Origin of the sequence: Mesorhizobium sp. M7D.F.Ca.US.005.01.1.1 (assembly GCF_003952545.1) — a bacterium.
Classification (GTDB): domain Bacteria; phylum Pseudomonadota; class Alphaproteobacteria; order Rhizobiales; family Rhizobiaceae; genus Mesorhizobium; species Mesorhizobium loti.
Window position 1 is genome coordinate 1817828 of record NZ_CP034453.1, and the last position, 56885, is coordinate 1874712.

Here is a 56885-nt window from a genome sequence, read left to right on the forward strand (position 1 = left end):
ACCCGGCCGCGATCAGGCCGAGCGCCAGGCCCATGCCGATGAGGCCCAGCCAGAAGTCAGGCTGGATGATCTGGAAGCCTCCGAACACACCCAGCAGTGCCAGCAGCCCATAGCCGGCGCCGGTAGCGGTGGTGAAGAAGACGACGGAGAAGGCTGGGTGCATGGGCTAGTTCGAAAGCATGCGGTCGACCCAGCCGAGAAAGCCACCTTCGGCCCGCACCGGTTCGAGTGCGGGTGCTGCCACCGATGCCGCGCGCGTGGTGTGGGCGCGCGGCGGCAGGTATTTGTTGGTCGGGCGATAGCCGAGCTCCGGCATCAGGTCGACGCCGCCACGCTCCGCCACCAGTTGCGAGACAGCCGACTGAGGATCGCCGAGATCGCCGAAATGACGGGCACTGGTCGGGCAAGCGGCGACGCAGGCCGGCACGCGGTCTTCTTCGGCCAGATTGTCATTGTAGATGCGGTCGACGCACAGCGTGCACTTCTTCATCACCCCGACATCGGTATCGAATTCGCGTGCGCCATAGGGGCAGGCCCAGCTGCACAATTTGCAGCCGATGCACTTGTCCTCGTCGATCAGCACGATGCCGTCCGAGGCCCGCTTGTAGGAGGCGCCGGTCGGGCAGACGGTAACGCAAGCCGGCGTCTCGCAATGCAGGCAGGAGCGCGGGAAGTTCACCGTGCGCCCACCCATCTCGGTGGTGTGCTCGTAGCTGTGCACGCGGTTGAACCAGACGCCGTCGACATGGCCGCCATAGGGGTCGATGTCGGTCAGCGGCGCCATGTGGCCGCCAGTGTTCCATTCCTTGCAGGCGGTGACGCAGGCCTGGCAGCCGACGCAGGTGTCGAGATCGATGACGAGGCCGAGTTTCTTGCCGCTTTGACTTGGCAGACAGGTCATTCGGCCGCCTCTCTTGCCTGCCGGAACTCGGCGCCGAAAGTCAGCTTGTCGGGCGAGGCTTCGAAATGCGGCGGCTGCTGGAAACGTTCGAACTGCGGCTCTGTGAAGCCGGCTTCTTCCGCTGCGCATTTGACGATGCGCACGCGTAAATCGAACCACGCCGCCTGTCCGGTCACAGGGTCGGAATTCGAATAGCGTTTGCCCTGAGCATCGGCCGAGGTCTGGTCGCCGATGATATGGTTGAGCAGGAAGCCGCGGTTGGATTCGGCCGCGTCGTCTTTCAGCCCCCAGCTGCCACGCCGCTTGCCGATGGCGTTCCAGGTCCAGACCGTGCTTTCGTTCACCCCGTCGATCAGCTTGATCTGCCCCTTCACTCTGCCGTTGATGCTTTCGATCCACACCCAGTCGTCATCGACAAGGCTCAGATCTGCTGCTGTCCGGTGATGCACGAACAGCCGGTTCTGGCTGGTGATTTGTCTCAGCCACGCATTCTGCGAACCCCAGGAATGGTACATGTGCATGGGCCGCTGCGTCAGCGCATGCAGCGGATATTTTTCGAGGTCGACGACCGCCTCCTCGAAGGGCATGTACCAGAACGGCAGCGGGTCCATGTAGGTCTCGATGCGCTGGCGATCGCCCTTTGGTGGCAAGACAGGGCCATGCCCACGCGCGGCAAGGCGGAAGCGCTGCAGCGGCTCGGAATAGAGCTGGAAGACGATCGGCTCCGCCTTGGGGATGAAGCCCATCTGCACCGCGAAATCGAGATAGGAGCGGTTGGCCATCTTGTAGTAGCGCTGGTCGTTAGCGAAATCGTGGTGCCAGAAGCCGCCATTGTCGATGTAGCGCTGCAACTGGTCCGGATTGACCTCGCCCTTGCCGATCGCGGCGCCGTCCTTGCCGCGCCAGCCGGCGAGCGGGCCGATACCGGGCGTGCGCTCATGGTTGACGATGTAGTCAGCGTAGTTGCGATACTTGGCGGCGCCGTCGTCATCGACGAAACCGGGCAGGCCAAGCCGGGCGCCGAGTTCGATCAGCACCGACTGGAACGGGCGGACATCGCGGTCGGGCTCGACGACGGGATGGCGGATGGCGTCGCCGGGTCCGTCGGCATGGCTGATCGGCCGGTCGAGCAGGCTGATGCAGTCGTGGCGCTCGAGATAGGTCGTGTCCGGCAGCACGAGGTCGGCGAACGGCACGGTCTCGGAATAATAGGCATCGGAATAGATGATGAAGGGGATCTTGTAGTTGCCCGCTTCGTCGTGGTCGGTCAGCATGGCAATGGTCTCGACGGTGTTCATCGAGGAATTCCAGGCCATGTTCGACATGTACATCATCAGCGTGTCGATCCTGTAGGGATCGCCGGCCCAGGCGTTGCGGATGACGGTGTGCATCAGGCCGTGCGCGGCCAGCGGCGCGTCCCAGGAATAGGCCTTGTCGATACGGGTCGGCGTACCGACCTCATCGACCAGCAAATCGTCCGGCCCGCAGACGAAGCCCAGCGGCATGCCGTCGAGCGGCGTCATCGGCTTGACGGTCTTGCCCGCCGGTTTCGGCCCTGGCGGCGCGGAGCGAGGGTAGGGCGGCTTGAAACGGAAACCGCCGGGGACATCCACGGTGCCTAAGAGCACTTGAAGCAAATGGATGGCGCGGCAGGTGTGAAAACCGTTCGAGTGGGCCGAGATGCCGCGCATGGCGTGCATCGAGACAGGCCGCCCCTTGATCGTCTCGTGGCGGCGCCCGGCCCAGTCGGTCCAGGCGATCGGCAATTCGATCGTCTGTTCGAAGGCGACATGGGCGAGTTCGGCGGCGATCCTGCGGATCGTGTCGGCGGCAATGCCGCAGCGCTCGGCGACCGCGTCCGGCGCATAGCTCTCATCGAGGTAGCGGTCGGCGATCAACTGGAACACCGGAACGCAGTGGCGCCCGCCGATCGTGAAGCTGCCGGTCAGTGCCGGTTTTGCACTGGCATCGGCGGCGCAGACCGGTGTCTTCGCTACCCTGTCCCAGGCCAGCGGATTGCCGTCGGCATCGCGCATGAACAACCCGTCATCGGTGGCGCCGGGCTCCTGCACGACGAGGACATGGGCATTGGTGTAGCGCAGCAGATAATCGAGATCGACGCGGCCCGCCTTCAGCAATTCGTGGATGAGGGCGAACACGAACAAGCCGTCGGTGCCGGGCCGGATGCCGATCCAGTCGTCGGCAATGGCATTGTAGCCGGTGCGGCACGGGTTGATCGAGACGACCTTGGCGCCGCGCGCCTTGAGTTTGCCGAGGCCGATCTTGATCGGGTTGGAATCATGGTCCTCGGCGACGCCGAACAGCATGAAATATCGGGTGTTGTCCCAGTCGGGTTCACCGAACTCCCAGAACGAACCGCCGATCGTGTAGAGGCCTCCGGCCGCCATATTGACCGAACAGAAGCCGCCATGGGCGGCGAAATTTGGCGTGCCGAACTGGCTCGCCCACCAGCCGGTGAGCGACTGCGACTGGTCGCGGCCGGTGAAGAAAGCGAGTTTTTTGGGGGCGGTCCGGCGGATGTTCGACAGCCGTTCGGTGGCGATCGAGAACGCCTCTTCCCACTCGATCTCGCAGAACTCGCCCGAGCCGCGCGGACCGGTCCGTAGCAGCGGCTTCTTCAGCCTTGCCGGACTGTAATGCTGCATGATGCCGGAGCTGCCCTTGCCGCAGATCACGCCACGATTGACCGGGTGGTCCTTGTTGCCGTTGATGTAGCGGACCTTGCCATCCTTGATGTGCACGTCGATGCCGCAGCGGCAGGCGCACATGTAGCAGGTCGTCTTGGCGATGCTGTCGGAAACGTCAGGCGAGGTGTCGACGCCGTCGCCTTCATCCGGTGCGCGCGTGTCGGCAAGCGGGCGTTGCGATGGTGCTGAATTCGCGCCGCGCGGCGGTCCCTGCATCATGATCCAGGGGTGCCCGTGCGGCCGGCGGATTTGGCTCGCGTCTTCGGTCCGGGGCCGCGCATGTAATGCTCTTCCGGATGATAGCGATCGCCAGCCAGCCGCCGCCTTATGCCGCGGCTCCAATGCGCAAGCAGGGATCTGAACCGCCCGATCATTCTGCTCTCTGCGATCTCTTGGCGAATTTTTTCTAACTTCGCTCGAAAACTTAGAATGAAGCTATCGATCCGTCTAATCAGTTGTTCTTGTAAATTCGATCGATATTGGTTCTTAATACAGACATGACACTGGATCAGTTGCGGATTTTCGTCGCCGTCGCGGAGCGCGGCCATATGACCAAGGCGGCGGAACTGCTGGGCATTTCGCAGTCGGCCGCATCGGCCGCCATCCGAGCGCTTGAAGAACAGCACGGCGTGCATCTGTTCAACCGGGTCGGCCGCAACATCGAGCTTGCCCAGACCGGACACCGGTTCCTGCCCGAGGCCAAGGCCGTGCTCGAACGGGCCGCCGCCGCCCGCAATGTGCTGGAACATGTCTCGCAGACGGTCGCCGGCAGCCTCTCGATCGCCGCCAGCCAGACCATCGCCAGCTACTGGCTGCCACGCCGGCTGGCTTCCTTCCACGAAGCCTATCCCGCCGTCAGGCTGAGCGTCAGCATCGGCAACACCAGGCAGGTGGAGGCCAATGTCCTCGATGGCGCGGCGGATCTCGGCCTGGTCGAGGGGCGCACCGAGTCCGACATCCTGCGCCGCACCAAGGTCGACGTCGACAGGCTGATGCTGGTGGTTGCCAGCACGCATCCGGAGATCGCCGAAGTCGCGCCCGGCCACTCCGACATCAAGGACCTGCGCTGGATCATCCGCGAGGGCGGTTCGGGCACCCGCGAAGTGCTGGAGGACCTGGCCCGCCGCGAAGGAATTTCACTCGCCGACTTGCAGATATTCCTGGTGCTGCCGAGCAACGAGGCTATCCGCCAGGCGGTCGAGGCGGGAGCCGGAGCTACCATCATTTCGGAGCTTGTCGTGGCCCGCGCCGTGGCCGAAGGCAGTCTCAGGTCCGTGCCGCTCGAATTGCCGAAACGCGACTTCGCCATGATCACCCATCGCGATCGCCAGGCAAGCCTGGCCCAGATGGCGCTCAAGGCGCATCTCGGCGCCGGCGCCGACGAAATGGCGCCCGCTCGCCCGTGAGCGGGCAGCGTCAGCCGAACTTGCGTTGCGCATCCAGCGCCAGGCCAAGTCCGACCGACCCGAACATATCGCCTTCAATGACGGATGCGTGCGGCACCAGCGACAGGATTTCTCGCCTTGCCAGCGGGATCGCGGTCGATCCGCCGGTCAGGAACACCGCAGTGATGTCGGATGGCTTCACCTCAGCGTCCCGGATGGTCTGCGCCACCGTTGCCGTGACCCGCTCGATATCCCTGGCAATCGTGGCGTCCAGCCCGCTGCGCGTGATTTCGGCGCCGAACTCCGCGCCGGGCAGCTTCACCGCGACCTCTGCGGACGAGCTGTCGGTCAGCTCGATCTTGGCCTTTTCGACAAGTGCCGCCAGCGCGTGTCCATAGCGGTGTTCGACGATGTGGATGAAGCGGTCGACCAGGTCGGCGCGCTCGGCCTCGTAGCGGATCTGGCGCAGATGCGTCATCGCCTTGGCGGTGTAGACCAGGTTGATGCGCTGCCATGTCGCGAGGTCGATGAAGTAGCTTGCCGGCAGGTTGCGCTTGCCGTCCTTGGTTGGCGTCAAATAGCCGAGCTGCGGCATTACATGGGCGATGCTCAGCAGCCGGTCGAAATCCGTGCCGCCGATATGGACGCCCCGGCTGGCCAGGATGTCGTCCTTGCGGTCGAGGGACTGGGAGCGCTGCGGTGAAACGCGCACGATCGAGAAATCCGACGTGCCGCCGCCCATGTCGATGATCAGCGCCAGTTCCTCGCGCGTCACTTTCTGCTCGTAGTCGAGCGCCGCCGCGATCGGCTCGAACTGGAAAGCGATGTGCTTGAAACCCTGGGCGCGCGCGGCGTTCTCGAGTTCGCTTTGCGCCTTCGCGTCGGCTTCGGCGTCGTCATCGACGAATTGCACCGGCCGGCCAAGCACGACGGTCTCTACCGTATCGCCGACATCTGCTTCCAGCCTCCTCTTGAGATGGCCGAGGAACATGCCGACGATCTCCATGAAGCCGATCGAGCGCGCCTTGATGCGGGTCTTCTCGTGAGCCAGCGAACTGCCGAGCACGCTCTTCAGCGAACGCATCAGCCGGCCTTCGATGCTGTCGGTGTAGTTGGCGATGGCGTGGCGGCCAAAACAGGTGCGGTTGTCCTCGAAGTTGAAGAACACGGCACTGGGCAGCGTCACTTGGCCGTCTTCAAGCGCGACAAGGCGCGGCTGCCCGTTGCGGACCACGCCAACGGTGGAGTTCGAAGTACCGAAGTCGATACCGCCGAAGGCTGGTCGCATGACAAGTTCCTGTATTTGTCGACGGCGAGCCGACAGGCGCCATGAGAAATCGCGCGCTGCCCGGGGACGGGCTGCTCTGCCGAACCGAATTGTTTGTGTCTGCAAGTTGGCTGGGGAGCGCGGTCTACCGCATGCTCCCGCAAAGGGAAACCACTTTTCGGGAAAAGTTCTAGTCTCGCCGGAAGATCAGCCTTCCGAGCCAGCCTGTCAGCATGGCCAGCGATATCGCAAAGACGCCATAGAGGAAGGAATAATTATGGGCGACACGGAAGATCGACTGTTCGAAACCGGATTTGCGGATTTCGAGCTGGGCTGAGCTTTCCTTGATGAACAGGCCGCTCTTGAACAGGAAGGCGCGTGCCTTGTGGGTGCCGACCGGGACATTCGGCGCCAGCCTGACGGTGGCGCGGAACAGGTTCTGCGACAGGAATTGCACGCCGCCGACATTCTCGCTGTAGAGGCCGGTCGCCGACTTGCGCTCCCGCAACGCCGCGGTGAATTCCTCGATCGTCGCCGGGCTGTCGCCGGCATCGGCGGGCTGCATGTAGAGGTTGGAGGCGCCAAGCGACAGCTGCTTGTAGCTGTTGGGTTCGGTGATGTCCTGCAGCGGCCGCGTCGTCGCCACCGAATAGGACATCGGCACGTTCTCGAAGGTCTCGGAGTCCAGATTGACCCAGACGCCAAGCACCCTGTCCTTGCGGCGCACCACCACCGGTTTGGGCGGGCCTTCGAGCACGACGATGACATCGTAGCGGCCCTGGCGAGCGACGAGTGGATCGGGATTTTCCAGCGAACCGAAGATGGTCAGGTCGGCGCCGGAAAAGCCGGCGGTGATCGAGACATTGTCGGTGGAGAGCCCGATCTGGATGCCTTCCGTCAATGGGACCTGTGCCTTCGCTGATACCGCGGCCGCAAGCAATGACAGGACAATGGCGGTTGCGAACGCGTTCGGAGCCCTCATCAGTTGAGGCCCACGGCGGACAGCGAATAGAGATTGGGCGGAGTGACGAAAAGATCGATGGCCAATCGTATCGCCACCGCCAGCACCAGCAGCGCCAGCAAGGCCCTGAGCTGCTCGCCGCGCAGCCTCTGACCGGCCTTGGCGCCATATTGCGCGCCGGCCACGCCGCCCGCCATCAGCAGGAAGGCCAGCACGACGTCGACCGTCTGGTTGGTGGTGGCGTGGACCAGTGTCGTGTAGGCGGAGGTGAAGATGATCTGGAACAGCGAGGTGCCGATAACGACATTGGTCGGCACTTTCAGCAGATAGATCAGCGCCGGCACCATGATGAAGCCGCCGCCGACACCCATGATCGACGACAGGAAGCCGATGCCGGCGCCAAGGCCGAGCACCGGGATGACGCTGACGAACAGTTTCGAGGCCCTGAAGCGCATCTTCAGCGGCAAGCGGTGGATCCAGTTGTGCTGGCCGGATTTCTTCAGCACCGGCGCCGCACCGCTGCGCGTGGCGCGCAGCGCATTGACGCTTTCGACCAGCATCAGTCCGCCGACCGTGCCGAGCAGCACGACGTAGAGCAGCGAGATGAAGAGGTCGAGCTGGCCGAGGCGGCGCAGGAAGGCGAAGACGTAGATGCCGCCGGTGGAACCGACAATGCCGCCGGCCAGCAACACCCCACCGAGCTTGAAGTCGAGCGTCCCTCGCTTCATGTGCGAAAGGACGCCGGAGACGGAGGAGGCGATGACCTGGTTGGCGCCGGTGGCGACCGCGATCGCCGGGGGTATGTTGTAGAAGATCAAGAGCGGCGTGATGAGGAAGCCGCCGCCGACACCGAACATGCCCGACAGGAAACCCACCGCCGCGCCCATGGCCAGCAGGACGAAGATATTGACGGAAATTTCCGCGATCGGGAGATAGATGCCCACCCGTCAGTCTCGATCAGTTCTGCCTGTCGGCGAATGCAACCGTTGCGGGCATTTTGGCCCGACAAGCCAATTCGTTCTTGCGCCGGAGGTGCTGCGAAGTCAAACCGCGCTACGCCGCCGAAACAAAAAACATCTCAATCAGTTAACAGGCAAATGTGTGGCAAGGGCGTCGTGGAAGCGACGCCTCTGCCGTTATTTGCGCGCCAGCAGCGCCTTGACCAGTTTTTCATCGACTTCACCGGTCGCCGCCATCTTGTTGTCGGTCTGGAAAGCCATGATCGCGGTCTTCGTCTTCTGGCCCATCTTGCCGTCGGCGCCGCCGGCGTCGTAGCCGTTCTTGTTGAGAATGCGCTGGATGTTCTCGACGGCCTTCTTCATGTCGATGCTGGCGGTCGTCTGCGGTGCGCCGTCCTGCCAGGATTCGGGAATGTCGGCCGAATTGGCTGCCGCATCCAGCGGCTTGGCCTTCCACAGTTCGGCCGCGGCGCGGGCGCGTTCGAGCTGCTCGGGCCGCAGCGCATTGGCGATCTCGTCGCGCTTGGCTGCGGCATCCTTGTCGCCGGTCTTGGCGACGAGCGCGAACCATTTGTAGGACTCTTCGAGGTTCTGCTTCATGCCGACGCCCTTGGCGGCGAGGATGCCGAGATTGAACTGGCTGTCCTTGACGCCGACGTCGGCCGCCGCCTGGAACCAGTGCGCGGCCGATTCATTGTCGGTCACGCCGTCAGCGGCCATGGCGAACAGCACGGCCAGATTGTGCATGCCGCTGGCGTTGCCCTGCGCCGCGGAAAGTTGGTACCAGGTCTTCGCCTTCTTGATGTCGCGTGCGACGCCGATGCCCTTTTCGTAGAAATTGCCGATGCGGTATTCGGCCGGCGCGAAGCCGAGTTCCGCCGACTTCTCGTACCATTTGGCCGCTGCCGCCATGTCTTCCTTGACGCCGCGCGACTCGGCATAGCGCGAGCCGATCTCGAACAGCGCCTTGGCATCGCCGCCGGCGGCGGCATCGCGCAAGGCGACCGGGCCGGCGTCAGCGGGAATGTCGAACTTTGCCGTCGCCGCCGCCGGCGAAGCGTCCGCTGGCGCAACCGCGCCCGTGGTGTCCTTGGCGGCGGTCGGCTGAACCGCCATCGGCTGGGTGTCGGCATCTGTTGCTTCAGCGGAGGCCGCAGCAGCCGGGGCAGGCACAGCAGAGGCTGTGGTGCCGGACGCCGCCGCGTTCGCATCGGCGGGCGCAGCCGAAGCGAGCGGTGCAGGAGCCGGCTGGGCTGGCGGCGCGGCATCCATCGACAGCTCGGCGGCTGGCGGCGTGGCCATCGGGGTTTGCGATGCCATATCGTCCTTGGTCAGCGGGTCGGACGGTTCGGCCTGTCTGACGACACGGTCCGGCGCGCTTTCTGCCGCCGGAAGCTGGATGTCTGTCTTTGGCTGGCCAGCGGCGTCGAATGAGGCGGTTTTCACCGGCTGCGAGGCGACGATCGGCGCGACGTCGTTGCTCGCCATCTGTGCGGGATCGGCGAAAAAGGCCTTGCCCAGTTGCAAGGCGCCCAGCGCCAGCAAGATCGCGGTCGTCCCCATCAGGATCGGCTTGCGCCGTGCCTTGAGCAGGTCGCCGATCCGTAGCGCCTTCACCGGTCCGGTCACCGTCGACTGGCGCTTCAGTGCATCGGCCTCGGCGGCCGCAGCCTGCGCCGCGCGCCGGGCCGCTGCGATGAAATCCGATTTCGCGGCATCGGTGTCGCTGGGCTTGGCCGGCTGGCCGCGCTCGTCACGCACGCGTTTCATGATGGCATTAAGGTCAGGTGCGCCGGAGCCGGGCTCCAGCGGCCGGTTGGCCATTTTCGGATCGAGCGGCTCGTCGAGATCGACGCTCGGTATTGGGGCACTCGGCGCCGAGCCGGCCAGTGGCGGAATGTCCGCCTCCTTCTTGCCCTTGAAGGCGCGGGCCAGCCCGCCGAACATCGATCTGCGGCCGCCCGCCTGTTCGTTCTTCTCGACAATCGTGTCGGAGCCGAGAGCAGCCATGGCCGCAGCCGCTGCGGCTTCGGCTGGCGTGCGCGTCCCCATACCCAAGTCGCTACGCAGACCCATGTCGCTACGTGCACTTAGGTCGCTACGAGCGCCCGGCTCATTGCGCAGGATGGCGGCGGCGCGGCCATCGAGATCGGCCATGTCCCCAGTCAATGGCAGAGGCTGATCGATATCCATCGACGGCGCGTCGACGGCCATCTTGGGTCGCCGTGCACCGCGCCAGTTGCTCGGCTCGACCGGTGCCGCATCCAGCAGTTCGCTCATCGCCTCGACCGGCTCGCCGGGTTCGAGCGAACCCAGCCGGTCGACGATCTTGAGCAACGTGTCGTGGATGGCCTCGAATGTTCTCGAATTGCGCTCGTCGGAGCGCCGCGTCAGCGTTTCAAGCGTCTTCAAATCCTGGGCGAGGCCGGAAACGGCGGTCGTATTGGCGCTCGAACCAGCCAGCGATTGCACCGCGTTCTCGGCCGCTTCGCGCGCCGCGCCAAGGATGGAATCGCGGGTTCCAGCCAGCGACTTTTCAATTTCGTTGAGACGCGGGCTGATGTCCTCGAATTCCGGCAGCGGCGTGCTGGGCTTGGAAAGATGTGCGGACAGGCCGGCGACCTGCGCCTCCAGACTGCGGATCAGCGCAGGATCGATGCCGGCCACCTGCGCGGCCGATGCGTCCAGCCGGCTTGAAATGTCTTCGAGCCGGCTTTCCAGGCCGCGGATCGCTGCTTCGCCCGCGGGATCGGGAACACGCGTTTCCATGCGCTTGGCCAGCGCGGTGAAGCGGGCATCGATGGCTTCCATGATGCCGGCGCTGTCGACCTGCGGCATGCGCTGGTCGAGCCTGTCGGCAACCTCGTCCAGCCGGCGTTCGAGATCGCGGAACAGCATGTTGCCCTGTTCGATGGCGTCACCCTGGCGGCGCTCCATCATGCCCGACAGCACGTCGAAGCGTTGCTCCAGCCCGTGGAAGATGTAGTCGGCGTCGGGCATGGCGGGTGCCTGGTCGATCTTGTCGGCAATGAGCGCGATCTGCTTGGCCAGGCGCTCCATCGCCTGCTCGGGCAGGTTGGCGCGGCCGGCGAGCTCGTCGACCCGGCTCGACAGCGTACCCAGCCGGTCCATGACCGCGTTGCCGGGACGATCCTGCGCCACTTCCTCGATCTGGCTGGCAAGCGAGTCGATCCGCCTCTCGATGCGCTCGAAAGCCTCGTGGTCGAATGAATTGGCTTGCGCCGCGACCGTCGATGCAACGATGGCGCGGGAAATCTCGTCCAGCCGCTCGTCGATCATGCCAAGCGTGTCGCTGCCGCGATTGTCCTGCTGGCTGGCGAAATGGTCGACGGCGCCGGCGAGCGTGCGCACCTTTTCCTCGAGCGAGCGCAGCGACAGCGATTCCGGCAGGTTGTTGACGGCATTGCTGATCTGCTCCAGCCGGTCGGTCAGCATTGAAAGGCCCGGGTCGTCCGAGCGCTTGCGCTGGTCGGCGTCGACGCGGTCCTCGAAAGCCGTCCAGCGGCGATCGAAATCGTCCCAGCGACGGTCGACCTTCTGCACGCTCTCTTCGCGCGCCAGCGTCTCGAGCGCGGCTTTGACCTGTTCGAGCTCGAGTCGCAGCATGTTGACGCTTCTGTCGTCGCTCTTCTCGGCCAGCGTCTGGATGGCGCCGGAAAGCCGTTCGAATTCAAGGCCGAGCTCTGCGCTGCCCTTGGCCGAAGCACCGGGCCTGGCGCCCGACTGGAAAGCCCGCTCGATGTCCTTGCGCAGCGCTTCGAATTCGCGCTGCAGCCCTGATGTCATCTGGTGGCGCAATTCCTCGCGCATGCCGCGCAACTCGCCGGCGATCTTGCCGACCATAGCCACGCCGTCCTCCTGGCCGCGCACGCGATCGATGTCGCGGGCAATGGCCTGGTAAGCGGTGGCTCCTTGCATCGGGCTTTTCGGGCGCGGCGCCGGCTGCGGATCCTCATACCAGCGCTGCTGGCCAGTGGGTCGGGCGGCGGGATAGCGCGCATCGGCGCCATATTGGCGAGGATCGGGTTGGCGGAGATCGGGACGTGCCATCGGATCCTCGCGCGTCCGCTCAAGCCGCTGCTCCAGCGTCTCCAGCGACTGGTTCAACTGCTCGAGCGTGGTCTGCGGCCTGCGCTGCCTGCCGGCGTTGAGTGTATCGAGATAGGACCGCTTGCTGTTCATAGGTGCGTCCGTCTTTCAGAATGGCTGGCTCGTGGCCAGTTCCCCAAAGTCCCTGCCGGAACGAAGGCGACCTGCGGCTATGCCGCGGCGGAAGACGAGCTTCCCGGGTTCTCACCCGCGCTCCGAAAAACCGTGAAAAATTCGATACAGGATAAACACGGGTAGCCGACGTGCCCACATTTCCCCCAACGTGGTAAACAACGCGTTAACCAAACTTAAGAAGTTGCAAGGAAGTTGGCTGCCGGCTTGACGGTGCGGCATAAAGCTCAGCCCGCAGAACGCCCTTGCGTCATGAGGCGGCTATCGGTATAGAATTGACGTAAACGTAAAAGGCGCATTCGAGCGTGCTATTTGCGATTTGTTTGTTGAAACCACGACTGGAAGCAAGCCCCCGCTTCCAGTCAGGCGACGCACGGTCCAGGACCGCGACGCCACCAGACGGGGAAAGCCAGTGACCATGAAGCTTATCTCGGCCGGCGAGACCGCGGCCAATACCAATATGTCTGTCGAAGCCGGCGAGGACCTTGTCCGCATCGGCGAGATGGCGAAGAAATACGGAGTGACGCTGCGCACGCTGCGTTTCTACGAAGACAAGGGCCTGCTCAACCCGCAGCGTGACGGTTCGACCCGTCTCTACACACGCCGTGACAAGGCCCGGCTGAAGCTGATCCTGCTTGGCCGCAAGGTCGGGTTCTCGCTGCGCGACGTCAAGCAGATGATGGATCTCTACGATCCGACCGGTTCCAACACCAAGCAGCTCAAGCTCGCGCTGGACAAGTCGGAAAAGCAGCTTGCCCGCCTGCAGAAGCAGCGGGCGCTGATCGACGATGCCATCAACGAGCTGAGTGGCTCGATGTCGGCGGTGCGCCGGATGCTGACCGAGCGATCGGCACCGCAGGCGAGCGCCGTGAGCTAAGTCATCCACTGATTGCCTGACTATCAAGCCGCGTGGCCCTGCCGCGCGGCTTTTCGTTGTCCTGACCCCACCAATATAGCCTTCGGCGCTGGCTTGCGCGACGTCGCGCCGCTACGCTCATTGCCGCAATGGGCGGGAAATCTTGTCGCATCGAAAAAATTGACGTTTACGCAAACGTCAATTTTTGCTATCCCGCTCCCAATATGGGTCCGCATGCCGCCCCTGGCTTGTCTTTGGGGCATTCGGACCGGGTTTGCAGGGTGGAGAAAAAGCATGCCGACATACAGGGCTCCGGTCCAGGATACGCTGTTCGTGCTCAACGAGGTGCTGGGTTATCAGCGCTATTCGAACCTTCCCGGATTTTCCGACGCCACGCCCGATGTGCTCGAGGCGATCCTCGCCGAAGGCGCCAAGCTCGCCGAAAACGTCATGCACCCGCTGAACCGTGTCGGCGACATGGAAGGCTGCGTGCGTCATGACGATGGCTCGGTGACCACGCCGAAAGGCTTCAAGGAGGCCTTCGACCAGTATCGCGAGGGCGGCTGGATGGGATTGGCCGCACCCGTCGAGTTCGGCGGCCAGGGCCTGCCCTATGCCGTGCACACCGCCGTCGCCGAATATATGGTCTCGGCCAACATGTCGCTGATGATGTATCCGGGCCTGACGCAAGGTGCGATCGCGGCGATCATCACCCACGGCACCGACGAGCAGAAGGCGAAGTGGCTGCCCAGAATGATCGAGGGCGCCTGGACCGGCACCATGAATCTGACCGAGCCGCATTGCGGCACCGATCTCGGCCTGTTGCGCACCAAGGCGGTGCCGAACGGCGATGGCACCTACAAGATTTCAGGCCAGAAGATCTTCATCTCGGCCGGCGAACACGACATGTCGGACAACATCGTCCATCTGGTGCTGGCCCGCATCGAGGGCGCGCCGGAAGGCGTCAAGGGCATCTCACTGTTCATCGTACCGAAGCTCATGCTCGACGCGTCGGGCAATCCGGGCGCCAGGAACACCGTCTCCTGCGGCTCGATCGAGGAGAAGATGGGCATCCATGGCAATTCGACCTGCGTCATGAACTATGACGAGGCGCAAGGCACGCTGCTCGGCGAGGCCAATGGCGGCCTGAAGGCGATGTTCACGATGATGAACGAGGCACGCCTCGGCGTCGGCCTGCAGGGGCTGTCGCTGTCGGAGATCGCCTACCAGAACGCCGTCGCCTACGCCAAGGACCGTTTGCAGGGCCGCTCATTGTCGGGGCCGAAGGCGCCGGACAAGAAGGCCGACCCGATCATCGTCCATCCCGACATCCGCCGCAGCCTGATGACCATGAAGGCGTTCAACGAGGCCGGCCGCGCGCTGGCGCTGTGGACCGCGATCAAGTCCGACATCGCCCACCGCTCCGGTGATGACAAGGACCGCCAGGCCGCCGACGACTACACCGGCCTGATGACGCCGGTGGTCAAGGGCGTGCTCACCGACAAGGGGTTCGACCACGCCGTCATGGCGCAGCAGGTGTTCGGCGGTCACGGCTACATCGAAGAGCATGGCATGAGCCAGTTCGTGCGCGATGCCCGCATCGCCATGATCTATGAAGGCGCCAACGGCATCCAGGCGCTCGACCTCGTCGGCCGCAAACTCGGCCTGAATGGCGGCCGCGCCGTGCAGGCCTTCTTCAAGGAAGTCGGTGAGTTCTGCGAGGAGAACCGCTCCGACGAGAAGATGGCGCCGTTCACAAAGGCCTTGAAGAAGGGTCTCAACGATCTGCAGGCGGCGACCATGTGGCTGGTGCAGAACGGCATGGCCAAGCCCGACAATGCGGGCGCCGCCTCGACCGACTACATGCATCTCTTCGGCCTGGTGGCGCTGGGCTACATGTGGGCGCAGATGGCCAAGGCGGCACTTGGCAAGACGGGCGCCAACGGTTCCCAGTCCTTCTACGACAACAAGGTTGTGACGGGGCGCTTCTTCATGGAGCGGATCATGCCGGAGACGTCGGCGCACCTCGCCCGGATCTCGAGTGGTGCGGACACGCTAATGGCCCTGCCGGCGGAAGCGTTCTAAAGATGGTTCCCCTCCCCTCGAGGGGAGGGTGGCCCGGAGGGCCGGGTGGGGTCCTGCGTGAAGTGCGCCGACCTCAACTCTAACGATGTGCTCTGGGAGGAGTATCATACCAACATGACCAGCCCCGCCGAAATCCTGAACCTCCCCAAGCCCGCCTGGGCGGCGGACGAGGTCGGCATGCTCTACGACATGGCGCATCGCTTCATGTCGGAGGAAATCGCGCCGCGCTACGACGAGTTCGAGAAGAACGAGATGGTCGACCGCGAGAGCTGGCTGAAGGCCGGTGCGGCTGGTCTGCTCTGCGCCTCTATGCCAGAGGAATATGGCGGCTCCGGCGGTACCTTCGCGCATGAGAGCGCCATCATCGAGGCCATCGGCCATGTCGGCGTCGATGGTTTCGGCATCGGCCTGCACAATTCGATCGTCGCCCCTTACATCCTCCATTACGGCTCCGAGGAGCAGAAGAAGAGATGGCTGCCGAAGCTGGCGACTGGCGAGCTGATCGGCGCGATCGCCATGACCGAGCCCGGCGCGGGCTCCGACCTGCAGGGCGTCAAGACGCGCGCCGAAAAGGATGGCAACCAGTACAAGATCAATGGTTCCAAGACCTTCATCACCAACGGCCAGCTCGCGAACTTCATCATCGTCGTCACCAAGACCGATCCGGAGAAGGGCGCCAAGGGCACGTCGCTGATCGTCGTCGAGACCGATGAGGTCGAAGGCTTCCAGCGCGGCCGCAACCTCGACAAGATCGGCTTGAAGGCCAACGACACGTCGGAGCTGTTCTTCAACGACATGCGTGTGCCGACCTCCAACCTGCTCGGCCACGAGGAAGGGCAAGGTTTCGTCCAGCTGATGCAGCAATTGCCGCAGGAGCGGCTGCAGATCGGCACCGGCGCCATTGCCATGATCGAGCGGGCGCTGGCGCTGACCATCGACTACGTCAAGGAGCGCAAGGCGTTCGGCAAGGCGATCATCGATTTCCAGAACACCCAGTTCAAGCTGGCCGAACTCAAGACCGAGGCCACCATCGGCCGCGTCTTCTATAATGATTGCGTTACCCGCCACATTGCCGGCGGCCTCGATCCCGTGACCGCGTCGATGGCCAAGTACTGGCTCAGCGACCTGCAGGGAAAAGTCGTCGACGAATGCCTTCAACTGCATGGCGGCTATGGCTACATGAATGAATATCCGATCGCCCGCATGTTCCGCGACGCTCGCGTCCAACGCATCTACGGCGGCACCAACGAGATCATGAAATTGCTGATCGGACGCTCGCTCTAATGCATGTCGCTCAAAAGTGGTCCCGGTTTTGGGGGATCGACATGCATCAGTTTAAAGTCGTTCGATAAACCCAAGGAGCAAAACGATGGCCGAAGCTTATGTCTATGACGCCGTGCGCACGCCGCGCGGCAAGGGCAAGAAGGACGGATCGCTGCACGAGGTGCCGGCGGTGCGGCTTGCTGCCAAGACGCTCGAGTCGCTGCGCGACCGCAATGGGCTGGATACCGGCACTGTCGACGACATCATCTTCGGCTGCGTCGATCCGGTCGGCGAGGCGGGTTCGGTCATTCCGCGCGCCGCAGCCTTCGAGGCCGGCTACGACACCAAGGCGCCCGGCATGCAGATCTCGCGCTTCTGTGCTTCCGGGCTCGACGCCATCAATCTCGGCGCCGCCAAGATCGCGCAGGGCGCCGATGAGATCGTCATCGCCGGCGGCGTCGAATCGATGTCGCGCGTCGGCATGGGCGCCTCGGGCGGTGCCTGGTTTATGGACCCGTCCGTCGGCCTGCCCGGCTGGTTCGTGCCGCAAGGCATCTCGGCCGATCTGATCGCCACCAAATACGGCTTCTCCCGCGACGACGTCGACGCCTATGCGGTCGAGAGCCAGAAGCGTGCCGCCAAATCCTGGGCCGATGGCCGCTTCAAGAAGTCCGTCATCCCGATCAAGGACCAGAACGGCCTGACCATCCTCGACCATGACGAGCATATGCGGCCATCGACCGACATGCAGTCGCTGGCCTCGCTCAACCCGTCCTTCGTCATGCCTGGCGAAATGGGCGGCTTCGATGCGGTTGCCGTGCAGAAACACCCCGAGGTGGAGGAGGTCAACCATGTTCACCATGCCGGCAATTCGTCCGGTATCGTCGATGGCGCCGCCGCCGTGCTGCTCGGCTCGAAGAAGGCCGGCAAGGCGATGGGGCTGAAGCCCCGCGCCCGCATCCGCACCTTCGCCAATATCGGCTCCGAGCCGGTGCTGATGCTGACCGGTCCGGTCGACGTCACCGAGAAGCTGTTGAAGCGCGCCAAGATGAAGCTCTCGGACATCGACCTGTTCGAGCTCAACGAAGCCTTCGCCTCGGTGGTGCTGCGCTACATGCAGGCTTTCGACATTCCGCATGACAAGATCAACGTCAATGGCGGCGCCATCGCCATGGGCCATCCGCTCGGCGCCACCGGCGCGATGATCCTGGGCACGGTGCTGGACGAACTGGAGCGCCGCGATCTCAACACCGCTTTGGTGACGCTGTGCATCGGCGCCGGCATGGGCACCGCAACCATCATCGAACGCGTCTGACGGGGAGAGAAACGATGAGCTACACCAATTTCACCCTCGACATCGACGCCGACGGCATTGCGCTGGTCACCTGGGACATGCCTGGCCGGTCGATGAACGTCTTCACCGAGGAAGCGATGCGGGAATTGAACGCCATCGTCGACAAGGTGGCAGGTGACGCCGCCATCAAGGGCGCGGTGATCACTTCCGGCAAGGACACCTTCTCCGGCGGTGCCGACATCACCCTGCTGCAGAAGATGCTGACGACCTTCGCCACGGACAAGGGCAAGGACGCCGAAAAGGCGACGAAGGCGCTGTTCGACAATGCCGGCATCATGACCGGCCTGTTCCGCAAGCTGGAGACATCAGGAAAGCCGTGGGTGTCGGCGATCAACGGCACCTGCATGGGCGGTGCCTTCGAATTGTCGCTGGCCTGCCACGGCCGTGTCGCCGCCGCCAGCGACAAGGTGAAGATGGCGCTTCCCGAGGTGAAGATCGGCATCTTCCCAGGCGCCGGCGGCACCCAGCGCGTGCCGCGGCTGACCGATCAGCAGCAGGCGCTGCAGATGCTGACCTCCGGCCAGACGCTGTCGCCGCAGAAGGCCAAGTCGATGGGCCTGATCCATGAGATCGCCGAGCCGGCCAGGCTGGTCGACACCGCCAAGGCGATGATCAGGAATGGCCTGAAGCCCGTAGCACCTTGGGACGAGAAGGGTTTCAAGCTGCCCGGCGGCCAGATCTATTCGCCGGCCGGCTTCAATCTGTGGCCGCCGGCCATCGCCATCCTGCGTCGTGAGACCTACGGCAACTATCCGGCCGCCGCCGCGATCCTGAAATGCGTCTATGAAGGGCTGCTGGTGCCGTTCGACACCGCCTTGCGCATCGAGCAGCGCTATTTCACCGAGATCATGCAGACCAAGGAAGCGGCGGCGATGATCCGCTCGCTGTTCGTGTCGCTGCAGGAACTGAACAAGGGCGCCCGCCGCCCGGCCGGCGTGCCCGAAACCAAGTTCAAGAAGATTGGCATTCTCGGCGCCGGCTTCATGGGCGCCGGCATCGCCTATGTCACCGCCAAGGCCGGCATCCCGGTGGTGCTGCTCGACCGCGACATGGAGTCGGCTGCCAAGGGCAAGGCGCATTCCGACAGCCTGATCTCGGATCAGGTGAAGAAGGGCCGCGCCAAGCCGGAGGACAGGGAGAAATTGCTGTCGCTGATCACGCCGACGGCCGATTATGCCGACCTTGCCGGCTGTGATCTGGTGGTCGAGGCGGTGTTCGAGGATTCAGGCGTCAAGAAGAGCGCCACCGAACAGGCCGAGGCCGTTCTGAAGCCATCGGCGATCTTCGCGTCGAACACCTCCACCATCCCGATCTCGTCGCTGGCCAAGAATTCGGCGCGGCCGAAGAATTTCATCGGCATCCACTTCTTCTCGCCGGTCGACAAGATGATGCTGGTCGAGATCATTTTGGGCAAGAAGACCGGCGACAAGGCGCTGGCCACGGCAATTGATTTCGTCCGCGCCATCAAGAAGACGCCCATCGTCGTCAACGACACGCGCGGCTTCTACGTCAACCGCTGCGTGCTGCGCTACATGTCGGAAGCCTACAAGATGCTGATCGAAGGCGTTCCGGCGCCGATGATCGAAAATGCTGCGAAGGCCGCCGGCATGCCGGTCGGACCCCTGGCGCTGACCGACGAGACGGCCATCGACCTTGCCCAGAAGATCATGAAGCAGACCATCAGGGACCTGGGCGACAAGGCCGTCGATCCAAAGCAGATGGCGCTGATCAACACCATGGTCGACGATCACGGCCGCTTCGGCCGCAAGAACGGCAAGGGTTTTTACGATTATCCGGCCAAGCCCGCCAAGAAGAAGCTGTGGCCGGGTCTCAAGGATCTCTATCCGCAGCTTGCGCCCGAGAAGGTCGATTATGAGGAGTTGCAGCAGCGGCTGCTGGTCACCATCGCGCTGGAAGCGGCGCGGGTGATGGAAGAGGGCATCGTCACCGACCCGCGCGAGGCCGATGTCGGCTCGATCCTGGCCTTCGGTTTCGCCCCCTACACCGGCGGCGCGCTGTCCTACATCGACGGCATCGGCGCCAAGGCATTCGTCAAGATCGCCAAGAACCTGCAGAAGAAATACGGCGCCGAGTTCAAGGCGCCCAAGCTGCTGCTCGACATGGCCGAGAAGGGCGAGAGCTTCTATCAACGTTTCGATCCCTATGCGAAAGGCGACGTGAAGCAGGCAGCCTGACGCCGACCCGATGTATGTCTGGGTGCGCATGGCGCGCATGATGGCCACGGCGCGCAGCCGTGGCCCCTATATGATGGGTGGCGAAAGCCGGCTGGCTTTTCGCTGCCTGCCGACCGACATCGATTTCAACATCCATCTCAACAATGCGCGCTACATGATGCTGGCCGATCTCGGCCGCATTGATTTATTTATGCGTGCGGGCCTCATCAGGCTGGCGAGGACAAATGGCTGGGCGCCGATGATGGGCGGGCTGCAGACGGTCTATGCGCGCGAGATCAGGCTGTGGCGTCGCTTCGAAGTGGTGTCTTCGATCGAGACTTGGGAAGGCACGCAGGTTATCGGCAGGCATCGTTTCGTCCTAGACAATGGCGAGACAGCCGCCTTGATCATGACGACGGCCGGCGTCTATGACCGCGGGGCTCGACGCTTTCTCGATATCGACGAGGTCGTCGCAGCACTTGGCCGCGCGGCAAACCCGCGACCTCTAACCCAGGCAGAACGGATTTTCATGACGTCGCACCAGGGTCTGCGCAGCTTGGCCAAGGGTGTCGATTGATCCCGGGAATCGGAATTTGTGGGACCACAGCTTACACGCGGCGTTGTGGGGCGGGCGGTGGACAAAACGGCATTCCAAGACTAGAAGGGAAAGGTATTTTTTCCTGCATTGAAGGAGAGCAAGACGTGCTCTCGCATGACCGTGTCTGGGCCGCCATCGATGCTCTTGCCGAGCGCTATTCGCTTTCGGCCTCGGGACTGGCCAAGCGCGCGGGGCTCGATTCCACCGCCTTCAACAAGTCGAAGCGTTTGTCTTCGGATGGTCGGCCGCGCTGGCCGTCGACCGAATCGCTTGCCAAGATCATCGAGGCGACGGGCGCTTCGCTCGATGAATTCACCGGTCTGATCGAAGGCCGGCCCGGGATCAGCAATAGTGCTTCGACCAGCCATGCCGCTTCGGTCGCCCGCAGACGCTCCGTGCCGTTGCTCGGCTTTGCCCAGGCCGGCGCCGGCGGCTTCTTCGACGATGCCGGCTTTCCGGCCGGGCAGGGTTGGGATCTGGTCGAACTGCCGGCACAATCGACCGAGAGTTCCTATGCGCTGCAGGTGCAGGGTGATTCCATGCTGCCGCTCTACCGCAATGGCGACGTCCTCATCGTCGAACCGGGCGCCATCACCCGCAAGGGTGATCGCGTCGTCGTCAAGACCACCGGCGGCGAGGTGATGGCCAAGGTGCTCGAGCGCCAGACCGTCAAGTCGATTGCGCTGATCTCGCTCAATCCCGATCATCCCGACCGCGATATTCCCATGCACGATGTCGAGTGGGTGGCGCGGATTGTGTGGGCAAGCCAGTAGGTCAGGCTCGTGCGGCTCCTTCATCATGCCTTGGCGGTTCTGATGGTCCCAGTGATGGCGGCCATGGTCGTCACTGGTGGTCACACGCTGAAAGGAAGCGACAGCGTCGTCACGGTGGATCAGCTTGATCCGGGCGCCGATACGATCGCGCAACAAGGCGCCGAGACGGTGCCCGAAGAGCCGGCCACATCGGCCATAGCAGCTCCACAGCCGCCAAAGCCGGCGCCGCATTCGAGGGCGATCGATCCCCAATTTGTCGCGCCACCGGAACTGCCCGCCGAGGGGCTTGAACGGGTCGAGCCGCGCGAGCCATTGAGCAAGCTTGCGCTGGCCGTGCCGCCCAAGCCGAAAATGCCTGACGACTGGAACGGCACAAAGCTGTTCCAGCCGGTTGCGCCGGCCGCTGGCCTAATCGAAGCGAAGGGCTACTCGGTCGCGGTTTCCGGCATCGACCTCGTCAGGCAGGACGAGACCTGTAGCGAGGACGGCAAATCCTGGCCGTGCGGCGTCCGTGCGCGGACGGCATTCCGCGCCTTCCTGCGTGGCCGCGCGGTGGTTTGCACCGTGCCGCCCGAGGGCGGCCGCGACCTGATCGCTGCCGAATGCCGGATCGGCAAGCAGGATGTCGGCCAATGGCTGGTCGAAAACGGCTGGGCGCGCGCCGCCAAGGGTGGGCCCTATGCCGAAGCCGGCGACAAGGCACGCACGGCGAAGAAGGGCATTTTCGGATCGGCGCCTGATCTGTCCGGCATGCCGGCAATGCCGGCCGCACCGAGCCCGGCGCCTCAGACGCCGAGTTCGATCCTGGAAGAGTCCGGCGGCGTGCTCAAACCAGCTGACCAGCCAGCGCCCGCTCAATGAGCGCCCGCGTCTCGGCAATGCCGTAGAGCGCGGCGAACGAACCGAAGCGCGGGCCGCGCTCCTGGCCGATCAGCACCTGATAGATCATCTGGAAGAAGGCACCCGATACGCCAGGGCCGCCCTCCGGGCTCTGCTTGGAATGATCCTGATAGCGTTCGATCCTGCGCGCGACGTTGAGCGAAGCGTTCTGGATCGCTTCGCCATTGGCGCCGGCCGGCAATTCGCCAAGCGCCTTGTCGAGGGCTTGCAGCGCCTCGCGCTCGACCTCGTCGGCCGGGCGGAAGGTTTTCGTCGGCTTCACGAAATCGTCGAAATAGCGGATCGCGTGGCCGACCAGCTGGTCGAGTTCGGGATGCGTCTTTGGCGTCACCCCTTGCGTGTGGCGTGAGATGAAGCCCCACAGCACATCCTTGTTCTGCGCGTTGGAAGCGCTGACCAGATTGAGCAGCAGCGAGAACGGCACCGGCATGTCGATCGCGGGCGGGTTGCCGTCATGCATATGCCAGACTGGGTTGCCCAGCCGTTCCTTCCAGTCCTGCCGGGGATAGGCGGCGAGGAAGGTATAGTATTCGTCCACAGCCCGCGGGATGACGTCGAAATACAGCTTCTTGGCCTGCCGCGGCCGCTGGTACATGTAGAGCCCGAGGCTTTCGGTCGGCGCATAGGTCAGCCACTCGTCGATGGTCAGCCCGTTGCCCTTCGACTTCGAGATCTTCTGGCCGTTCTCGTCGAGGAACAGTTCGTAGACGAAATGCTCCGGCGCCCGTCCGCCCAGAATGTTGCAGATGCGGTCGTAGACCACCGCATTGGTCTGGTGATCCTTGCCGAACATCTCGAAATCGACGCCAAGGGCTGCCCAGCGCATGCCGAAATCCGGCTTCCATTGCAGCTTCACGCGGCCGCCGGTGATCGAAAGCGTGGTCTCGGTACCCTCGTCGTCGAAGGTGATGGTGCCGGCCTCGGCGTCGACATGCTTCATCGGCACGTAAAGCACGCGGCCGCTCTTCGGCGAAATCGGCAGGAACGGGCTGTAGGTCGCCTGCCGCTCGGGGCCGAGCGTCGGCAGCATCACCGCCATGATCTGGCCGTAGCGTTCGGCGGCGCGCTTGAGCATCGCGTCGAAACGGCCGGACTTGTAGTATTGCGTCGCGCTGGCGAACTCGTAGTCGAAGCCGAACGTGTCGAGGAAGCGGCACAGCATCGCATTGTTGTGGTCGGCGAAGCTGGCATAGTCGTCGCCGAACGGATTGGGAACCGACGACAGCGGCTTGTGCAAATGCGGCTCGAGTGCGGCGCGATCCGGCACGCTGTCGGGTATCTTGCGCATACCGTCCATATCGTCGGAAAAGCACAGCAGCTTGGTGGCAACCTTGTCCTGCGTCAGGACGCGAAAGGCATGGCGCACCATCGACGTGCGCGCCACCTCGCCGAACGTGCCGATATGCGGCAGGCCGGACGGTCCGTAGCCGGTCTCGAACAGGACTGTTTGCGGAAAGTCGGTGCCTTTGTAGCGTTCGATGATCTTTTTGGCTTCTTCGAACGGCCATGCCTTGCTCTCGGCCGCGGCCGCCAGCAGCTCGGGATTGAGATCGATGATGTTTGATCCCGCCATGTCACTGTTTTCCAAATCATTCGCCGGCCCATTCGAAGGCAGGCCGGAGCAGAGGTTTTTCAACCGGTCTCTAGGCGTGCATCGCCGGAGCGTCAACGCGTGCGGCGCTTTTTCCTTGCGGTGCAGAATGAGCGTTCCTACCTTCGAGGCCCGGTTCAAGGAGAAAAAATTGCCGACGCCGCATGAAGCCCTGATCTACCTGATGGTCATCACCTCGGCCTCCGATCGCGACATGACCGATGTCGAACTGGCGCGGATCGGCGAGGTCGTCCGCTCCTGGCCGGTGTTCGAGGACTTCAACCACGACAGACTGGTCGGCGTCGCCCAGGCCTGCCAGAAGCGCCTGCACGAAAAGGACGGACTGGAAGGCGTGCTGGCTGAAGTCGCGGAGGCCTTGCCCGAGCGGTTGCGCGACACCGCCTATGCCGCCGCCTTCGAGGTTGCCGCTGTCGATCTCGAAATGCGCATGGAAGAAGTGCGGGTGCTGCAGCTGATCCGTCGTCAGCTCGATCTCGACACGCTGACGGTCGCGGCAATAGGCCGTGCCGCCAAGGCCCGCCTGCGTACGCTGACCTGAAAGTCCTTGGCCCTAGAAAAAGCTGACCGGGAAATAGCGCAGATAAAATTCGGCAAACGTGCCTTTCATCGAAATCTCCTGCAGCGCGTAGTCGAGCGCGGCGGCAAGCGCTGGATTATCCGCTTTGGTGGCGATGGCCATGCCAGTGCCCAGATATTCGGGCGCTAGATAGGGCCCGCCGGCAAAGCGGCAGCAGCCCGCCGCATCCGAGCCGCCCAGCCAGAAGGCCAGGCGCATGCCGTCGCCGAAGGCCGCGTCAACCTTGCCGGCCTTGAGATCGTTGTAAAGGTCTTCCGGTCTGTCGAAAGTGACGACCTGAACCGTGTTGAAATAGTCGCGCAGCATGCGCTCATGCGCTGAACCTGATATTACGCCGACACGGTTGCCGTGCAATTTGTCAAAGACCGGTTCGGTCAGCGCCTTGCTTTTCGGCATGATGAAGCGTGCCGGAAACTGCAGATAGGAGCGCGAGAAGGCATAGGTCGCGCGCGATTCCGGCGTTGCGGCGATGCCGGCGATGATCGCCTCGCCTTCGCCTTTCTGCAATGCGCCTTCCAGCTCGGTCCAGGGCAAGGCCTGGATCTGGCATTTTTCGACGATGCCAAGCTCGGCGCAGATGGCGCGTGCCAGATCGATGTGGAAGCCGGACAGCTTTCCCGAGCCGTCGAGGAAATTGAAGGGTGGGAAATCTGTCGTGGTCAGAAATCTCAGCCGGGGCAGCGCCGAAAGGTCTGGCTTGGGCAGCCGCTCCTTGGCATCCCACAGCACCGGAACCTGAGGCGCCGCGGCGCGCGCACCATCGGCGAGCGACAGCAATCCGATCAGCATCGCAAGGGCGAAGGATCTCCACTGGAACGCCAAGATAAAACTCCGCCACACTCGTGCTCGCACCGGTTTTGGTACGAAAATGGTACAGGCACAATGGTTTTTGATTTCAACACGCCGATTTCAGGATATGATTTAGCCGGTTTGCAAATCAGCTTTGGCCGCCTTGGTGAGAGGATCAAGGTCGGAGCCACAGAATAAGAATGCGGTTTGCAATCCGTGGTCGGTGGCGAAGTGTAAATCAGGCACGCATCATTGGCCGCAATGCATGAGGCAACATGGGGTTGATGTTGCGATGAGTCAGTTCGATCGCACGCTGGAATTCATAGACCAACTGCAGCACGCCGCAACGGCGGCGGCGGTCTGCGAAAGGCTGCTGGGCATAACGGCGGATTTCGGTCTCACCGCACTGATGGCGGGAACCGTGCCGCAGCCAGGCACGCCGGCCGGACAGCAAAAGCAGCATGTGCTTCTCTGCGATTGGCCTGGCGAGTGGCTCGAGCGCTATGTCGCGCGCAACTATGTCGACCATGACCCGGTCGTCAGCCACATGAAACAGTTGCAGGCGCCCTTCCAGTGGCGCGAGGCGTCGCAGAGCATCCGCATAGACAAGAGCAGCGGCGAAGTGATGGGCGATGCCGGCGCCTTCAAACTGCGTGATGGGCTGGCCTTCCCGTTGGTCACGCTCGACGGCCAGATCGTCATGGTGTCGCTGGGCGGCGAGGCCGTGGAATTGTCCGCTGCCGAGTTCGGCCAGGTGTCGTTGGTGTCGACCTATGCGGTTGGCCGCGCCATGCAACTCCACACCATGGCGAGCAAGAGCATCGATCATATCGTGCTGACGCCGCGCGAACGCGAATGCCTGCAATGGGCCGCAGTGGGCAAGTCCGAGTGGGAGATTTCGCAAATCCTCGGTATCTCCGAACACACCTCGGAGAAACATCTTCTTAACGCCAAAAGCAAACTCGGTGCCGTCAACCGGGTTCAAGCCGTCGCGGAAGCGATAAGGCGCGGCTACATTAGTTAGGTCGGCCGTGCCGACCTGAAATCCTTGCCTACGCGATCACGCAATTTTCTCACCAAAGCACGGCCGTATCTTCCTCTGAACACAGGAGACGCCGGAATGCTTTTTTCCCTTACAACCCAGGAATTGATGGAACGTCCCGACCTTTGGGAGGCCGTCCATCGGCTGCGCTACAAGATATTTGTCGAGGAGATGGGATGGGAGGATCTCAGGCGGCCCGACGGGCTCGAACGCGACCAGTTCGATCATGACGAGGCCATCCATCAGATTGTCATCAGAGGTGACGAAGTCGCGGGCTATCAAAGGATGTTGCCGACCACGCGGCCTCATCTGCTGACCGAGGTTTTGACCGACCTTTCCGAAGGAATCCCGCCATCGGGTCCGAACATCTGGGAATTGACCCGCTATGCGGTGGCTCCAGGTTTTCGCGATGGCCGCCGCGGCGTTTCGACCGTCGGCACCGAATTGATCGCCGGCTTCGTCGAGTGGGGGCTGAAGCGCGGCGTCGACAAGGTGATCATCGAGTTCGAGCCGATGTGGGTACTGCGCGCCTTGCAGCTGCACTTCCTGGCGACCCCGCTGGGCTATCAGCGCACCTATGGCAACCAGCAGGTGGTCGCAACCCTGCTCACCTTCAACGAGCATACCCTCGACGTGGTGCGGTCGCGCCGCAATCATTTTGCTCCCGTGCTGGCCAGGGGATATCCCGACATGCTCGGCCAAAGGCGAGCGTCATGAGGTCGGAGACAGTCATGAGCGCACATCCACAACCCGAACTCCGCAATCACACGCTTGTCGTCACCGTGTCGTCGAATGACGGCCGGCCGGTGCTGGACAGGAGAGCCTATGAAAGCCTGGCAAAGACCTTCCATGAAGCCGCCGACAATGAGGAGGTGCGCGTCGTCGTGCTGCGCGGCCTGGCAGGCTGTTTCTGTCTCGGCGGCGATTTCTCCGAATTTCTCGACGCCACCAAGCACCAGAAACTGATCGCGGCCGTCACGGACCTGTTCCGCACGCTGGCCACATTTCCCAAGCCCATCCTTGCCTGCGTCGACGGCGATGCCGTCGGCGTCGGCTGCACCATCCTGTTCCATTGCGACATGGTGATCGCGTCCAATGAAAGCACCTTCAGGGTGCCGTTCGTCGATTTCGGCCTGGTGCCGGATGCGGCGACCAGCATCCTGGCGCCGCAGAAGCTCGGCTATGCCGGCGCTTTCCGCTTCTTCTGCCTCGGCGACACGCTTCGTGCCGAGGACGCCAGGGCGCTCGGCCTTGTCGCCGAGATCGTGCCGGGCGGCAGCGTCGAGGAGGCGGCCCTCGGCCGGGCAAGGCAGCTTGTCAAGAAGCCGGTCGCTGCCTTGCTGCAGACGCGCGGCCTGCTGAAGGGAAACACCCAGGCGCTCTGCGACCGCATCGACCAGGAGATTTCGCTTTTCCAGCAGGCGCTGCAGGACGACACCACGCTGCGCCGATTGCAGCGCATCGCCCGGCTGGCGGCCTGAACGGTCCGATCGAAAGGTGCCGATGAAGAGCGCCGCGCGGCCTTGGCTGCGCGGCGCAAAAAGCGTCAGTCCTGTTTTCCCAGGAAAGACGGCCCTTCGCCGATGATCTTCTTGTCCTCCTTGCCGATCACGTCGAGATCGCGCCCGTCGTAGGGCAGCGACAACAGGATGCGCCGCATGACCGCCAGCCGCGCGCGTCGCTTGTCATTGGCGCGCACGATGATCCATGGCGCGAACTCCTTGTGGGTGCGCTCGAACATGGTGTCGCGCACCTTGGTGTAATCGTCCCACTTCGTGATGCCGGCAACGTCGATCGGCGAAAACTTCCAGCTCTTCAGCGGGCTGTAGCGGCGGTCGTGAAAGCGCTCGAGCTGCGTTTCCTGGCCGATGTTCAGCCAGAACTTGAAGAAGTGGATGCCCTCGTTGGAAATCATCCGTTCGAAATGCGGCGTCTCCTCGAGAAACTGCTCGTGCTGTTGCGGCGTGCAGAAACCCATCACCGGCTCGACGCCGGCGCGATTGTACCAGGATCGGTCGAAGGTGACGAATTCGCCCGATGTCGGGAAATGGTCGACATAGCGCTGGTAGTACCATTGCCCCAGCTCGGTCGGGGTCGGCTTGGTCAGCGCCACGTTGCGTGCCGTGCGCGGGTTGAGGTACTGGCGCACCACGAAGATCGTGCCGCCCTTGCCGGCAGCATCGCGGCCCTCGAACAGCGCCATCACCCGTTTGCCGGTCGACTGCAGCCAGGCCTGCGCCTTGACCAGCTCGATCTGCAATTTCTCGAGCGTCTCGTCATACTCGTCGCTTTTCATCTTCTTGTCGTAGGGATAGCCGCCGGCGGTCAGCTTGTTGTCCTCGACCCAGTCGGGAAGCACGGGATTTTCGATGTCGAACTCCCGCTCCTTGCCGTCGATCCTGATCTTCAGCGGCCCTGAAGTCGGCACGGCAGAACTTTCCTTGGCTTTTTTCATCAAGACGAACCCTTTCCAGCTTCCGGACTCATGCTATGGGGAGCCTCCGGAGCGGTCCAGCGGAAGTTTCCGTCACCGTGCGACCGGGTGCGAAGGCATGGGGTGCGGGCCCACGAGCGAATGGCTGACCTGGACGCAGAGCAGAGAGGCATCGCGCAAACAATAGCCACACGGCTGTGGAACAGCCGCTGGCTGCTTGCGGCCGGCGTGGTCGCGGTCGTCGTCGTTTATGCCTTGGCCGGGATTTCAGCCTATGTCGTCCTCGCGGCGCTGCTCCTGCTGCTTGCTGCGGCAACGCTGCCGGCCGTTGGCACCGGCCAGTCGGCTGAAAGTGGCGCGGCCATCGAGGCCATCGGCTTGCAGAGGCTGTCAGGTGAATATCTTGCGGCCGCCGTCGCCGATCCGCTGATCATCTTCGACCGGACAGCCACCATTGTCCACGCCAATGCCGCCGCTTTCGCCGCCTTCGGCGGGATAGCGCCGGGCATGTCGCTGTCGTTGAAATTCCGGGCGCCGGAAATGCAGGCGCTGCTGGACGGCGTGCTGTCGGGCGACCTCGCCTCCGATGTCGTCGACTATACGGAAAAGCTGCCGGTCGAACGGGCTTACCGGGTGAGCGCGTCCTCGGTCGGCCACGCCACCGATCTCTATGTACTGGTGTTCAAGGACCAGAGCGAAGCGCGCAGGATCGACCGTATGCGCGCCGACTTCATCGCCAATGCCAGCCACGAACTGCGCACGCCGCTCGCCTCCATCGCCGGCTTCATCGAAACGCTGCGCGGTCCGGCCCGCAACGACCCGGCGGCGCGCGATCAGTTCCTGCAGATCATGCAGAGCCAGACCGGTCGCATGGCGCGTCTGATCGACGATTTGCTGTCGCTGTCGCGGCTTGAGATGAAGCCTTATCTGAAGCCTGGAACCGAGGTCGATCTGCGCGAGACCGTCGACAGCGTCATCGATTCGCTTGGACCGCTGGCCAGGGAAAACAGCGTTGCCATCGAGCGGGACTATGCCGATGGGCCGCTTGATGTGCCGGGCGATCGCGACGAACTTTTTCAGGTGTTCGAGAACCTTCTGGAAAACGCCTGCAAATACGGGCAGTCGGGCGGGCGCGTCGTGGTGTCGATCGCGCGCAGCGATGCCGGCTCGGAGTCGGGTATCGACGTGACTATCAGGGATTTTGGCCCCGGCATTCCAGAAGAGCACATTCCGCGCATCACCGAGCGTTTCTATCGCGTCGATGTCGAGACCAGCCGGACCCAGAAAGGCACCGGCCTTGGCCTGTCGATCGTCAAGCATATCCTGACGCGCCACAACGCAAGGCTTTCGATCAAGTCCGAGGTCGGTCAAGGCGCCGCCTTCTCGGTTCATTTGCCGACGCACTGAAACCGCCCTAGTTTTCCACCAGACCGTTTCTTTTTTCTGTCATCCGGCTAGCGTATCAGCGGGGATTCGAGGAAACGACTCAAAGTCAAAACACCCGTGGGAAGGCATTTTATCATGCAGTCCGTGCATACTATGAGCGCCTATGATGAGGAGCTCAAATATCTGTCGAAGCGCATCGCGGCGATGGGCGGCCATGCCGAGCGCATGGTCGAACAGGCGGTTGCCGCTCTCGTCAACGCTGACCCCGGCCTCGCCCAGAAGGTCATCCGCGATGATGCCGTGCTGGATGAAGGGCAACGCGAAATCGACGACAAGGCGATCATCATCATCGCCAAGCGCCAGCCGATGGCGACGGATTTGCGAGAGATCGTCGGCGCGATCCGCATCTCCGCCGACCTCGAACGGGTCGGCGACCTCGGCAAGAACGTCGCCAAGCGGGTGGTTGCTGTCACCGACGGACGCCAGCCGACCAGCCTGTTCCGCGGCCTCGAGGCCCTGGCCAACCTGGCGCTGACCCAGCTCAAGGAAGTGCTCGACGTCTACGCGTCTCGCTCGGTGGAGAAAATCGGCTTCGTGCGCGACCGCGACGACCAGATCGACGCCATGTACACATCGCTGTTTCGCGAATTGCTGACCTACATGATGGAAGATCCGCGCAACATCACGCCCTGCACGCATCTGCTGTTCTGCGCCAAGAACATCGAGCGTATCGGTGATCACGCCACCAACATCGCCGAGACCATCTACTACATCGTCACCGGCGAGCAGTTGCCGGCCGAGCGACCCAAGGGCGACAAGACCGACAAGATCGGTCTTTCCGAGACGCTGCCGGTGAAGTGAACGGCCGCCTCTCGAACCGTCGCCCGAATTACGCTAAGCTTTCCGGGCTTTGCCTCTATCCTCGTCCGTGGATTTGCTTCGGGAGGTCGTGATGGAAAATGTTCGGAACCTGACCCCGGCGCCTGCGCCTGCTTCCGGCATAATCGCTTGCGGCGTCTACACGGCCGGGCGCCGCATCGCCGATATTCCCATCGAGGAAGCCGGCGAATGGGCAAAAAAATCCGGTCATGTCGTCTGGATTGGCCTGCTCGAGCCCGACCGCAACCTGCTTCTGCGCGTTCAGGCGCAGTTTCACCTGCATGAACTGGCGATCGAGGATGCCGAGCACCCACACCAGCGGCCGAAGATCGAGCAATATGGCGATGCCTTGTTCATCGTCGCCCGCACCGCGCAACTGATCGACGGCCGGGTCACCTTCGGCGAGACCCATTTGTTCGTCGGCAGCGGCTATATTGTCAGCGTTAGGCACGGTCCTTCGACGTCCTATGCCGCCGTTCGTCAGCACTGGGAAAGCTGCCCGCATTCGCTGGCCAAGGGCGAGGATTTCGTTCTCTACGCCATTCTCGATTTCATCGTCGACAACTACATGCCGGTGCTCGAGCAGATCGAGGACGAAGTCGAGGTGATCGAGGATAGGGTTCTGTTGAAGCCGATGACCGGCCCTGACATCGAGCGGCTCTATATGCTGCGCCGCGATCTCTTGCGCCTGCGCAATGCAGCGCTTCCGCTGGTCGAAGTCTGCCGACGGTTGACCAGCGCCGAGCTGCCGCAGATCCATACAGCCATGCATCCGCTGTTTCGCGACGTGACCGATCACATCCGCACTGTCCAGGAAAAGATCGACAGTCTGCGCGAGGTGCTGGCGTTCGCTTTCGAAGCCAGCCTGCTGGTCGGCCAGAGTCAGGAAACGGCGATCTCCAAGAAGCTCGCCTCATGGGCCGCCATTCTGGCGGTGCCGACGGCGTTCGCCGGCATCTACGGTATGAATTTCAGCGACATGCCGGAACTGAAGATGGAGTACGGCTACCCGATGGTGCTGACCACGATCGCGCTGATCTGCGCGTTCCTCTACTGGCGGTTTCGCAAGAATGGGTGGCTGTGAAGATAGGGCAGTAGGGCAGTAGGGCAGTAGGGCAGTAGGGCAGTAGGGCAGTAGGGCAGTAGGATGGCATTTCGTGAGCGCAGCTTTCCGCACTCATACTGCCCTACTGCTCTACTCCCTATTCCCTTGCCTACCGGCTCCGCCGCCGCTCCGATGCCGGCTGGAACGCCACGCGGGCGTGATACTTGCAATAGGGCCCGGTTTCGGCGGCCTCGTTGCCGCAGAAATGGAAATCCTCCGAAAGCGGATCGCCGTTCGGCCATTTGCAGGTCCGCTCAGTCAGCTCGACGAGTTGCAGATGCCTCGAGATCGGCAACACGACATTCTCGACCGGGCGGATGTAGTGGCGTGCCACCGGTTCGGCATCGAACTGCGTCTGCAAGGCCGTCGCGCCGATCGACGTCGTGACATGGCGTGCCGCGGTTGCGGCGCGTGACACCGATTTCTGAACGGTCGATCCTTGCGCCGCCTTCTTTTGGCGTGCCGGCGTGGCGGTCGAGCGTCCGCGGCCCGACAGTTTCAGCCGGTGCACCTTGCCGATGACCGCGTTGCGGCTGACCCCTCCAAGCTGTGCAGCAATCTGGCTCGCGCTCAGACCCTCCGACCACAGTTTCCTGAGAAGTTCTACCCGCTCGTCAGTCCAGTTCATGACCGCGCTCCTATAAGCGTGCGGCAATCGGAATCCCTTACCGACCCGGCAACATTTGCCGGGGCAGACACCACATATATCTGGTGATTAGGTCCGCCGCACGAAATCTAGTTATTTCTCGACTACAACTACTCTATCCGCTGACTCGGTGACAAGAGTCCCAAGTGCAACACGAATCGGTTTTTTCGGTTTTCCCCAACTTGCCCGGTCGCTTATGAGCCGGCGTCTCGTTAGGGGGCTTGCCGCGCGCCACTACGCGACGTTTTCGTTGACTTCATGGCCGAAAAACACGATAAGCCGCACAGGCCGCCGCTTTGGCGGCTTTTTTGATTTTCCGGTACCGGAGACGCATATAATGAGCGGTTCGGCGCTTTACGAGACCTTTGCTCGCGCACCCCTGGCCTTCGACCACGGGGAAGGCACTTGGCTGATTACCGACAAAGGCGAGCGATATCTCGATTTTGCCGGCGGCATCGCCGTCAATTCGCTCGGCCACAGCCATCCGCATCTGGTCGCCGCACTCACCGAGCAGGCCGCCAAGCTCTGGCATGTTTCCAATCTCTATGAGATTCCGGGGCAGAGCCGGCTCGGCCAGCGGCTGGTCGACGCCACTTTCGCCGACAAGGTGTTCTTCACCAATTCGGGCGCCGAGGCGCTGGAATGCGCAATCAAGACGGCGCGCCGCTACCAGTTCGTCAACGGACACCCCGAGCGCTTCCGCGTCATCACCTTCGAAGGCGCCTTCCATGGCCGCACGCTGGCGACCATCGCGGCCGGCGGCCAGTACAAATATCTCGAAGGCTTCGGTCCCAAGGTCGAAGGTTTCGATCAGGTCGGTTTCGACGACATCGACGCCGCCGAAAAGGCGATCACGCCGGAGACGGCCGCCATCCTGATCGAACCGGTGCAGGGCGAGGGCGGTATCCGTCCGGTGCCGACGCAATCGCTGAAGCGGCTCAGGCAATTGTGCGAGCAGCACGGCCTGCTGTTGATTTTCGACGAGGTCCAGTGCGGCATCGGCCGCACCGGCAAGCTGTTCGCGCATGAATGGTCAGGGGTTACGCCAGACATCATGGCGATCGCCAAGGGCATTGGCGGCGGCTTCCCGATGGGCGCCTGCCTTGCCACGGATGAAGCGGCCGTCGGCATGACCGCAGGCGTGCATGGCACCACGTTCGGCGGCAACCCGCTGGCGATGGCTGTCGGCAACGCCGTGCTCGATGTCGTGCTGGAAGACGGCTTCCTCGAAGATGTCCAGCGCAAGGCGCTGCTGCTGAAGCAGGGGCTTGCGTCGGTCGCCGACGAGTTTCCCGAGGTCATCGAGGACATCAGGGGCGCGGGGCTGATGCTCGGCCTCAAATGCGCCATGCCCAACACCAAGGTGAACATGGCATTGCGTGATCAGCACCTGCTGGCGGTGCCAGCCGGCGACAACGTCATTCGCCTGCTGCCGCCGCTCACCGTCACCGATGCTGAGATCCACGACGCGCTCAACCGCATCCGCGCCGGCGCCAAGGGCCTGGCGGAGGCGATCGCCTCCGCCGCCGCGAAGTAATCCGGAACCATTCCTGATGTCAGTTCGCCATTTCACCGACCTTTCCGCCGTCTCTGAAGGCGATCTGCGCTTCATGCTGGACGACGCGGTGGTGCGAAAAGCCCGTCTCAAGGCCGGCGAGCGGACAAAGCCGCTAGAAGGCAAGGTGCTGGCGATGATCTTCGACAAGCCGTCGACGCGCACGCGCGTCTCCTTCGACGTCGGCATGCGCCAGCTTGGCGGCGAGACCATCATGCTGACCGGCACTGAGATGCAGCTCGGCCGTTCCGAGACCATCGCCGACACCGCCAAGGTGCTGTCGCGTTATGTCGATGCGATCATGATCCGCACCACCTCGCATGAGCGGCTGCTGGAATTGACCGAGAATGCCACCGTGCCGGTGATCAACGGACTGACCGACGACACCCATCCTTGCCAGTTGATGGCCGATATCATGACCTTCGAAGAGCATCGCGGTCCGGTCGCCGGCAAGACCATCGCCTGGACCGGCGACGGCAACAATGTGCTGCATTCGCTGCTCGAGGCCTCGGCCCGGTTCCGCTTCAACCTCAACGTCGCCGTTCCCGAGGGCAGTGAGCCGGCGCAGAAGCATATCGACTGGTCGCAGGCACATGGCGGCAAGCTGCACTTCACCCGCTCGCCCGAGGAAGCCGTCGATCAGGCCGACTGCATCGTCACCGATTGCTGGGTGTCGATGGGCCAGGAGCATCGCGCCCGCGGCCACAACGTGTTCTCGCCGTACCAGGTCAATGCCAAGCTGATGGCCAGGGCCAAGCCGGACGCGCTGTTCATGCATTGCCTGCCAGCGCACCGCGGCGAGGAGGTGACCGACGAGGTCATCGACGGACCGCATTCGGTGGTCTTCGACGAGGCCGAGAACCGGCTCCATGCCCAGAAGGCCGTGCTCGCCTGGTGTCTTGGCGCATGAAGCGTCTGGGAGCTTGATCTGCGGGGGTGTGATGCCTATTTGCGCCGCATCACGCAAATCAAGCGCGTTTCGACGCATGCGCCCCGGAGGGCGGCATGGCCGCGCCCTGGAGCTTTGTCATGTTGGAAACCTATCAAGTGACTGAACATCACCCCAAACTCGGCGAATTCGGCTACGCCGGCGACGATCACGTCGTGCCGTTCGAGGTCGGCCCGCTCGATGTACGCGGCCGCACCGTCCAGCTCGGGCCGATGCTCGACGCCATCCTCAGCCGCCACGATTATCCCGAGCCGGTCGCCCGCCTGCTGGCGGAGGCCTGTGTGCTGACGGTACTGCTCGGCACCTCACTTAAGTTCGAGGGCAAATTCATCCTGCAGACCCGCACCGACGGGCCTGTCGACATGCTGGTCGCGGATTTCTCCACGCCCTCGGCATTGCGCGCCTATGCGCGTTTCGATGCCGACCGGCTGGAGGCGCTGGTCGCGGCAGGCGAAACGTCGCAGCAGACCCTGCTCGGCAGTGGCGTGCTGGCGCTGACCATTGACCAGGGCGCTCATACGCAGCGCTATCAGGGTATCGTCCAGCTCGATGGCGAGACGCTGGAAGATGCGGCACGCACCTATTTCCGTCAGTCGGAGCAGATTCCGACCGATCTCAGGCTGTCGGTGGCCAAGTTGCTGACGCCCGGCCCCGGCGGCGCCCGCGAGCAGTGGCGCGCCGGTGGCATCCTGGCGCAGTTCCTGCCGCAGTCGCCCGAGCGCATGCGCGTGCCGGATCTGCCGGGTGGCGATGGCGATCCGCGCGAGGAGATCCACGATCCGGCCGACAATTCCTGGCAGGAGTTGCTGGCGCTGCTCGGCACCATCGAGCCGACCGAACTGATCGACCCGACGATCGGCGCCGAGCGGCTGCTCTACAGGCTGTTCCACGAGCATGGCGTGCGCGTCTTCGGCGGCGTTCCTGTCGCCGACCAGTGCTCGTGCTCCCGGGACAAGATCCGCGGTATCCTCGAGGGTTTTTCCGCCCAGGAGATCAAGGACAGCACCGAGGACGGCGGCATCCACGTCGCCTGCGAATTCTGCTCGACGCAATATGACTTCGACCCAGCGGAATTTACTGCTCAATAAAGAAAGACACCCCTCGCCGGCTGCTTCTCGGCCGGTGAGGCGAAACTAATTCACCGTCCGCCGCGTCCCCGGCAGGTCGAGTGAGAAGGCGGGGATGGCGATGTCGAACGTCTCGCCCCGCTTGTTGCGCATCGTGTAGTGCCCGACCATGATGCCGGATGGTGTCGAGAGCGGGCAACCGGACGTGTATTGGTAGCTGTCGCCGGGATTGAGTTCAGGCTGGTCGCCGACGACGCCGGGGCCGCGTACCTCCTCGACCCGGCCGGTGCCGTCGGTGATGTGCCAATAGCGCGACAACAGCTGCACGAAATCGTCCGACTGATTGTCGATCGTTATCTGATAGCCCCAGACATAGCGGTTCTCTGAGGGATCTGAGCGGTCCTCTAGATAGAACGGCCTGACCTGCACTTCGATATTGCGCGTGACGGCGCTGTACATAAGCGGCTCCAAAACGATCCGGTAACTTTCGGCGCTCCACGCGGGCTGGTCAACGGTGCGCGTCCTGTCATTGCGCATTGAGCGGCAGGTGGCGGCAAAGAATGTCATTTAGGTGACACATGACAATGATGGTGTGCGCCAATCAGTGCCGCGCGACTCGGGCGCTCTGTCGAACTGTTGAAATCGGTCGTCATGCCAGCCAGATTGTTCTGACGGACCGGTTCTTCTGGAGTGACCGGATCTCGATGGAACTCACTCTCATAGCCGCCACGCTTTCGACTGTCCTTATCCTTTCAAATCTCGCCAGCATCGTGCTTGCCGCTTCGCGTCTGAAACGGCGCCGCATTGTCGCGCCGCCGGCCGGCAAGCCGCAGCCGGTATCGATCGTCGTGCCGGCGCGTGGCGTCGAGCCATTCACGCAGGAGACGCTGGAGCGCGCCTTCTCGCTCGACTGGCCGCGCTACGAGCTGATCTTCTGCGTCGCCCATGCCGACGATCCGGTGGTCAGGCTGATAAACAGGACGATTGCCCGGTTTCCGAAGGTGCCGGCCCGGCTGCTGATCGGCGACGACCGCATCAGCGCCAATCCGAAGCTAAACAATTGCGTCAAGGGCTGGGAAGCGGCGCGCCACAATTGGGTTATCCTGGCCGATTCCAACGTGCTGATGCCGAGAGACTACGTCCAGCACCTCATGGCTGCCTGGCGGCCCGGCACCGGCCTTGTCTGCTCGACGCCGATCGGCTCGCGGCCGGCCGGCTTCTGGGCCGAGGTCGAATGCGCTTTCCTCAACACGCTGCAGGCACGCTGGCAATATGCCGGCGATGCGCTCGGCCTTGGCTTTGCCCAGGGCAAGAGCATGCTCTGGAACAAGCCGATGCTCGACGCCAATGGCGGCATTCGCGCGCTGGCCGCCGAGATCGCCGAGGATGCCGCCGCGACCAAGCTGGTGAACAGCCTCGGCCTGCGCGTCAATCTCGTCGCCGCGCCCTTCGAGCAGCCGCTCGGCCGGCGAACCTTTGACGAGATCTGGTCACGGCAGGCCCGCTGGGCGCGCCTGCGCCGCGTCACCTTCCCGCTGTTTTTCGCACCCGAAATCCTGACCGGCGCGGTGGTGCCGCTGGTGCTCGCGCTGATTGCGGCGGCAAGCGCCGGTATCAGCCTCTGGCCAACCGCCATCGCCGTGCTGGCGGCCTTCTATCTTCCCGAGTGCGCCCTGGCCTGGTCCAAGGGCTGGTACCTGTCGCCACGCATGGTTGCGGCGATCATGGCGCGCGACCTGATCCTGCCGGCGATGTGGGCGCGCGGCTGGCTCGGCGGTGCCGTCGACTGGCGCGGCAACGCGATGACCATCGGCACCAAGGCGGCCGAGCTGGAAGAGACGCCGTCCGGCGCCTGAAGGCCTCTTATCTGGCCTTCAGTGCCTGCGCGATGTCCTCAAGCAGATCGTCGGTATCTTCCAGGCCGACCGACAGCCTGAGCGTGCCCGGCCCGATGCCGAGCTCGGCGCGCGCCTCGTCACTCAGATTCTTGTGCGTCGTCGTCGCCGGGTGGGTGATCAGGCTCTTGGCGTCGCCGAGATTGTTGGAGATCAGCACGATGTCGAGCGCGTTCTGCAAGGCGAAGGCTGCCTGCTTGCCGCCCTTGACGTCGAGGCAGATCAGCGTCGAGCCGCCCGCCATCTGCTTCTTGACGATATCGGCCTGCGGGTGGTCGGCGCGCCCGGGATAGATGACACGGGCGATTTCCGGCCGCTCGGCCAGGAAATCCGCGATCTTGCCTGCGCTTTCCGTCTGCTGGCGCACACGCAGCGGCAGCGTCTCCAGGCCCTTGAGCAATGTCCAGGCGTTGAAGGGCGACAGGCTTGGACCGGTGTGGCGGAAATAATCGTGCAGGTTCTCGTCGATCCACTTCTTGTCCGACAGGATGACGCCACCGAGACAGCGCCCCTGGCCGTCAATGTGCTTGGTCGCCGAATAGACGACGATATGGGCGCCAAGCTGCAACGGCTTCTGCTGCAGCGGCGTGGCGAAGACGTTGTCGACAATCAGTCGCGCGCCGATCGAGTTGGCAAGCGAGGCGACGGCGGCGATATCGACCACTTCCAGCGTCGGGTTGGTCGGGCTTTCCAGGAAGAACAGCTTGGTGTTCGGCTTGACCGCCTTTTCCCAGTTGGCGATATCGGTGCCGTCGACCAGCGTCGCCTCGATGCCGTATCTCGGCGCCAGCGTCTCGACCACCCAGCGGCAGGAGCCGAACAGTGCACGCGCCGCCACGATATGGTCGCCGGCCTTGGCGCTGCACAGAAGGGCTGCCGTCACCGCGGCCATGCCAGACGCGGTGGCGCGCGCGTCTTCCGCGCCTTCGAGTGCGCACATGCGCTTCTCGAACATATCGACGGTCGGATTGGCATAGCGCGAATAGATGAAGCCCGGCTCCTCGCCCTTGAAGCGGGCTTCGGCGGCTTGCGCCGTTTCGTAGACATAGCCCTGGGTGAGGTAGATCGCCTCCGACGTTTCGCCGAAACCGGAACGCAGCGTTCCGCTGTGCACGAGTGCCGTCTGAGGCTTCCAGTTGCGCTTCTTGGTGCTCATCGCTCTTCTTCCAGACACAAAAAAACCGGCCGCGAAGTCGCAACCGGTCCATACGGCCTTGCGGCCCGACGGTCCTTTAGCGACTTGTTTAACGTGGCTGCAAGCCGACCGGCCAAATCACCACGGGATAACGACCCTTTAGACCCGCGCCACGCTTGCGTCAATTGCCGGCTTCATTAAGAGGTTTGTACCAGCGGCTAAGGAGCGGAGCCTTGCGGCAGACAGGCATTCTTCCCGATCAGGACATTTCAGCGCTGTTCCAGTGTGGCGCGCTGAAGTCGGCGCGCGCACTTGATGCCGACCAGATCCAGCCGGCCAGTCTTGATCTCAGGCTCGGCGACAAGGCCTGGCGGGTGCGTGCCTCCTTCCTGCCGGGTCCCAACCACAAGGTTTCGGAAAAGCTCGATAGGCTGAAGCTGCACGAGATCAATCTTGCCGAGGGCGCGGTGCTGGAGACCGGCTGCGTCTACATCGTGCCCTTGCTTGAAAGCCTGGCATTGCCGGCGGACATTTCGGCCTCGGCCAATCCGAAGAGTTCGACCGGGCGGCTCGACATCTTCACCCGCGTCATGACCGATCGCGGCCACGAGTTCGACAAGATCGCTGCCGGCTATCATGGGCCGCTCTATCTGGAGGTCAGCCCGCGCACCTTCCCGATCGTCGCTCGCACCGGTTCGCGTCTGTCGCAGATACGTTTCCGCACCGGCAATGCGCTGCTTTCGGAAGCCGAGCTGAATGAGTTGCATCGCGCGCAGATGCTGGTCGCCACCGAGCCGCCGAACATTTCCGGCGGCGGCATCGCGCTGTCGATCGACCTCAACGGCGATCAGAACGGGCTGGTCGGCTATCGCGGCAAGCATCACACCGGTCTTGTCGATGTCGACAAGCGCGCGGCACAGGAGGTCGTCGACTTCTGGGAGCCGATCCACAAGAGCGGCGCCGGCGAGCTGGTGCTCGATCCCGACGAGTTCTACATCCTCGTCAGCCAGGAGGCGGTGCATGTGCCGCCGCTCTACGCCGCCGAGATGACGCCCTTCGATCCGCTGGTCGGCGAATTCCGCGTCCACTATGCCGGCTTCTTCGATCCGGGCTTTGGCCATTCCGCGTCCGGTGGTACCGGCAGCCGCGCGGTGCTCGAAGTGCGCAGCCACGAAGTGCCGTTCATCCTCGACCATGGCCAGATTGTCGGCCGGCTGGTCTACGAGCACATGCTGAAGCGGCCGCAGGCGCTCTACGGCACCGATCTCGGCTCCAACTACCAGGCGCAGGGCCTGAAGCTGTCCAAGCATTTCCGCGCCGCGCGCTGAGCGCCTATCACCGTCAGGCAAAATACTTGCCTGTACTGGCTCGCCATGCTTGGCTGCCTTGCTGGTCGTCAAGATGCTGGCGTTCAAGGGGAACCAAGAAAATGCAGATTTCGAAATGGATCATGTCGGCAGCGGGTGCTGCCATGCTGGTGATGGCAGCCGGCTCGCTGTCGCAGGCGGTTGAGAAAATCAAGATCGGCACCGAGGGCGCCTATCCGCCGTTCAATACCATTACGGCCGATGGCAAGGTCGAAGGCTTCGATATCGACATCGCCAATGCGCTGTGCGCGCAAATGAAGGTCGAATGCGAGATCGTTACCCAGGACTGGGACGGCATCATTCCCGCTTTGCAGGCCAAGAAATTCGACGCCATCATTGCCTCGATGAGCATCACCGAGGAGCGCAAGAAGCAGGTCGCCTTCACCAACAAATATTATACGACACCGCTCGCTTTGGTGGCGCCGAAGGACAGCGATCTTACCTCGACCGAACCGGCGGCCCTTGCCGGCAAGACGGTCGGCGCCCAGGCTTCGACCACGCAGGCCGACTATGCCCAGAATAGCTACGGCAAGGCCGGTGCGGAGGCAAAACTCTACCCGACCCAGGAAGAGGCGATCACCGACCTGACCAACGGCCGGCTTGACGCCGTGATCTCGGACAAGTTCGTGCTGATGGACTGGCTGAAGAAGGCAAGCGACGGCTGTTGCAAGCTGGTCGGCGACGTCAAGGGTACGGAAACGCAAGCCGGCATTGCCGTTCGCCTGGAAGACACAGCACTTCGCGACAAGCTCAACGCGGCCATCGACGCGATCGTCGCCGACGGCACCTACAAGAAGATCCAGGCCAAGTATTTCGACTTCGATATTTATTGAGACGTTGAAGCTGCCAATCTCCCCCTCAAGGGGGAGATCACCCTTTCTACAGCGCCTTCACCGCCACCTTCACCGGCTGTTCGATCTCGAGCGGATTGCGCAGCGGCAGGCCGAAATCCTTGGCCTCGATCTCGAACACGTCGCCGGCCTCGGTCTTGATGCCGTCGGCGAAGGACAGCGTCGCCGTGCCGAACATGTGCACATGCACGTCGCCCGGCTGGCGGAAGGCTGCATATTTGAAATGGTGGTGTTCGAGATTGGCGATGGTGTGCGACATGTTCGCTTCACCGGACAGGAACGGCTTTTCCCATAGCACCTCGCTGTCGCGCAGGATGCGCGAGGTGCCGCGGATGTCGGACGGCAGGTCGCCGATCAGGATCTCCGGGCCGAACGAGGCGTTGCGCAGCTTGGAATGGGCGAGGAAGAGATAATTCACGCGCTCGGTGACGTGGTCGGAGAACTCGTTCGACAGCGTGAAGCCGACACGGAAGGGCGCGCCGTCATCACCGATGACATAGATGCCGGCCACCTCCGGCTCTTCGCCGGCGTCCTTGGCGAAAGCCGGTGACAGGAGTGCGGCACCTGGCGCCACCGCCATCGTGCCGTTGCCCTTGTAGAACCATTCCGGCTGCACGCCGATCTGGCCTTTCGCGGGCTTGCCGCCCTCCAGCCCCATGCGGAACATCTTCATGGAATCGGTCAGTTGCTCCTCGCCGTCGGCACTGAGCTTCTTGTGCATGGAATCGCGTGTCGCGGCCGAACCCAGATGCGTCAGTCCGGTGCCGGTCAGGTGCAGATGCGCCGGGTCGGGGTGGTTGATCGGCGACAGCAGCCGCCCCTTCTTGTAGGCCGCCTCGAGATCGACCGTCTCGCCAAGCCCCTTGCGTTCGATCAGCGCGACGAGGCCGACGCCGGTGCGGGCAGCCTCCATCGCCAGCGAATAGACGCTACGGGCGCCGTTGATGATCCGGGTCTTGCCGCCATTGCGGGCGACGACGCGGATGGTCTCGGCGTCGTCAAGGATCTGGGAGATCAGCATGATGAATCCTCTCTCATTTGCCTTGGCAGGGTTGCCAAAACGGCAAACCTTGCTCAGCGCGGCCGGGACGTCGTCCATGCCACGGTTGATATTCTCCGTTCGGATTGCGCTCGCGGGCCTGGTCCCTCAGGGAACTTCTTTACGCCGGTGGGTTTGCCGGCAGCGCCGCGATCGTATGCCTCCTGCTTGCCTCGACTAGAGCGGTTCACCGTTTCACGGAAACGGCGAACCGCCCTAACTCATTGTCTTGGCGCAATTCCGGGCGGAAAACCGTTTCACACTTTTCCTGGAATTGCTCTAAAGCCTGTTCAAGCCTTGTTCTTGTTGTAGACGTCGAAGATCACGGCGCCGAGCAGCACCAGGCCTTTGACCACCTGCTGCCAGTCGACATTGACGCCCATGATCGACATGCCGTTGTTCATCACGCCCATGATGAAGCCGCCGACCACCGCGCCGATGACCTGGCCGACACCGCCCATCGCCGAGGCGCCGCCGATGAAGACGGCGGCGATGACGTCGAGCTCGGAGCCGAGGCCCGCCGCCGGCACGGCCTGGCCGAGGCGCGCCGCGATGATCAGGCCGCCAAGCGCCGACAGCACGCCCATATTGATGAACACCATCAGCGTCAGCCGCTCGGTGTTGATGCCCGACAGTTGCGCCGCCTTGGCATTGCCACCCATCGCGTAGATACGGCGGCCGATGGTCATGCGCTTGGTGACAAAGACGAACAGCGAGATCAGCACGCCCATGACGAGAAGCACCACCGGCAGGCCTCTGTAGCTGGCGAACTCATAAACCAGGAACAGCGCCAGCGCGCTGGCGACCAGCGTCTTGATGACGAACAGGGGGAAGGGCTCGGCCTCATAGCCATGGCGTTCGCGCTTGCGTCGCGTCCTCACCCCGAAATAGGCATAGGCCAGCACGGCGATCAGACCGAGCACGATCGTCGTCATGTGCAGCGTCAGGCCGCTGCCCATGATGGTCTTACCGGCCGCATTGACCGTCGGCGGGATCAGCGTCAGCGGACCGATCACGTCCGGGATGAAGCCGGAGCTGAGCATTTTGAAGTCGTCCGGAAGCGGACCGACCGAGGATCCGCCGCCCAGCAGCGCTTGGCAGATGCCGCGGAAGATCAGCATGCCCGCCAGCGTGACGATGAAGCTCGGTATTCGGTGATAGGCGATCCAATAGCCTTGCGCCGCGCCGATCAGGCCGCCCACGATGAGGCAGACGATCGAAACCACCAGCGGATTGCTGAGCGGTCCGAGCTGCCAGATGACCATCATGTTTGCCGCCAGCGCGCCCACGAAGCCGGCGACCGATCCGACGCTGAGGTCGATATAGCCAGAAACGATGACCAGCAGCATGCCCAGCGCCATCACGATGATGAAGGAGTTCTGCTGCACCAGGTTGCTGAGGTTGACCGGCTTGAACAGCGTTCCCGACGTGGTGAACTGGAAGAACAGCATGATGACGATCAGCGCGATAATCAGACCGTATTCGCGCAGGTTCGTCGTCAGCGCCGAGACGGCGATGCGTGGACGCTGTTCTTCGGCGACGTTACCCTGCGGGGCGGGGGCGATTTCGGTGCTCATGCTGCTTTTCCTTCTCCCCGAACGATGGCGCGCATTATTTTTTCCTGGCTTGCTTCCGCCGCGGGCATTTCGCCCACCATGCGCCCTTCGTTCATGACATAGATGCGGTCGGTGATGCCGAGCAGTTCTGGCATTTCCGACGAAATGACCACGATCGCCTTACCTTCGGCGGCGAGGCGGGCGATGATTGTGTAGATTTCGTACTTGGCGCCGACATCGATGCCGCGCGTCGGCTCGTCAAGGATCAGCACTTCCGGGTCGGCGAACAGCCATTTCGACAGCACCACCTTCTGCTGGTTGCCGCCGGAAAGATTGCCGGTCATCTGATAGACGCTCGAAGCGCGGATATTGGTCTTCTTGCGATAGTCGTTGGCAACGGCGAGCTCGCGCATGTCGTCGATCACGCTGTGGCGCGAGACGCCGCCGAGGTTGGCCAGAGTGATATTGTGCTTGATATGGTCGATGAGGTTGAGGCCGTAGGTCTTGCGATCCTCGGTGACGTAGGCGATTCCGTGTTCGACCGCCCTGCTCACCGAGGAGACATCGATCGGCTTGCCCTTGAGCAGCACCTCGCCGGTGATGCGGCGGCCATAGGAGCGGCCGAAGATGCTCATGGCGAATTCGGTGCGGCCGGCGCCCATCAGCCCGGCAATGCCCACAACCTCGCCCTTGCGCACATTGATGTCGATGCCCTTGATCACTTGCCGGTCGGCATGGAGCGGATGATAGACCGACCAGTTCCTTACTTCGAACACGACCTCGCCGATATCGGGCTCGCGCGGCGGATAGCGGTCGTCGAGCGAACGACCGACCATCGAGGTGATGATGCGGTCTTCCGAGATGTCCTTCTTGGCCAGTGTCTCGATGGTGCGCCCGTCACGGATGACGGTGACCTTGTCGGCGACCCGGTTCACCTCGTTGAGCTTGTGCGAGATCAGGATCGAGGTCATGCCTTGCCGCTTGAATTCGAGCAGCAGGTCGAGCAGCGCCTGGCTGTCCTTCTCGCTGAGCGACGCCGTTGGCTCGTCGAGGATCAGCAGCTTGACTTCCTTGCTCAGCGCCTTGGCGATCTCGACCAGCTGCTGCTTGCCGACGCCGATATTGGTGATCAGCGTCTTGGGGTCCTCCTTGAGGCCCACCTTCTTCAACAGGGCGCTGGTGCGCGCTTCGTTAGCATTCCAGTCGATGACGCCGTATCTGGCGTGCTCGTTGCCGAGGAAAATGTTTTCGGCGATCGACAGCATCGGCACCAGGGCAAGCTCCTGGTGGATGATGACGATGCCCTTGTGTTCGCTGTCATGGATGCCTTTGAAGTGACATTCCTGGCCCTGAAAGATGATCTGGCCGTCATAAGTGCCTGTGGGATAGACGCCCGACAGCACCTTCATCAGCGTCGACTTGCCGGCGCCGTTCTCGCCGACCACGGCATGAATCTCGCCTTCCTCGACGCTGAGGTTGACGTTCGACAGCGCCTTCACGCCGGGGAACGTCTTGGTGATGTCGCGCATCTCCAAAATCGTCGAAGCCATAAGGGATACTGCTCCTCCCAATTCCGGACAATGCCGGTGGGCTAGTATGCGAATTTTGGATTCGCCGCGCTAGCAAAAAGGGGCCCCGCTGTACGCGGGACCCCAGGCTTTTGCAATGCGATTACTTCAGGTCTTCGGCCTTGATGTAGCCGGAGTCGACGACCAGTGCCTGGTAGTTCGACTTGTCGACCTCATGCGGCGTCAAGAGGATCGAGGGGACAACCTTGACGTCGTTGTTGTAGGTCTTGGTGTCGAGGCCGTCCGGCTTGCCGCCCGACAGCACCTTGTCGACCAGACCGACAGTGGCCTTGGCCAGTTCGCGGGTGTCCTTGAACACGGTCGAGTACTGCTCGCCCGAGATGATCAGCTTGACCGAAGCGGTCTCGGCGTCCTGGCCGGTGACGACCGGCCACGGCTGAGCGGCCGTGCCATAACCGACGGCGCGCAGCGAGGCGGTGATACCGCGCGACAGACCGTCATATGGCGACAGAACGCCATCGACGCGGCTGCCGTCCGAATAGTTGGCGGAGAGCAGATTGTCCATGCGGGCCTGGGCGGTTGCCGCGAGCCAGCGCAGCGTGCCGACCTTGTCCATGCCGGTCTGGCCGGACTTCACGACGAGCACCTTGCTGTCGATCAGCGGCTGCAGCACCGAGATGGCGCCATTGTAGAAAAAGAAGGCATTGTTGTCATCCGGCGAACCGCCGAACAGCTCGATGTTGAACGGACCCTTCTTCTCCGGATAGCCGAGGCCCTTGAGCAGCGAATTGGCCTGGATAACGCCGACGCCGAAATTGTCGAAGGTGGTGTAGTAGTCGACATTGGCGGTCTTCTTGATCAGGCGGTCATAGGCGACGACGACGACACCGGCGTCAGCGGCCTTCTGCAGCGCATCCGACAGGGTGGTGCCGTCGATCGAAGCGATGATCAGCGCCTTCGGGCCCTTGGTGATTTCATTTTCCAGCTGGCTGAGCTGGTTGGGGATGTCGTCCTGCGCGTATTGCAGGTCGACGGTGTAGCCGAGAGCCTCGAGCTGGGACTTGACGGCGTCGCCGTCGTTGATCCAGCGCTGCGAGGTCTTGGTCGGCATCAGCACGCCGACAAGACCCTTATCGGCTGCGTGCGCCGAGTAGGTCATGGCGGCAACGCCAAGGGCCGCGACGGCGGCCAGTGTCTTGATGATTTTCACTTTAACTCTCCCTGGTTGATGGACGCGGCACCCCGGGGGTCGCGGGCCGCGCAATCGTGCAGAAGCGCCAAGGCACTGCTGCCGTCATATCGATCTCCGGTATCCTCCCATGGCCCCGAGACGCTGATTTCAATCGATACGATTTTCTCGTTAGCGACCGTCGCGTCTCGGAACGCGCGAAGGGTGTGGCTCTTTGCCATAACTGTCAAATGCGATCTTTGATGGTTGCTATATCATGGTTGGTATATGTACTGCGACGTGACGGGCTGATCCCAATACCGACCGTCCGCGAGCAGAAGAGAGGGGAAAGCGATGGCTGCGCTAGGGAATCCGACTGCAGTTTCAAATAGTTACAGAGAGATGCCGGGCGAAGGCGAAACCCTGCTGCGCAGCGGCCTCAGTCTGCGCCACATGCGCATGATCGTCGCGCTCGACGACCATGGCCGGGTCAGCGCGGCAGCCCAGGTCATGAACATTTCGCAGCCGGCGGCCTCGCGCATGATCAGCGAGATGGAGGCGGTGCTGGAGGTCAAGCTGTGCGAGAGACTGCCGCGCGGCATCACCTTGACGCCCTACGGCAAGGCTTTGGCCAGGCGCGCGCGCTCGATCCTCTTGGAGATGCGCGAGGTCGATCGCGAGATATCCGAGCTCAAGGCGGGCAAGGGCGGTTCGGTGTTCCTCGGTGCCGTGACGGCGCCTGCAATCGAGCTGGCGGTGCCGGCAATTCGCGAAATCCGCCGCATCTATCCGCGCATCGAGATCACCATGCAGGTCGAGACCTCCAACGTGCTGGCGCGCGAGCTGATCGCCACGCGCCATGATTTCATCATCGCGCGCATCCCCGACGACCTCAATCCGCGGCTGTTCGAGTCGCGCGTCATCGGCGTCGAGAAGGCGTGCCTGATCGTGCGCCGGGGCCATCCGCTCACCAAGGGCGAGGCGGTGCGGTTGGAAGAGACCGCCGCCTATGACTGGGTCTTTCAGTCGGGCGGCTCGCCCTTGCGCCAGGCGATGGAGAGCAATTTCCTCAACCGCAACATCGCTTTGCCGGACCGCATCCTCAACACCAGCTCACTGCTTCTGACGCTGGTCATGGTCGCGCAGTCCGATGCCATCGCGCCGGTCTCAGTCCAGGTGGCGAAATTCATCCAGAACCCTGACGGACTGGCCGGCGCCATCGACGTCGTCCAGACCGAATTCGACATCGAGGTCAGGCCTTACAGCCTGATCACGGTGAAGAACCGCGTGCTGTCGCCGGCCGCCAAGATGCTGCACGATTTCATTCTGAGGGAGGTGGGATGATGGCGCGGTCGGGTAGGGTTGCCTGGCGTCGAGTTCGATCGGGCGCGCAAAGCGCATGAAAGAGCCGCCAGGCCGAGGCTAGCGAAAGCGAGCCGGGAACATTATTTCCTGCCGATGCGTTCATGATCTTGCAAGGGACGATTTCTTCTGGAGGCTGAACATGTGCAGCTTCGAAATCATCGATCTGCTTTACGTGGTCGAGGCCTGCAAGCACGATCGATCGGTCGGGAATTTCGTGTCCATGGCTGAAAGCGTAGAAGAATTGCGGGTACTGACCGGCGATTTCGTTTCATCGGATGACGCAGTAGCAAACGCCCTCGCAACGGTGGCGCTTGCGCGCGGCTGCTCGGTTTTGTTCGACGAACAGGCAGGCGCTGAAATTGTTTCTGGCGCCTTAAGCTGGAGCGGGTAGAGGGAATCGAACCCTCGCGTTCAGCTTGGGAAGCTGACAAGCTACCATTACATCATACCCGCGTGTGCCCTCGTTACCATGACGGCCCGGCTTCGGGCAATCGCAAAGCACCCTTGCGCCGGCGCCAAACAGGATCAGGCGCCGGGCAGGTAGACCACGGCGTAATCGTCCGCATAGGCTCGCTTCCAGCCCAGCTGGTCAAAGAAGGGGATGCGGGCGTCATCAGCCGACAGCAGCGCCCAGCCTATTGCGTATTTCTTCAGCTGGGCTTCGAGGAGCGGCTTGCCGCCGGTGTGGCCCATGTCGTCATCGGCTTTTGTGAAACCGCCCAGGAACAGCTGGTCCGTCCGTCCGTCGATATAGGTCTTGATCCCGTGAAAGATCAGCGTCCCGCCGAAATTGTAGGAATTCATCACATTGCCAGACAGATGATGGCTTTCAGCGAAGGCCAGCGCCCCGCTGGCCGACGTCTTCGGGCTCGGCGCGACCTGATGAATACTGCCGAGCACGGCGACCGCACTGACCGTCAAGACGGCGGCCGCGCCGCAGATTGCGTAGAATCGCCTGGCGAAGAATTTTTCCAGTCCGTCGCGCTTTTGCGCCAGCCATGCGGTGGCTGAAAGCGAGGGGTATTGCTGCGCCACCTCGACTGCGATCACCAAGGGAACCAGCAGGAAGAACAGATACACGAAACGCACATGGGCGAGATAGACATGCAAGGTGAAGACGACGAACAGAGCCTTTGCCCAGCCAATTCGCAACGGTGCTACCAGAAGCCCGAAAAGTCCCAGCAGCATCGCCAGTTCCTGGATGGAGTTCTCCGGTTGATTGAATGCGTTCCATTCCATGATCAGCGGCACAGCCTCATTGCCGTAAGCCACGCCGAGCGTCGCCAGGATGGCCTGGACGCCATAGGGGTGGATCAGGCTGACCAGCGGGCAAAGCAGACCGAATGCGATCCATTTCGCCAGGAGGGCTGGTTTCGACAGGCCTGTGCGCGCCAGCAGATCGAGACCGGCGAAACCCGCGATGATGAAGCTCAGCGTGAAGGTGGCGTGCAGGTTCGCCCACAAAACGACCAGCACGAGCAGCCACCAGGGCGGCGCCCGTTCTTCCCTTGCTGCACGAAAGAGCATCTCCGTCCAGATGACGATGATCGGGAAGGTCAAGACATGCGGACGCGCCGTGAAGATCGACATGATCAGGAACACCGCGGCGAAGGCCAGTATAGTGGCCAGGATCGGCTTCAGCCAGGCGCTGAGAAACCACCCCATCAGGAAAACCGTCAGGGAAATCGAGGCGATGATAACGGTGACCACCCCGTTCCAGCCTCCTGTCTTGTAGGCAAGGGCCAGCACGACCTGCCCCAGCCATTCTTTGGCAATCCATGGCTGGCCGGCAAACGTGTAGGAATAAGGGTCGACCGTCGGAAATGTCCGGTTTGCCAGGAAATCCAGCCCGACCTTCACTTGCCACCAGCTGTCGGGATCCTGCAGGGTGGAACCGGCTTTTGCAGTCAGTATCGCCGCCATCGCCCAAGCCGTGAACAGGCAGAATATCGCGCGGGTCCGCTCGTCGTGCGTTGCGGCTTCCACCCCGGCCCGGGCGTTGTCCATAATGCGCCGCCTCTGATTGTTTGCGATGAGAGTTTGGTTCATGGAATTCGACTGCTCGGCGCCCGCCAAAGCTCGTCGGTCACCCGAAGGTTCCCGTCTGCTTTGTCGTCTGCGCGACTTTCACGTCCGACAAACACCAAGTGAGCCGAACCGAGACAGAAAACGACCGAATAGACGCAGATCGTTTCCAGGTGAACCAGGGAGCTTTCGGTGATGCCTGCTGAGCGAGTGGCGATCGCAACCGCCAGATTGACGCTGTAGGCGACCAAGAAGATCCCCCCATCCCCATATCGAAACAGGGTTCCTGACCGGAAGCCATCGGCCCGTGTGAAGGTCCATTGGCGGTTGCGGAAGAAGCCGAGGACAAGGTCGGTGACATAAACCGTGGCGTTGGCGAGGATGTCGTTAAGGCCGAGCGCAAGCTCGGCCAGAATGACCGCGTACCCCGACGCCGTGTTCAACAGACCGACGGCGCCAGATCGCAGCATCCTGGGAAAGTCAAACGGCAGGCTTGACCGCATGCGCAAAATATTGGGCTCCGACAGGAATCTTGGTGAGGAAACGCTCGAACGGCCTCAGCCTTGCAAGCAGCCGAGGAAAGAAAATCCGGTAGATGATCCGGGTGTTGGCAAGGCCCGCCTCGGCCATACGCCTGCGCATCTCGCGGGAATTTATCAAAACCGCGTTTTCGTCGAAGGCGCAGTTTCTCACCGCATGCGTGGTCAACGGGTTCCACGGATTGTGTTCGAAAAGAAAGAAGCTGCCGCCATCGGCCAGCACCCTGCCGATCTCCGCCAGCAGCCCGACCTGCAGGTCCTCGGGAATGTGGTGGAAGACGCAAGCCGCGAAGGCCAGGTCGAAGCTGCCAGCGGCAAAAGGAATCGTCTTGCCGTCGAAATGCGTGAAGGCGGCCTGGCCGGGAAAGCGCTTGCTGGCGATGTCGAGCGATTCCCGCGAAGGATCAAGCAAGGTGATCTCGGCGTCGGGAAACGCGTTGCGCATATGGCCGAGCGAATTGCCGACGCCGGCGCCGAAGTCGAGTATCCGCCGTGGTTTCACACCGGCCCGCCGCAGTGTCGTGGCGACGTCGTCGATCTTGTACCTGGCGAAGAAGTCCGGCGTTTCGCCACTCAGCCTTATGCTCGCGGCATGCTGCTCCTGGTATTCCCGCGCAAACTGGTCGAACTCGGCCTCAAGCACGTGCGGCTCTCTTTGCGATCTTCTGCAAACGATGGACCGGCAGATCCTTGTCTCTGGCTGCCAGGTTGCTCGAAACGATCTCGTTGACGAAGTAGAGCGGCCGCCGCTTCGTCTCCATGTACATGCGCCCGAGATACTCGCCGAAGATGCCAAGCACCATCAGCTGGACGCTGCCGAGGATCAGCACGATCGCGGCAAGGCTGGTCCAGCCGGGCAAGACGTTTCCGACCGACCATTCGAACAGGGTGTAGGCGAGCACGACCAACCCCAGAAGTCCGAACATCATTCCGAGCAACGAGGCGAACCGCAGAGGCACGATCGAGAAGCTGGTCATCGCGTCGATCGCCAGAAGAACCATTTTCTTCAGCGGATAGTGGGTGGTGCCGGCAAAGCGACGGTGCCGTTCATAGGGGAGAGCCGTCTGCTTCAGCCCGATCCAGCTCACCATACCGCGAATGAACCTGTAGCGTTCGGGCATCGCGTTCAGATGGTCGAGCGCGCGGCGGCTCATCAGCCGGAAATCGCCAGTATTCGGGGCTATATCGACGTCGACCATCCGGCGCAGCAAGCGGTAGAACATCGAGGCGGAAGCGAGCTTGAACCAGCTTTCGCCGTCGCGCGTCAGCCTCTGGCCGTAAACGACATCGAAGCCTTCGTTCATCTTCGTCATCATCGCGCCGAGCAGCTCAGGCGGATCCTGCAGGTCGGCATCGAGAATGAGAATGCGCTGGCCGCGACAGAATTCGAGCCCCGCGCTCAACGCGATCTGGTGGCCATAGTTGCGGGCAAGATCGATGGCGACGACATGGTCGTCCTTTTCGGCCAGCTGGAAAATGGCCTCGCGCGTCCCGTCGGTCGCGCCGTCGATAACAAGGACGATCTCATAGGAAGGGCCTTGTTCGACGCATGCGGCCGTCACCCGCCGATGCAGTTCGGCCAGGCCATCCAGCTCATTGTAGCATGGGACGACCACCGACAGCATGACGGCGCGTCGCGCGGTGTTTTTCTCCGTCTCCACCAAAAGCCTTGCTCCCGCTATTCGATTGGAAATAGCGGGAATTGGTTAGAAAACAGATAAGCCAGCGGGATCGGCTGCGGCCATCGGCCGGCCGCCTTTTCCGCTGCCAGCGGTCACGGGATGAACCGGCAGGGCCATGCGGATGCGGGCGCCTTGCCAGGACCCCGCCAATATCCGAATGGTGCCGTCATGCAGCAGCGCGATCTGCCGGGCAAGGTTCAATCCCAGACCTGCCCCACGCGATTGCGGCTGCAAGCGGTAGAAGGGTTCGAAGACATTCTCGCACTCATCCGCCGGAATGCCCGGGCCTTCGTCGTGGACTTCGACGCCACCGGTCTCGTCGACGGCAATGGTGATCGTGCCGGAGCCGCCGCCATGGTCGATGGCATTGCGCACGAGATTTGCCAGCGCGCGCTCGATCTGCAGGACGTTGACCTCGACATGGACCTTGCCGGCGGGCGGCTCGAAGGCAAGATCGTAGCCTGCTTCGATGGCGAGCGGGGCGAAGTCGGCGGCGACCCGGCTGACAAGGTCGCAGAGATCGATGATCTGGCGCTGGTCTGCCGGGCGGTCAAGCAACTGGTGGTCGAGCAGCTGCTGCGCAAGATGCGACAGGCGCTCGATATCATGCAGCAGGCGCACGCTTTGCGGTTCCTGCTTCAGCAATTCGGCGCGCGTGCGCAAGATGGCGATCGGCGTGCGCAGTTCATGGGCCGCGTCGGTGAGGAAGCGATTGTGCCGGTCATAGCCTTGGGCCAGGCGCGCCAGTGTCTGGTTGAAGGCATGCACCAGCGGCTCGATCTCCTGCGGCACATTCTTGACCGGGAGTTGCATCGCACGGGTGCCGATGTCGATACGCGCGGCCTGCTGGACGGTGTCGACGAGGCCGGCAAAAGATCTGCGCACGACGGCAGGCGTGGTCACCAGGGTCGTGGTTCCCATGACGAGGACAATCGGCAACAAAAGGATGATGATGATGGCCGTGAGAGCGGGAAGTGCCTTCTCCCAGTTCCTGCTGCCGTCCGGGTTCTTGGCGACATCGACGGTGGCCGAAATGGTGACTTCGAGGCCTTCTGTTTTGTCGCGCAAGGATCGTGTCGCGGCGATGATCTGAACCGTGCCCGCCTTGGTCGAAACCCTTTCGAGATAGGCCTCCGGCCGCGGGTCATCCTCCGAAAACCCGATGGTGGCGTGATCGGCCGCGCCCAGCAGATCGCCAAAATTCCTGGCGTAGACGTCGGGTATGGTGCCGAAGCGGACGCTCTGGCCGCTGCCGTCGCGGATAATGTACCAGACGTTCGGGAAGCCCTCACGAAACGAACGCAACTCGTCGGTCTCATGGACGATCAATTTGCCGTTGCCGTCACGATCGACGGCATTCTTGATGGCTGCAACGGCAGCCTCGTTGTCGACAAGAAGCCGCGGATCGGCGATCCATAGCGCGGCCGCGGACAGCACGATGAAGATAAGAAGCGTCGCCGCTTGCAGCAGGATCAGCCGCCGCACCAGCACCCATTGCAGCGAGCGCGTGCGCGGCTTTTTCACGAAGCCGCCCGCAGGAGATAACCGAGATTGCGGATCGCCCTGATCTCGATGCCGGCAGCGACATCGTCAAGCTTGCGACGCAGCCGCGAAATGTGCGCATCCAGCGCATTGGAGCCGATCTCGTCATCGAGGGCGTAGACGGCTTCTTCCAGGGCGCCGCGCATGATGGTCCGGCCTGGCCTGCGGATCAGCGTTTCGAGCACCAGCCGTTCACGCCGCGGCAACTCCAGTGCCTGGTCCTCGACAAGCGCCTCGCGATGGCGGAAATCATAGGTAAGGCGGCCGACCATCGTCTGGTTGGCGCGTGAGGTGAACGAACGCCTGTGCAAGGCATTGAGCCTGGCAACCAGTTCCACCGTGGCGAATGGCTTGACCATGTAGTCGTCGGCGCCGGCATCGAGCCCGGCCACCCTGTCGTCGAGACCGCTGAGCGCCGTCAGCGCGATCACCGGCACGTCCAGATGCAAGGCCCGCAGGCGCGGGATCAGGCTGAGACCATCGCCATCGGGCAGGCGGCGGTCCAGTATCACGGCGTCATGATGGCCGAGCCGCGCCACGGCTTCGGCATCGGCCAGTGTCGCGGCATGGTCGACGATGATGTCCTGGCGCTCGAGCGCCGTCTTCAGCACCGAGGCCATTTCCGGTTCGTCCTCGATCAGCAGGATGCGCATGCGCACGCTCCGTCACGGGCAGCCGGCAGGCTGTGGCAATTCATTCGCATTCCAGCTTCGGTTGACGAAAATTGGTGATGAACCATCGGCCGCCCGAGGCGCGGGCGTAGAACGTATAGAAGCATTCCTGGCGCTCGATATAGCCAGGCGTTTCGGTCTCTTCGTAGACGGTTCCGTGTTTCGTGTGGCGAACCTCGCCGCTGGAGGTCCCGGAAACCGCATTGGTGGAGATCTTGCGCCACTGATAGGCTCGCTCGCCTTGCCCGAGGTCAACGACGGCGGTTGGCGGACCGTAGTCCAGAATGACCGATTCGACCGGTTGCCCGATGTAGTTCTTCATGATGTCGGAGGCGCATCCCGTCAGCGCCAGCACGATTGCGACGAAGAACGCCTTCGAGATCCACACAAGATGGTTTGCGCGGCGTTTGGACATATCTGATTCCCATCATCAAGGTCATCCGCGGCACCTAGGGTGTGAAGATTGCATCGACATTACGCAGGACCCGGCACAGGCGCGGTCTGCCGATGCGCGTCGATGCCGGTGCGGATGGGGCAAGCAATTGCGCGGCACCCATTGCGTCTGGGCACCGCGCGAGGTCTGTTCGAACAGAATACAAGACGGGTTCAACTGAACCCGCGGCCTGCCCTAGAATCGATAGTTGATGCCGGCCTTCAGTTCATGGCTGCCGATCGTCGCCTTGGATTTACCGAAGGCCGACGTCGTTTCGACGCCAGGGGTGCGGACATAGTCATATTCGACCTTGGCCGAGAGGCCGCCGGCAAAACCCTGCTCGATGCCGGCGCCGACCAGATAGCCAAGTTTCCAGCCGTCGATACTGCTCACATTGTCGCCCTTGTCGAATTTTGTCAGGGCGACGCCGCCGGTTCCAAAGAGTAGCGTCTGGTCGAAACTCAAACCGGCCTTGGCTTTGGCGGCACCGCGCCATTTTTCCTTGATCTTGCCGCCCTCGACGTCGTGCTCGGCGCCACCCAGATAGGAGCCCTCGATCTCGGCACCGAGAACCGCTGGACCCATCTGCTGGTTGTAGCCGGCTTGAACGCCGCCGCTGAGGCCGTTCCGGCCGGCAAACGGGTTCGGCATCCCGGTGAACGCCGTGCCGCCATGCACGCCGACATAGGCGCCGCTCCACTGGAAAGCAGGGGGATCATTGTAGGCGGGTAGAAGGTCGGCGGCCATCGCCGGCCCGAGGAGGCACACGGCAAGGGCACTTGCCGTCAGGATGATCTTTGCTTGAGAGAACACTGCATTACTCCAACAGACGCGCGCATCCGGCAATCGATACGCAGGTTAATTCCCGAGGACCTCGACCGTTGGGGCGATCGAGCTCCGATTTGGTGTCTTTCAGGGATGGCTGCGCGGTCCTGGGACTGGCTTTCGCCAGCTGTAGTAGGGGGTCAGAGCGCCCGCGCGGCCGATCACCTGAAAGACGCCGACTGTCTCGCAGGCGAAAATTGCACGCACATTGCGGGGAATCAAAAAATGAAGATTTTTCGCTTTATTTTCAATAAATTAAGGTAATTCCATTTACGCATATTTAACAAATTGACACGGGTTCGGTCCGTTCGGTAGCGCAACCTTGCCATGCAATGCCTCGCTCGAGGTTCTTCGGCATCCCGTAAAACTGTCGGCTTGAAGCCGGCAAGCCAAGTGCGTATGTCTGGGCCGACGCCCTCGAGTCTGGGTACCTCAATCTGGAGACGGGCCTTGTCCGCACTGACGCGCTTTCTAGGCGACTCGCCGCTCAAGGTGATCCTGAAACTGCTGGTCGTGTCTTTCCTCGTCGGCCTGGTCATGAATGCCTTCGGCTGGTCGCCGATGGACGTGCTCTACGGCATCCAGAAGTTCTTCATCGACCTGTGGAATCTGGGCTTCCACGCCATCGACCGTTTCCTTGGCTATATCCTGCTGGGCGCGGCCATCGTCGTTCCGGCCTTCATCCTGCTCAGGCTCGCCAACTACCGGAAGTAGGGCATGATCCCGAACCGCAGGTCCGCGTCAGCGAAACTTGGGAACCGGTTTTCGGACAAGATCATGCTTAAAGAGGACTACC

At 62.7% G+C, this 56885-nt stretch carries 51 protein-coding genes, 1 tRNA gene and 1 riboswitch (2 of these 53 running past the window's edge); of the genes, 25 read left to right on the forward strand and 27 right to left on the reverse strand.

The window, feature by feature from the left end:
- The 3 genes in view from EJ076_RS08715 to EJ076_RS08725 are tightly spaced (at most 3 nt apart) and all read right to left on the reverse strand, a layout consistent with a single transcriptional unit that may run on beyond the window.
- Window positions 1-163 carry the start of a DmsC/YnfH family molybdoenzyme membrane anchor subunit gene (locus EJ076_RS08715; protein WP_126067618.1) on the reverse strand. 773 nt of this gene lie to the left of the window's left edge, so only the first 163 of its 936 coding nucleotides appear in the window; it begins with the start codon at window positions 161-163; the stop codon falls past the left edge of the window.
- A gap of 3 nt (window positions 164-166) precedes the next feature.
- Window positions 167-901, reverse strand: coding sequence for a 4Fe-4S dicluster domain-containing protein (locus tag EJ076_RS08720; RefSeq protein ID WP_056588391.1), 735 nt, complete (start codon window positions 899-901; stop codon window positions 167-169).
- The gene (locus tag EJ076_RS08725; protein ID WP_164548573.1) at window positions 898-3828 is read right to left on the reverse strand and encodes a molybdopterin oxidoreductase family protein; all 2931 of its coding nucleotides are present in this window, start codon (window positions 3826-3828) and stop codon (window positions 898-900) included. The genes EJ076_RS08720 and EJ076_RS08725 overlap by 4 nt, the downstream gene beginning before the upstream one ends.
- Before the next feature lie 278 nt (window positions 3829-4106).
- Here EJ076_RS08725 and EJ076_RS08730 point away from each other — a divergent pair, with 278 nt between their 5' ends.
- Window positions 4107-5015 (forward strand): LysR family transcriptional regulator, encoded by a 909-nt coding sequence (locus EJ076_RS08730; RefSeq protein WP_126067619.1) that lies wholly within the window; start codon window positions 4107-4109, stop codon window positions 5013-5015.
- Window positions 5016-5025: 10 nt separating this feature from the next.
- Here the strand turns inward: EJ076_RS08730 and EJ076_RS08735 are convergent, their stop codons facing one another.
- From EJ076_RS08735 to EJ076_RS08750, 4 genes are all read right to left on the reverse strand, one after another.
- Window positions 5026-6282 carry an Hsp70 family protein gene (locus EJ076_RS08735; RefSeq protein WP_126067620.1) on the reverse strand — a complete coding sequence of 419 codons (1257 nt, stop codon included), beginning with the start codon at window positions 6280-6282 and terminating at the stop codon, window positions 5026-5028.
- A gap of 169 nt (window positions 6283-6451) precedes the next feature.
- Window positions 6452-7243, reverse strand: a complete 792-nt coding sequence (locus EJ076_RS08740; RefSeq protein WP_109666485.1) for a TIGR02186 family protein — start codon at window positions 7241-7243, stop codon at window positions 6452-6454.
- Window positions 7243-8166: a sulfite exporter TauE/SafE family protein gene (locus tag EJ076_RS08745; RefSeq protein ID WP_109666487.1), complete on the reverse strand. Its 924-nt coding sequence runs from the start codon at window positions 8164-8166 to the stop codon at window positions 7243-7245. The genes EJ076_RS08740 and EJ076_RS08745 overlap by 1 nt, the downstream gene beginning before the upstream one ends.
- A 192-nt stretch (window positions 8167-8358) precedes the next feature.
- Window positions 8359-12384 carry a peptidoglycan-binding protein gene (locus EJ076_RS08750; protein WP_126067621.1) on the reverse strand — a complete coding sequence of 1342 codons (4026 nt, stop codon included), beginning with the start codon at window positions 12382-12384 and terminating at the stop codon, window positions 8359-8361.
- Window positions 12385-12841: 457 nt separating this feature from the next.
- On the opposite strand from EJ076_RS08750, the gene EJ076_RS08755 reads away from it, so the two are divergent.
- From EJ076_RS08755 to EJ076_RS08790, 8 genes are all read left to right on the forward strand, one after another.
- Window positions 12842-13300 (forward strand): MerR family DNA-binding transcriptional regulator, encoded by a 459-nt coding sequence (locus EJ076_RS08755; protein ID WP_126070992.1) that lies wholly within the window; start codon window positions 12842-12844, stop codon window positions 13298-13300.
- Between the two features lie 273 nt (window positions 13301-13573).
- Complete coding sequence (locus tag EJ076_RS08760; RefSeq protein WP_126067622.1) at window positions 13574-15364, forward strand: acyl-CoA dehydrogenase; 1791 nt, start codon at window positions 13574-13576, stop codon at window positions 15362-15364.
- A 114-nt stretch (window positions 15365-15478) separates the two neighbouring features.
- A complete protein-coding gene (locus EJ076_RS08765) occupies window positions 15479-16648 on the forward strand; it encodes an acyl-CoA dehydrogenase family protein (protein ID WP_126067623.1) in 1170 nt (389 codons plus the stop codon).
- A gap of 85 nt (window positions 16649-16733) precedes the next feature.
- Window positions 16734-17942 carry an acetyl-CoA C-acetyltransferase gene (locus tag EJ076_RS08770; RefSeq protein ID WP_126067624.1) on the forward strand — a complete coding sequence of 403 codons (1209 nt, stop codon included), beginning with the start codon at window positions 16734-16736 and terminating at the stop codon, window positions 17940-17942.
- A 14-nt stretch (window positions 17943-17956) separates the two neighbouring features.
- Window positions 17957-20176, forward strand: coding sequence for a 3-hydroxyacyl-CoA dehydrogenase NAD-binding domain-containing protein (locus EJ076_RS08775; protein ID WP_126067625.1), 2220 nt, complete (start codon window positions 17957-17959; stop codon window positions 20174-20176).
- 10 nt (window positions 20177-20186) lie between these two features.
- Entirely contained in the window at window positions 20187-20732 is a 546-nt protein-coding gene (locus EJ076_RS08780) for a thioesterase family protein (RefSeq protein ID WP_126067626.1), read from the forward strand.
- A gap of 125 nt (window positions 20733-20857) precedes the next feature.
- Window positions 20858-21526 (forward strand): helix-turn-helix transcriptional regulator, encoded by a 669-nt coding sequence (locus tag EJ076_RS08785; RefSeq protein ID WP_126067627.1) that lies wholly within the window; start codon window positions 20858-20860, stop codon window positions 21524-21526.
- 42 nt (window positions 21527-21568) lie between these two features.
- Entirely contained in the window at window positions 21569-22387 is an 819-nt protein-coding gene (locus EJ076_RS08790) for a thermonuclease family protein (RefSeq protein WP_126067628.1), read from the forward strand.
- On the opposite strand, the gene EJ076_RS08795 is transcribed toward EJ076_RS08790, so the two are convergent.
- Complete coding sequence (locus tag EJ076_RS08795) at window positions 22353-23999, reverse strand: lysine--tRNA ligase (RefSeq protein WP_126067629.1); 1647 nt, start codon at window positions 23997-23999, stop codon at window positions 22353-22355. The two genes, EJ076_RS08790 and EJ076_RS08795, sit on opposite strands and share 35 nt — an antisense overlap.
- Window positions 24000-24126: 127 nt before the next feature.
- On the opposite strand from EJ076_RS08795, the gene EJ076_RS08800 reads away from it, so the two are divergent.
- Entirely contained in the window at window positions 24127-24576 is a 450-nt protein-coding gene (locus tag EJ076_RS08800; protein WP_126067630.1) for a tellurite resistance TerB family protein, read from the forward strand.
- A gap of 12 nt (window positions 24577-24588) precedes the next feature.
- Here EJ076_RS08800 and EJ076_RS08805 read toward each other — a convergent pair whose 3' ends face one another.
- Window positions 24589-25437, reverse strand: coding sequence for a transporter substrate-binding domain-containing protein (locus EJ076_RS08805; RefSeq protein WP_109666513.1), 849 nt, complete (start codon window positions 25435-25437; stop codon window positions 24589-24591).
- 259 nt (window positions 25438-25696) lie between these two features.
- Here EJ076_RS08805 and EJ076_RS08810 point away from each other — a divergent pair, with 259 nt between their 5' ends.
- From EJ076_RS08810 to EJ076_RS08820, 3 genes are all read left to right on the forward strand, one after another.
- Window positions 25697-26428, forward strand: a complete 732-nt coding sequence (locus tag EJ076_RS08810) for a LuxR family transcriptional regulator (RefSeq protein WP_109666516.1) — start codon at window positions 25697-25699, stop codon at window positions 26426-26428.
- 96 nt (window positions 26429-26524) lie between these two features.
- A complete protein-coding gene (locus tag EJ076_RS08815; RefSeq protein ID WP_109666519.1) occupies window positions 26525-27163 on the forward strand; it encodes an acyl-homoserine-lactone synthase in 639 nt (212 codons plus the stop codon).
- Window positions 27164-27177: 14 nt separating this feature from the next.
- A complete protein-coding gene (locus tag EJ076_RS08820) occupies window positions 27178-27927 on the forward strand; it encodes an enoyl-CoA hydratase-related protein (RefSeq protein ID WP_109666788.1) in 750 nt (249 codons plus the stop codon).
- 65 nt (window positions 27928-27992) lie between these two features.
- Here EJ076_RS08820 and ppk2 read toward each other — a convergent pair whose 3' ends face one another.
- The gene (gene ppk2 / locus EJ076_RS08825; RefSeq protein WP_126067631.1) at window positions 27993-28901 is read right to left on the reverse strand and encodes a polyphosphate kinase 2; all 909 of its coding nucleotides are present in this window, start codon (window positions 28899-28901) and stop codon (window positions 27993-27995) included.
- Window positions 28902-29021: 120 nt separating this feature from the next.
- Here ppk2 and EJ076_RS08830 point away from each other — a divergent pair, with 120 nt between their 5' ends.
- The 3 genes from EJ076_RS08830 to EJ076_RS08840 all read left to right on the forward strand — a co-directional run bounded on the left by EJ076_RS08830 (window position 29022) and on the right by EJ076_RS08840 (window position 32229).
- Window positions 29022-30287: an ATP-binding protein gene (locus tag EJ076_RS08830; RefSeq protein ID WP_164548576.1), complete on the forward strand. Its 1266-nt coding sequence runs from the start codon at window positions 29022-29024 to the stop codon at window positions 30285-30287.
- Window positions 30288-30401: 114 nt separating this feature from the next.
- On the forward strand, window positions 30402-31127 hold the full coding sequence (gene phoU / locus EJ076_RS08835) for a phosphate signaling complex protein PhoU (protein WP_109666524.1): 726 nt from the start codon (window positions 30402-30404) through the stop codon (window positions 31125-31127).
- 91 nt (window positions 31128-31218) lie between these two features.
- A complete protein-coding gene (locus tag EJ076_RS08840) occupies window positions 31219-32229 on the forward strand; it encodes a magnesium and cobalt transport protein CorA (RefSeq protein WP_126067633.1) in 1011 nt (336 codons plus the stop codon).
- A 130-nt stretch (window positions 32230-32359) separates the two neighbouring features.
- Here the strand turns inward: EJ076_RS08840 and EJ076_RS08845 are convergent, their stop codons facing one another.
- Complete coding sequence (locus tag EJ076_RS08845) at window positions 32360-32878, reverse strand: GcrA family cell cycle regulator (RefSeq protein WP_126067634.1); 519 nt, start codon at window positions 32876-32878, stop codon at window positions 32360-32362.
- Between the two features lie 355 nt (window positions 32879-33233).
- Here EJ076_RS08845 and EJ076_RS08850 point away from each other — a divergent pair, with 355 nt between their 5' ends.
- The 3 genes from EJ076_RS08850 to EJ076_RS08860 all read left to right on the forward strand — a co-directional run bounded on the left by EJ076_RS08850 (window position 33234) and on the right by EJ076_RS08860 (window position 36488).
- Window positions 33234-34433, forward strand: a complete 1200-nt coding sequence (locus EJ076_RS08850) for an aspartate aminotransferase family protein (RefSeq protein WP_126067635.1) — start codon at window positions 33234-33236, stop codon at window positions 34431-34433.
- Window positions 34434-34449: 16 nt separating this feature from the next.
- On the forward strand, window positions 34450-35361 hold the full coding sequence (argF, locus tag EJ076_RS08855) for an ornithine carbamoyltransferase (protein WP_056588317.1): 912 nt from the start codon (window positions 34450-34452) through the stop codon (window positions 35359-35361).
- Between the two features lie 95 nt (window positions 35362-35456).
- On the forward strand, window positions 35457-36488 hold the full coding sequence (locus EJ076_RS08860; protein ID WP_126067636.1) for an Hsp33 family molecular chaperone: 1032 nt from the start codon (window positions 35457-35459) through the stop codon (window positions 36486-36488).
- Window positions 36489-36533: 45 nt separating this feature from the next.
- On the opposite strand, the gene apaG is transcribed toward EJ076_RS08860, so the two are convergent.
- The gene (gene apaG / locus EJ076_RS08865; protein WP_013533640.1) at window positions 36534-36926 is read right to left on the reverse strand and encodes a Co2+/Mg2+ efflux protein ApaG; all 393 of its coding nucleotides are present in this window, start codon (window positions 36924-36926) and stop codon (window positions 36534-36536) included.
- 245 nt (window positions 36927-37171) lie between these two features.
- Between apaG and EJ076_RS08870 the strand changes: the two genes are divergently transcribed.
- The gene (locus EJ076_RS08870; RefSeq protein ID WP_126067637.1) at window positions 37172-38323 is read left to right on the forward strand and encodes a ceramide glucosyltransferase; all 1152 of its coding nucleotides are present in this window, start codon (window positions 37172-37174) and stop codon (window positions 38321-38323) included.
- Between the two features lie 7 nt (window positions 38324-38330).
- Here the strand turns inward: EJ076_RS08870 and EJ076_RS08875 are convergent, their stop codons facing one another.
- Window positions 38331-39518: an O-succinylhomoserine sulfhydrylase gene (locus tag EJ076_RS08875; RefSeq protein WP_126067638.1), complete on the reverse strand. Its 1188-nt coding sequence runs from the start codon at window positions 39516-39518 to the stop codon at window positions 38331-38333.
- Between the two features lie 56 nt (window positions 39519-39574).
- Window positions 39575-39652: riboswitch (SAM riboswitch) on the reverse strand.
- A gap of 78 nt (window positions 39653-39730) precedes the next feature.
- Between EJ076_RS08875 and EJ076_RS08880 the strand changes: the two genes are divergently transcribed.
- Together EJ076_RS08880 and EJ076_RS08885 are read left to right on the forward strand one after the other, a co-directional pair.
- Complete coding sequence (locus EJ076_RS08880) at window positions 39731-40825, forward strand: 2'-deoxycytidine 5'-triphosphate deaminase (protein WP_109666543.1); 1095 nt, start codon at window positions 39731-39733, stop codon at window positions 40823-40825.
- Between the two features lie 101 nt (window positions 40826-40926).
- Window positions 40927-41697: an ABC transporter substrate-binding protein gene (locus EJ076_RS08885; protein WP_126067639.1), complete on the forward strand. Its 771-nt coding sequence runs from the start codon at window positions 40927-40929 to the stop codon at window positions 41695-41697.
- Between the two features lie 46 nt (window positions 41698-41743).
- Here the strand turns inward: EJ076_RS08885 and araD1 are convergent, their stop codons facing one another.
- From araD1 to chvE, 4 genes are all read right to left on the reverse strand, one after another.
- A complete protein-coding gene (araD1, locus tag EJ076_RS08890; RefSeq protein ID WP_109666792.1) occupies window positions 41744-42736 on the reverse strand; it encodes an AraD1 family protein in 993 nt (330 codons plus the stop codon).
- 308 nt (window positions 42737-43044) lie between these two features.
- Window positions 43045-44331 carry a multiple monosaccharide ABC transporter permease gene (mmsB, locus tag EJ076_RS08895; RefSeq protein ID WP_126067640.1) on the reverse strand — a complete coding sequence of 429 codons (1287 nt, stop codon included), beginning with the start codon at window positions 44329-44331 and terminating at the stop codon, window positions 43045-43047.
- Entirely contained in the window at window positions 44328-45860 is a 1533-nt protein-coding gene (gene mmsA / locus EJ076_RS08900) for a multiple monosaccharide ABC transporter ATP-binding protein (protein WP_109666550.1), read from the reverse strand. The genes mmsB and mmsA overlap by 4 nt, the downstream gene beginning before the upstream one ends.
- Window positions 45861-45981: 121 nt before the next feature.
- Entirely contained in the window at window positions 45982-47049 is a 1068-nt protein-coding gene (gene chvE / locus EJ076_RS08905; RefSeq protein ID WP_109666553.1) for a multiple monosaccharide ABC transporter substrate-binding protein, read from the reverse strand.
- A gap of 312 nt (window positions 47050-47361) precedes the next feature.
- Between chvE and EJ076_RS08910 the strand changes: the two genes are divergently transcribed.
- Together EJ076_RS08910 and EJ076_RS08915 are read left to right on the forward strand one after the other, a co-directional pair.
- Window positions 47362-48351, forward strand: coding sequence for a LysR family transcriptional regulator (locus EJ076_RS08910; RefSeq protein ID WP_126067641.1), 990 nt, complete (start codon window positions 47362-47364; stop codon window positions 48349-48351).
- Window positions 48352-48511: 160 nt separating this feature from the next.
- Complete coding sequence (locus EJ076_RS08915) at window positions 48512-48763, forward strand: hypothetical protein (RefSeq protein ID WP_126067642.1); 252 nt, start codon at window positions 48512-48514, stop codon at window positions 48761-48763.
- Here the strand turns inward: EJ076_RS08915 and EJ076_RS08920 are convergent.
- The 9 genes from EJ076_RS08920 to EJ076_RS08960 all read right to left on the reverse strand — a co-directional run bounded on the left by EJ076_RS08920 (window position 48752) and on the right by EJ076_RS08960 (window position 56077).
- Window positions 48752-48825, reverse strand: a tRNA-Gly gene (locus EJ076_RS08920). The two genes, EJ076_RS08915 and EJ076_RS08920, sit on opposite strands and share 12 nt — an antisense overlap.
- Window positions 48826-48897: 72 nt before the next feature.
- The gene (locus EJ076_RS08925; protein ID WP_126067643.1) at window positions 48898-50379 is read right to left on the reverse strand and encodes a hypothetical protein; all 1482 of its coding nucleotides are present in this window, start codon (window positions 50377-50379) and stop codon (window positions 48898-48900) included.
- A 38-nt stretch (window positions 50380-50417) separates the two neighbouring features.
- On the reverse strand, window positions 50418-50900 hold the full coding sequence (locus EJ076_RS08930; RefSeq protein WP_245462978.1) for a GtrA family protein: 483 nt from the start codon (window positions 50898-50900) through the stop codon (window positions 50418-50420).
- Window positions 50878-51579, reverse strand: coding sequence for a class I SAM-dependent methyltransferase (locus tag EJ076_RS08935; RefSeq protein WP_109666563.1), 702 nt, complete (start codon window positions 51577-51579; stop codon window positions 50878-50880). Before EJ076_RS08935 ends, EJ076_RS08930 begins: the two co-directional genes overlap by 23 nt.
- Window positions 51572-52561: a glycosyltransferase family 2 protein gene (locus EJ076_RS08940; RefSeq protein ID WP_206438809.1), complete on the reverse strand. Its 990-nt coding sequence runs from the start codon at window positions 52559-52561 to the stop codon at window positions 51572-51574. The genes EJ076_RS08935 and EJ076_RS08940 overlap by 8 nt, the downstream gene beginning before the upstream one ends.
- Before the next feature lie 81 nt (window positions 52562-52642).
- Window positions 52643-54142: a HAMP domain-containing sensor histidine kinase gene (locus tag EJ076_RS08945; RefSeq protein WP_126067645.1), complete on the reverse strand. Its 1500-nt coding sequence runs from the start codon at window positions 54140-54142 to the stop codon at window positions 52643-52645.
- Entirely contained in the window at window positions 54139-54813 is a 675-nt protein-coding gene (locus tag EJ076_RS08950; protein ID WP_126067646.1) for a response regulator transcription factor, read from the reverse strand. The genes EJ076_RS08945 and EJ076_RS08950 overlap by 4 nt, the downstream gene beginning before the upstream one ends.
- A 40-nt stretch (window positions 54814-54853) precedes the next feature.
- Complete coding sequence (locus EJ076_RS08955; RefSeq protein WP_109666568.1) at window positions 54854-55246, reverse strand: hypothetical protein; 393 nt, start codon at window positions 55244-55246, stop codon at window positions 54854-54856.
- A 213-nt stretch (window positions 55247-55459) separates the two neighbouring features.
- Window positions 55460-56077: an outer membrane protein gene (locus EJ076_RS08960; RefSeq protein ID WP_126067647.1), complete on the reverse strand. Its 618-nt coding sequence runs from the start codon at window positions 56075-56077 to the stop codon at window positions 55460-55462.
- A 462-nt stretch (window positions 56078-56539) separates the two neighbouring features.
- On the opposite strand from EJ076_RS08960, the gene EJ076_RS08965 reads away from it, so the two are divergent.
- The gene (locus tag EJ076_RS08965) at window positions 56540-56803 is read left to right on the forward strand and encodes a DUF6460 domain-containing protein (protein ID WP_109666574.1); all 264 of its coding nucleotides are present in this window, start codon (window positions 56540-56542) and stop codon (window positions 56801-56803) included.
- A 77-nt stretch (window positions 56804-56880) separates the two neighbouring features.
- On the opposite strand, the gene EJ076_RS08970 is transcribed toward EJ076_RS08965, so the two are convergent.
- Window positions 56881-56885 carry the final stretch of a histone deacetylase gene (locus tag EJ076_RS08970; RefSeq protein ID WP_126067648.1) on the reverse strand. 901 nt of this gene lie beyond the right edge of the window, so only the last 5 of its 906 coding nucleotides appear in the window; its start codon lies beyond the right edge, outside the window; the stop codon is at window positions 56881-56883.

What these genes read in the sequence shown, in the direction of transcription:
- EJ076_RS08720 (WP_056588391.1), bottom strand. Translation starts at nt 901, where the DNA reads ATGACCTGTCTGCCAAGTCAAAGCGGCAAGAAACTCGGCCTCGTCATC.
- EJ076_RS08725 (WP_164548573.1), bottom strand. Translation starts at nt 3,828, where the DNA reads ATGATGCAGGGACCGCCGCGCGGCGCGAATTCAGCACCATCGCAACGC.
- EJ076_RS08730 (WP_126067619.1), top strand. Translation starts at nt 4,107, where the DNA reads ATGACACTGGATCAGTTGCGGATTTTCGTCGCCGTCGCGGAGCGCGGC.
- EJ076_RS08735 (WP_126067620.1), bottom strand. Translation starts at nt 6,282, where the DNA reads ATGCGACCAGCCTTCGGCGGTATCGACTTCGGTACTTCGAACTCCACC.
- EJ076_RS08740 (WP_109666485.1), bottom strand. Translation starts at nt 7,243, where the DNA reads ATGAGGGCTCCGAACGCGTTCGCAACCGCCATTGTCCTGTCATTGCTT.
- EJ076_RS08750 (WP_126067621.1), bottom strand. Translation starts at nt 12,384, where the DNA reads ATGAACAGCAAGCGGTCCTATCTCGATACACTCAACGCCGGCAGGCAG.
- EJ076_RS08755 (WP_126070992.1), top strand. Translation starts at nt 12,842, where the DNA reads ATGAAGCTTATCTCGGCCGGCGAGACCGCGGCCAATACCAATATGTCT.
- EJ076_RS08760 (WP_126067622.1), top strand. Translation starts at nt 13,574, where the DNA reads ATGCCGACATACAGGGCTCCGGTCCAGGATACGCTGTTCGTGCTCAAC.
- EJ076_RS08765 (WP_126067623.1), top strand. Translation starts at nt 15,479, where the DNA reads ATGACCAGCCCCGCCGAAATCCTGAACCTCCCCAAGCCCGCCTGGGCG.
- EJ076_RS08770 (WP_126067624.1), top strand. Translation starts at nt 16,734, where the DNA reads ATGGCCGAAGCTTATGTCTATGACGCCGTGCGCACGCCGCGCGGCAAG.
- EJ076_RS08775 (WP_126067625.1), top strand. Translation starts at nt 17,957, where the DNA reads ATGAGCTACACCAATTTCACCCTCGACATCGACGCCGACGGCATTGCG.
- EJ076_RS08780 (WP_126067626.1), top strand. Translation starts at nt 20,187, where the DNA reads ATGTATGTCTGGGTGCGCATGGCGCGCATGATGGCCACGGCGCGCAGC.
- EJ076_RS08790 (WP_126067628.1), top strand. Translation starts at nt 21,569, where the DNA reads ATGGTCCCAGTGATGGCGGCCATGGTCGTCACTGGTGGTCACACGCTG.
- EJ076_RS08795 (WP_126067629.1), bottom strand. Translation starts at nt 23,999, where the DNA reads ATGGCGGGATCAAACATCATCGATCTCAATCCCGAGCTGCTGGCGGCC.
- EJ076_RS08800 (WP_126067630.1), top strand. Translation starts at nt 24,127, where the DNA reads ATGAGCGTTCCTACCTTCGAGGCCCGGTTCAAGGAGAAAAAATTGCCG.
- EJ076_RS08810 (WP_109666516.1), top strand. Translation starts at nt 25,697, where the DNA reads ATGAGTCAGTTCGATCGCACGCTGGAATTCATAGACCAACTGCAGCAC.
- EJ076_RS08815 (WP_109666519.1), top strand. Translation starts at nt 26,525, where the DNA reads ATGCTTTTTTCCCTTACAACCCAGGAATTGATGGAACGTCCCGACCTT.
- EJ076_RS08820 (WP_109666788.1), top strand. Translation starts at nt 27,178, where the DNA reads ATGAGCGCACATCCACAACCCGAACTCCGCAATCACACGCTTGTCGTC.
- ppk2 (WP_126067631.1), bottom strand. Translation starts at nt 28,901, where the DNA reads ATGAAAAAAGCCAAGGAAAGTTCTGCCGTGCCGACTTCAGGGCCGCTG.
- EJ076_RS08830 (WP_164548576.1), top strand. Translation starts at nt 29,022, where the DNA reads ATGGCTGACCTGGACGCAGAGCAGAGAGGCATCGCGCAAACAATAGCC.
- phoU (WP_109666524.1), top strand. Translation starts at nt 30,402, where the DNA reads ATGCAGTCCGTGCATACTATGAGCGCCTATGATGAGGAGCTCAAATAT.
- EJ076_RS08840 (WP_126067633.1), top strand. Translation starts at nt 31,219, where the DNA reads ATGGAAAATGTTCGGAACCTGACCCCGGCGCCTGCGCCTGCTTCCGGC.
- EJ076_RS08845 (WP_126067634.1), bottom strand. Translation starts at nt 32,878, where the DNA reads ATGAACTGGACTGACGAGCGGGTAGAACTTCTCAGGAAACTGTGGTCG.
- EJ076_RS08850 (WP_126067635.1), top strand. Translation starts at nt 33,234, where the DNA reads ATGAGCGGTTCGGCGCTTTACGAGACCTTTGCTCGCGCACCCCTGGCC.
- argF (WP_056588317.1), top strand. Translation starts at nt 34,450, where the DNA reads ATGTCAGTTCGCCATTTCACCGACCTTTCCGCCGTCTCTGAAGGCGAT.
- EJ076_RS08860 (WP_126067636.1), top strand. Translation starts at nt 35,457, where the DNA reads ATGGCCGCGCCCTGGAGCTTTGTCATGTTGGAAACCTATCAAGTGACT.
- apaG (WP_013533640.1), bottom strand. Translation starts at nt 36,926, where the DNA reads ATGTACAGCGCCGTCACGCGCAATATCGAAGTGCAGGTCAGGCCGTTC.
- EJ076_RS08870 (WP_126067637.1), top strand. Translation starts at nt 37,172, where the DNA reads ATGGAACTCACTCTCATAGCCGCCACGCTTTCGACTGTCCTTATCCTT.
- EJ076_RS08875 (WP_126067638.1), bottom strand. Translation starts at nt 39,518, where the DNA reads ATGAGCACCAAGAAGCGCAACTGGAAGCCTCAGACGGCACTCGTGCAC.
- EJ076_RS08885 (WP_126067639.1), top strand. Translation starts at nt 40,927, where the DNA reads ATGCAGATTTCGAAATGGATCATGTCGGCAGCGGGTGCTGCCATGCTG.
- araD1 (WP_109666792.1), bottom strand. Translation starts at nt 42,736, where the DNA reads ATGCTGATCTCCCAGATCCTTGACGACGCCGAGACCATCCGCGTCGTC.
- mmsB (WP_126067640.1), bottom strand. Translation starts at nt 44,331, where the DNA reads ATGAGCACCGAAATCGCCCCCGCCCCGCAGGGTAACGTCGCCGAAGAA.
- mmsA (WP_109666550.1), bottom strand. Translation starts at nt 45,860, where the DNA reads ATGGCTTCGACGATTTTGGAGATGCGCGACATCACCAAGACGTTCCCC.
- EJ076_RS08910 (WP_126067641.1), top strand. Translation starts at nt 47,362, where the DNA reads ATGGCTGCGCTAGGGAATCCGACTGCAGTTTCAAATAGTTACAGAGAG.
- EJ076_RS08915 (WP_126067642.1), top strand. Translation starts at nt 48,512, where the DNA reads ATGTGCAGCTTCGAAATCATCGATCTGCTTTACGTGGTCGAGGCCTGC.
- EJ076_RS08925 (WP_126067643.1), bottom strand. Translation starts at nt 50,379, where the DNA reads ATGGACAACGCCCGGGCCGGGGTGGAAGCCGCAACGCACGACGAGCGG.
- EJ076_RS08930 (WP_245462978.1), bottom strand. Translation starts at nt 50,900, where the DNA reads ATGCGGTCAAGCCTGCCGTTTGACTTTCCCAGGATGCTGCGATCTGGC.
- EJ076_RS08940 (WP_206438809.1), bottom strand. Translation starts at nt 52,561, where the DNA reads ATGCTGTCGGTGGTCGTCCCATGCTACAATGAGCTGGATGGCCTGGCC.
- EJ076_RS08950 (WP_126067646.1), bottom strand. Translation starts at nt 54,813, where the DNA reads ATGCGCATCCTGCTGATCGAGGACGAACCGGAAATGGCCTCGGTGCTG.
- EJ076_RS08955 (WP_109666568.1), bottom strand. Translation starts at nt 55,246, where the DNA reads ATGTCCAAACGCCGCGCAAACCATCTTGTGTGGATCTCGAAGGCGTTC.